Source organism: Streptomyces ureilyticus, assembly GCF_011045025.1.
GTDB lineage: Bacteria > Actinomycetota > Actinomycetes > Streptomycetales > Streptomycetaceae > Streptomyces > Streptomyces ureilyticus.
This window is the reverse complement of the sequence record NZ_JAAKZX010000010.1, coordinates 55,378-102,942: the sequence shown is the minus strand read 5'-3', so window position 1 is coordinate 102,942 and position 47,565 is coordinate 55,378. Positions and strand designations below refer to the sequence as shown.

Annotated in this window: 41 protein-coding genes and 1 pseudogene (1 of these 42 only partly in view); 14 read left to right on the top strand and 28 right to left on the bottom strand. The window is 69.5% G+C overall.

What is annotated here, in order from left to right; translation table 11 throughout:
- Positions 1-178: 178 nt before the first annotated feature.
- The 5 genes from G6048_RS05425 to G6048_RS05405 form a co-directional block, all read right to left on the bottom strand.
- Positions 179-946 (bottom strand): class I SAM-dependent methyltransferase, encoded by a 768-nt coding sequence (locus G6048_RS05425; protein WP_165338283.1) that lies wholly within the window; start codon positions 944-946, stop codon positions 179-181.
- 88 nt (positions 947-1,034) lie between these two features.
- On the bottom strand, positions 1,035-1,181 hold the full coding sequence (locus tag G6048_RS05420) for a hypothetical protein (RefSeq protein WP_165338282.1): 147 nt from the start codon (positions 1,179-1,181) through the stop codon (positions 1,035-1,037).
- 49 nt (positions 1,182-1,230) lie between these two features.
- Positions 1,231-2,493, bottom strand: coding sequence for an RNA polymerase sigma factor (locus G6048_RS05415; RefSeq protein ID WP_206341196.1), 1,263 nt, complete (start codon positions 2,491-2,493; stop codon positions 1,231-1,233).
- A 4-nt stretch (positions 2,494-2,497) separates the two neighbouring features.
- A complete protein-coding gene (locus tag G6048_RS05410) occupies positions 2,498-2,839 on the bottom strand; it encodes a YciI family protein (protein WP_165338281.1) in 342 nt (113 codons plus the stop codon).
- Complete coding sequence (locus G6048_RS05405; RefSeq protein ID WP_165338280.1) at positions 2,836-3,573, bottom strand: nuclear transport factor 2 family protein; 738 nt, start codon at positions 3,571-3,573, stop codon at positions 2,836-2,838. Before G6048_RS05405 ends, G6048_RS05410 begins: the two co-directional genes overlap by 4 nt.
- 166 nt (positions 3,574-3,739) lie before the next feature.
- Between G6048_RS05405 and G6048_RS05400 the strand changes: the two genes are divergently transcribed.
- The 3 genes and pseudogenes from G6048_RS05400 to G6048_RS05390 form a co-directional block, all read left to right on the top strand.
- Positions 3,740-4,570, top strand: coding sequence for a class I SAM-dependent methyltransferase (locus G6048_RS05400; protein WP_165338279.1), 831 nt, complete (start codon positions 3,740-3,742; stop codon positions 4,568-4,570).
- A 237-nt stretch (positions 4,571-4,807) separates the two neighbouring features.
- Positions 4,808-6,019 (top strand): transcription termination factor Rho, encoded by a 1,212-nt coding sequence (gene rho, locus G6048_RS05395; protein ID WP_408056115.1) that lies wholly within the window; start codon positions 4,808-4,810, stop codon positions 6,017-6,019.
- Positions 6,020-6,112: 93 nt separating this feature from the next.
- Positions 6,113-7,048 (top strand): annotated as a pseudogene (locus tag G6048_RS05390) (D-alanyl-D-alanine carboxypeptidase family protein); the annotation flags it as partial.
- 32 nt (positions 7,049-7,080) lie between these two features.
- Here G6048_RS05390 and G6048_RS51290 read toward each other — a convergent pair.
- The 7 genes from G6048_RS51290 to G6048_RS05355 all read right to left on the bottom strand — a co-directional run bounded on the left by G6048_RS51290 (position 7,081) and on the right by G6048_RS05355 (position 15,704).
- On the bottom strand, positions 7,081-8,454 hold the full coding sequence (locus G6048_RS51290; protein ID WP_165338276.1) for a glycosyltransferase 87 family protein: 1,374 nt from the start codon (positions 8,452-8,454) through the stop codon (positions 7,081-7,083).
- Positions 8,451-9,848 carry a polyprenol phosphomannose-dependent alpha 1,6 mannosyltransferase MptB gene (gene mptB, locus G6048_RS05380; RefSeq protein WP_165338275.1) on the bottom strand — a complete coding sequence of 466 codons (1,398 nt, stop codon included), beginning with the start codon at positions 9,846-9,848 and terminating at the stop codon, positions 8,451-8,453. Before mptB ends, G6048_RS51290 begins: the two co-directional genes overlap by 4 nt.
- A 133-nt stretch (positions 9,849-9,981) precedes the next feature.
- A complete protein-coding gene (locus G6048_RS05375) occupies positions 9,982-10,923 on the bottom strand; it encodes a glutaminase (protein ID WP_165338274.1) in 942 nt (313 codons plus the stop codon).
- 91 nt (positions 10,924-11,014) lie between these two features.
- On the bottom strand, positions 11,015-12,424 hold the full coding sequence (aspA, locus tag G6048_RS05370) for an aspartate ammonia-lyase (protein WP_165338273.1): 1,410 nt from the start codon (positions 12,422-12,424) through the stop codon (positions 11,015-11,017).
- Between the two features lie 60 nt (positions 12,425-12,484).
- Positions 12,485-13,516: an asparaginase gene (locus tag G6048_RS05365; RefSeq protein WP_328825679.1), complete on the bottom strand. Its 1,032-nt coding sequence runs from the start codon at positions 13,514-13,516 to the stop codon at positions 12,485-12,487.
- Entirely contained in the window at positions 13,513-14,955 is a 1,443-nt protein-coding gene (locus tag G6048_RS05360) for an amino acid permease (protein WP_165338271.1), read from the bottom strand. The genes G6048_RS05365 and G6048_RS05360 overlap by 4 nt, the downstream gene beginning before the upstream one ends.
- Positions 14,952-15,704, bottom strand: coding sequence for a FadR/GntR family transcriptional regulator (locus tag G6048_RS05355; protein ID WP_165338270.1), 753 nt, complete (start codon positions 15,702-15,704; stop codon positions 14,952-14,954). Before G6048_RS05355 ends, G6048_RS05360 begins: the two co-directional genes overlap by 4 nt.
- 89 nt (positions 15,705-15,793) lie before the next feature.
- Between G6048_RS05355 and G6048_RS05350 the strand changes: the two genes are divergently transcribed.
- Both G6048_RS05350 and G6048_RS05345 read left to right on the top strand, forming a co-directional pair.
- Positions 15,794-16,015: a hypothetical protein gene (locus G6048_RS05350; RefSeq protein WP_165338269.1), complete on the top strand. Its 222-nt coding sequence runs from the start codon at positions 15,794-15,796 to the stop codon at positions 16,013-16,015.
- A 59-nt stretch (positions 16,016-16,074) separates the two neighbouring features.
- Entirely contained in the window at positions 16,075-17,961 is a 1,887-nt protein-coding gene (locus tag G6048_RS05345) for an aKG-HExxH-type peptide beta-hydroxylase (RefSeq protein ID WP_165338268.1), read from the top strand.
- Here the strand turns inward: G6048_RS05345 and fxsT are convergent.
- From fxsT to G6048_RS05305, 8 genes are all read right to left on the bottom strand, one after another.
- A complete protein-coding gene (gene fxsT, locus G6048_RS05340) occupies positions 17,866-22,299 on the bottom strand; it encodes an FxSxx-COOH system tetratricopeptide repeat protein (RefSeq protein ID WP_165338267.1) in 4,434 nt (1,477 codons plus the stop codon). The two genes, G6048_RS05345 and fxsT, sit on opposite strands and share 96 nt — an antisense overlap.
- The gene (locus G6048_RS05335; protein WP_165338266.1) at positions 22,296-23,432 is read right to left on the bottom strand and encodes an AAA family ATPase; all 1,137 of its coding nucleotides are present in this window, start codon (positions 23,430-23,432) and stop codon (positions 22,296-22,298) included. Before G6048_RS05335 ends, fxsT begins: the two co-directional genes overlap by 4 nt.
- On the bottom strand, positions 23,429-24,931 hold the full coding sequence (locus G6048_RS05330; protein WP_165338265.1) for a VMAP-C domain-containing protein: 1,503 nt from the start codon (positions 24,929-24,931) through the stop codon (positions 23,429-23,431). The genes G6048_RS05335 and G6048_RS05330 overlap by 4 nt, the downstream gene beginning before the upstream one ends.
- Positions 24,928-25,968, bottom strand: a complete 1,041-nt coding sequence (locus G6048_RS05325; RefSeq protein WP_328825678.1) for an effector-associated domain 2-containing protein — start codon at positions 25,966-25,968, stop codon at positions 24,928-24,930. Before G6048_RS05325 ends, G6048_RS05330 begins: the two co-directional genes overlap by 4 nt.
- Positions 25,969-26,171: 203 nt before the next feature.
- The gene (crcB, locus tag G6048_RS05320; protein WP_165338264.1) at positions 26,172-26,546 is read right to left on the bottom strand and encodes a fluoride efflux transporter CrcB; all 375 of its coding nucleotides are present in this window, start codon (positions 26,544-26,546) and stop codon (positions 26,172-26,174) included.
- Entirely contained in the window at positions 26,543-26,923 is a 381-nt protein-coding gene (locus tag G6048_RS05315; RefSeq protein ID WP_165338263.1) for a DUF190 domain-containing protein, read from the bottom strand. Before G6048_RS05315 ends, crcB (G6048_RS05320) begins: the two co-directional genes overlap by 4 nt.
- Complete coding sequence (gene crcB, locus G6048_RS05310; RefSeq protein ID WP_165338262.1) at positions 26,920-27,393, bottom strand: fluoride efflux transporter CrcB; 474 nt, start codon at positions 27,391-27,393, stop codon at positions 26,920-26,922. The genes G6048_RS05315 and crcB (G6048_RS05310) overlap by 4 nt, the downstream gene beginning before the upstream one ends.
- A gap of 52 nt (positions 27,394-27,445) precedes the next feature.
- Positions 27,446-27,838, bottom strand: a complete 393-nt coding sequence (locus tag G6048_RS05305) for a nuclear transport factor 2 family protein (protein WP_165338292.1) — start codon at positions 27,836-27,838, stop codon at positions 27,446-27,448.
- Between the two features lie 103 nt (positions 27,839-27,941).
- Here G6048_RS05305 and G6048_RS05300 point away from each other — a divergent pair, with 103 nt between their 5' ends.
- Positions 27,942-29,492 (top strand): AMP-binding protein, encoded by a 1,551-nt coding sequence (locus G6048_RS05300; RefSeq protein ID WP_165338261.1) that lies wholly within the window; start codon positions 27,942-27,944, stop codon positions 29,490-29,492.
- A gap of 63 nt (positions 29,493-29,555) precedes the next feature.
- Here the strand turns inward: G6048_RS05300 and G6048_RS05295 are convergent, their stop codons facing one another.
- Both G6048_RS05295 and G6048_RS05290 read right to left on the bottom strand, forming a co-directional pair.
- The gene (locus G6048_RS05295) at positions 29,556-31,118 is read right to left on the bottom strand and encodes a glycoside hydrolase family 53 protein (protein WP_165338260.1); all 1,563 of its coding nucleotides are present in this window, start codon (positions 31,116-31,118) and stop codon (positions 29,556-29,558) included.
- Positions 31,119-31,231: 113 nt separating this feature from the next.
- Positions 31,232-33,253 (bottom strand): beta-galactosidase, encoded by a 2,022-nt coding sequence (locus G6048_RS05290; protein WP_165338259.1) that lies wholly within the window; start codon positions 33,251-33,253, stop codon positions 31,232-31,234.
- 187 nt (positions 33,254-33,440) lie between these two features.
- Between G6048_RS05290 and G6048_RS05285 the strand changes: the two genes are divergently transcribed.
- From G6048_RS05285 to G6048_RS05270, 4 genes are read left to right on the top strand one after another with little or no spacing between them, the layout of a single operon-like run.
- Positions 33,441-34,769, top strand: a complete 1,329-nt coding sequence (locus tag G6048_RS05285) for an ABC transporter substrate-binding protein (RefSeq protein ID WP_165338258.1) — start codon at positions 33,441-33,443, stop codon at positions 34,767-34,769.
- Positions 34,766-35,689, top strand: a complete 924-nt coding sequence (locus G6048_RS05280; RefSeq protein WP_165338257.1) for a carbohydrate ABC transporter permease — start codon at positions 34,766-34,768, stop codon at positions 35,687-35,689. The genes G6048_RS05285 and G6048_RS05280 overlap by 4 nt, the downstream gene beginning before the upstream one ends.
- Positions 35,686-36,591, top strand: a complete 906-nt coding sequence (locus G6048_RS05275; protein WP_165338256.1) for a carbohydrate ABC transporter permease — start codon at positions 35,686-35,688, stop codon at positions 36,589-36,591. Before G6048_RS05280 ends, G6048_RS05275 begins: the two co-directional genes overlap by 4 nt.
- The gene (locus G6048_RS05270) at positions 36,588-37,619 is read left to right on the top strand and encodes a LacI family DNA-binding transcriptional regulator (RefSeq protein WP_165338255.1); all 1,032 of its coding nucleotides are present in this window, start codon (positions 36,588-36,590) and stop codon (positions 37,617-37,619) included. Before G6048_RS05275 ends, G6048_RS05270 begins: the two co-directional genes overlap by 4 nt.
- A gap of 21 nt (positions 37,620-37,640) precedes the next feature.
- On the opposite strand, the gene G6048_RS05265 is transcribed toward G6048_RS05270, so the two are convergent.
- On the bottom strand, positions 37,641-38,015 hold the full coding sequence (locus tag G6048_RS05265; protein ID WP_165338254.1) for an SseB family protein: 375 nt from the start codon (positions 38,013-38,015) through the stop codon (positions 37,641-37,643).
- 367 nt (positions 38,016-38,382) lie between these two features.
- On the opposite strand from G6048_RS05265, the gene G6048_RS05260 reads away from it, so the two are divergent.
- A complete protein-coding gene (locus G6048_RS05260) occupies positions 38,383-38,985 on the top strand; it encodes a TMEM165/GDT1 family protein (RefSeq protein WP_165338253.1) in 603 nt (200 codons plus the stop codon).
- A gap of 56 nt (positions 38,986-39,041) precedes the next feature.
- Positions 39,042-39,437, top strand: a complete 396-nt coding sequence (locus G6048_RS05255) for a MarR family winged helix-turn-helix transcriptional regulator (RefSeq protein WP_165338252.1) — start codon at positions 39,042-39,044, stop codon at positions 39,435-39,437.
- 229 nt (positions 39,438-39,666) lie between these two features.
- Here the strand turns inward: G6048_RS05255 and G6048_RS05250 are convergent, their stop codons facing one another.
- Both G6048_RS05250 and G6048_RS05245 read right to left on the bottom strand, forming a co-directional pair.
- The gene (locus G6048_RS05250; protein WP_165338291.1) at positions 39,667-40,065 is read right to left on the bottom strand and encodes an SseB family protein; all 399 of its coding nucleotides are present in this window, start codon (positions 40,063-40,065) and stop codon (positions 39,667-39,669) included.
- A gap of 114 nt (positions 40,066-40,179) precedes the next feature.
- The gene (locus G6048_RS05245; protein ID WP_165338251.1) at positions 40,180-41,421 is read right to left on the bottom strand and encodes an acyl-CoA dehydrogenase family protein; all 1,242 of its coding nucleotides are present in this window, start codon (positions 41,419-41,421) and stop codon (positions 40,180-40,182) included.
- Between the two features lie 247 nt (positions 41,422-41,668).
- Between G6048_RS05245 and G6048_RS05240 the strand changes: the two genes are divergently transcribed.
- Positions 41,669-42,934: an alpha-L-fucosidase gene (locus tag G6048_RS05240; RefSeq protein ID WP_165338250.1), complete on the top strand. Its 1,266-nt coding sequence runs from the start codon at positions 41,669-41,671 to the stop codon at positions 42,932-42,934.
- A 69-nt stretch (positions 42,935-43,003) separates the two neighbouring features.
- Here the strand turns inward: G6048_RS05240 and G6048_RS05235 are convergent, their stop codons facing one another.
- Both G6048_RS05235 and G6048_RS05230 read right to left on the bottom strand, forming a co-directional pair.
- Positions 43,004-43,285: a metal-sensitive transcriptional regulator gene (locus tag G6048_RS05235; RefSeq protein WP_033318546.1), complete on the bottom strand. Its 282-nt coding sequence runs from the start codon at positions 43,283-43,285 to the stop codon at positions 43,004-43,006.
- A gap of 174 nt (positions 43,286-43,459) precedes the next feature.
- Positions 43,460-45,679, bottom strand: a complete 2,220-nt coding sequence (locus G6048_RS05230; protein ID WP_165338249.1) for an NADP-dependent isocitrate dehydrogenase — start codon at positions 45,677-45,679, stop codon at positions 43,460-43,462.
- Positions 45,680-45,938: 259 nt separating this feature from the next.
- On the opposite strand from G6048_RS05230, the gene G6048_RS05225 reads away from it, so the two are divergent.
- A complete protein-coding gene (locus tag G6048_RS05225; protein WP_165338248.1) occupies positions 45,939-47,339 on the top strand; it encodes an MFS transporter in 1,401 nt (466 codons plus the stop codon).
- A gap of 58 nt (positions 47,340-47,397) precedes the next feature.
- Here G6048_RS05225 and G6048_RS05220 read toward each other — a convergent pair whose 3' ends face one another.
- Positions 47,398-47,565 carry the 3' portion of a helix-turn-helix domain-containing protein gene (locus G6048_RS05220; RefSeq protein ID WP_165338247.1) on the bottom strand. 1,758 nt of this gene lie beyond the right edge of the window, so 168 of the gene's 1,926 nt are visible here — the last part of the coding sequence; its start codon lies beyond the right edge, outside the window; it ends in the stop codon at positions 47,398-47,400.

Here is a 47,565-nt window from a genome sequence, read left to right as displayed (position 1 = left end):
GCCTGGCAGATCTCTGTCACGGCAGTCAACGAGCACCACCGACAAAGGTCACCCATTCGACCCAAGAATCTGCGTTCCCCTCCCGAAGAACGGAGACCGAGAACGCACGCCAGTACTGGGAAGACCGTCCCAGAGGAGGCGCCAGCCAACCACATCCGGCCCTGGCGCTCACTCACGCTCACCAGAAGTCACTCTCGCTCAGCACACCGGCAGCAGTCCCCAACCCCTGGCGCGTCGCCACCACCAACCGGCAGCGCGGGCTGCCGTCCTCTCTGCGACCGAACTCGGGGAGTGTGCGCAGGTCCACGATGAAGCCGGCGCGGATCAGTTCGCGGCGTACGTCGCTGAGGCGGAAGGCGCGGTAGTACATGACGAACGGGGGGCGCCACACCGCGTTGCGTACCCGCATGGCCGTGTCGAAGGCGAGGAGGGCCCAGTAGCCGGGAGAGCCGGGGCGGGCCGGGGCCACGACGGGGAAGGCGAACCGTCCGCCGGGCCGGAGCACCGAGTGCACCTGGGCGAACAGGCCCGGCAGTTCGCCCGGCAGGAAGTGGCCGAACGCCCCGAAGCTCACCACCAGGTCGAAGGCCGGCCCGAACGGCAGGGCGCGGGCGTCGCCGCGTACCCACGCCACCGGGGGCCCGCCGGGACGCGTCTGTTCGCGGGCCACGGCGAGCATGCCCGCGCTGATGTCGACGCCGGTGATCCGCTCCCGGCACACCGTGCCCAGCACGTCGATGCCCGCGCCGGTGCCGCAGCACAGATCGAGCCCGCTGTCGAAGGGTCCGATCCGCTCCAGCGCCCGCGCGACGGAGTGCAGGACCGGGTCCGGTGTACGGAACGGGGTGTGGTCGAACTTCGGCGCGAGCAGGTCGTAGCCGTGCTCGACGGACGACAGCGCCTGAACGGCGAGCTCGCGGAACGTGGGGCCCTGCGGGGTGAACATCGAGGTCAGCTTAGCCAGGCACGAGCGCGCTGTGGTGCACAAGGGGCGAAGCTCCCCTTGTGCACCACAGCGCGCTCGGCTGACGCCCTCAGCTCCCCAGGCGGAGGCCCGCGAGCCAGACGTCGGGCTCGCCCGGCCCCCTGCCGCCGGGCGCACCGGATGGCAGAACGCGGCGGCGCCGGCGCGGAAGGAAAGCAAGCTTCTTGGTGCGGCGGGTGGGAACGGTGGCGGTCATGGAATCTCCAGTGTCGTTTGGGCCCCTTCACCCCACCGACGAACGCCCCCTACGCCGATCGACACTCCGCGAGCCGTTTCTCAAGAAAGCGCCGCTCGGCGTCGTTCTCCACCAGATCCAGCGCCCGCGCGTACGCCTCGGCCGCCTCCCCCGTCCGCCCCATGCGCCGCAGGAGATCCGCGCGGGTGGCGGGCAGCAGGTGGTATCCGGCCAGGTCGCCCGCCTTCTCCAGCTCGGCCAGCAGGGCCAGCCCCGCCTCCGGTTCCTCGGCCATGCCGACCGCGACGGCGCGGTTGAGTTCCACCACCGCGGAGGGCACGAAATGCCTCAACTCCCCGTACAGCGCGGCGATATCGGCCCAGTCGGTCTCCTCGGCCGTGGCCGCGGTGGTGTGGCAGGCGGCGATGGCGGCCTGGATCTGATACGGCCCCGGCCGGCCGCGGCGCAGGGCGGTCTCCAGCAGGGCGGCGCCCTCGTCGATCGCGGCGCGGTCCCATGCCGTACGGTCCTGGTCCTCCAGCGTCACCAGTTCGCCTGCCGCGTCCACCCGCGTGCCCTGCCGGGCGTCGTGCAGGAGCAGCAGCGCGAGCAGGCCGAGCGCCTCGGGCTCGTCGGGCATGAGCCGGGCCAGCACGCGGGCGAGGCGGATGGCCTCCGCGCACAGATTCGTACGCAGCAGATCGGCGCCGGACGTGGCGGCGTACCCCTCGTTGAACAGCAGGTACACGACGCCGAGTACACCCGTCGTGCGCTCGGGCAGCAGGTGGGCGGGCGGTACGCGGTACGGGATCCCGGCGTTGCGGATCTTCCGCTTGGCCCGCACCAGGCGTTGCGCCATCGTCGCCTCGGGGACGAGGAAGGCCCGGGCGATCTCGGGCGTGGTCAGCCCCGCGAGCGTACGCAGGGTCAGGGCGACCCGCGCCTCCATGGGCAGCGCCGGATGGCAGCAGGTGAAGATCAGCCGCAGCCGGTCGTCGGTCACTCCGCTGTCGTCCTCGTCGTCCTCGTCGTCCGGGTCGTACGGCCCGTCGTCCCGCGCCAGCACCGCCACCTCCCGCAGTTTCGCCGCGCCCACCGCCTCCCGGCGCAGTACGTCCAGGGCGCGGTTGCGCGCGGTCGTGGTCAGCCAGGCGCCAGGGCGGCGCGGGACTCCGTCGCGCGGCCACCGGTCCAGGGCCTGCGCGAAGGCGTCCTGCGCACATTCCTCGGCGAGGTCCCAGTCGCCGGTCACCCTGATCAGGGTGGCGACGACTTGGCCCCATTCCTCGCGGAAGGCGGCGGCCACCGCCTCCTCGACGTCGTTCACTCCCAACCGTTCACTCCCAGACCGGCCGCACCTCGACGGAGCCACCGCCCAGGGCAGCGGGATGCCTCGAGGCGAGCGAGATGGCCTCGTCGAGGTCGGCGACCTCGATGATGTCGATGCCGGCGACGTACTCCTTGGACTCCACGAACGGCCCGTCGCTGAGCAGGACTTCGTCGCCCTGGACGCGCACGGTGGTGGCGTCGGTGGACGGCCTCAGCCGTGCCCCGCCCTTGACGATGTCGCGGCTGCGCACCTCTTCGATGTACGAGGTGAAGCGGGGGTCGTCGGCGATCTCCTCGGGGCTGAGTTCCTCGCCGCCCACGGGGGTGCAGATGAACAGTGCGTACTTCATGACCGGGCCTCCTCCACGCCTGCGTCGAACGGAACCGAAAGATGCTGGTGGACGATCTGCCAGCGGTCGCCCGCGGCCCGGTAGCCGGTGGTCACCCGCACCGTGCTGTCCAGCGGCTCCCCGGTGGCCAGCGTGGCGCGCATCCGGACGAGCGCGTGACTGAACGCGACGCTCTCGTCCACCCGGACCCGGAACTCCAGCACATCACGGCTCACGGGCCCGGTGACGGTGGAGAACCACCACTCCTGAGCCTTGCGGAAGGCGTCGATGCCGCGCTGCTCCAGACCGCTCATGGGATGGAAGACCTCGACATCGGACGCGTAACAGGCCGCCATCCGGTCGATGTCCCGCTCGCGCGTGGCCAGCGTCAGCTCGTCGTCGAGGCGGCGGATCTCGCCCTCGGCGTCCTCGTCCTCCCCGAACGGGCGCACCTCCATGGCCCCGATGGTCGCCACGGGATGCTTGGCGGCCGCCTCGATGGCCTCCTCCATGCTGTCGCACTCAAGGATGTCGTACCCGGCGACGTACTCCTTCGTCTCCGCGAACGGCCCGTCCGTGCGCAGCACTTCGCCCTCACGCACGCGCACGGTGACCGCCTCGGCGGGCCGCCGCAGCCGGTGGCCATGCAGCCGTACGCTCTTCTGGGCGCTCAGCTCCTCGACCCATGGTTCGACTGGGGCCATGCCGGAGGCGTCGGCGGTGTCGTCACCGCAGACCAGCAGCATGTACTTCATGATTCCTCCTGTGCTCATGAGAGTCCTGACACCCCACCGACGAACGGGCCCGCGCCGAATCGACACCTCCCCATGATTGTCCTGCCGGACGGCAGCCACACCGGGAGCACCGGGGAGCTTCGGGGAGTCCTTCGCACCCGGCGCCCGTCCACGGTTGGATACAACCATGACCGACGAGCACGAGCGGATGATGAAAGCCAACCAGGCCAACTGGGACGCCCGTACACCCGTCCACCTCGCCAGCCGGTTCTACGGCCTTGACACCTCCCTCGACCCGGAGCGCTGGTTCGCTGCCTGGGAGTGGGAGGACCTCGGTGAATTGGCCGGTCGTGACGTGCTCCACCTCCAGTGCCACCTCGGCGCCGAGACGATCGCCTTCGCCCATCGCGGCGCCCGGGCGGTGGGCCTGGACGTCTCCGAGGCGTCGGTCAAGGCCGCCGCCGACATCGCCGGGCGTGCGGGCGCCGACGTCGCGTATGTACGGGCCAATGTGTACGACGCCGTCGAAGCCCTCGGCGGGCGGCAGTTCGACGTCGTCTACACCGGCAAGGGTGCCCTGTGCTACCTGCCCGACCTGGACCGCTGGGCGGCGACGGTCGCCCAACTCCTGCGTCCGGAGGGCCGGTTGTACATCGCGGAGTTCCATCCCCTCCTCAACTCCCTGGGCCCCAAGCCCGCCGAGGGCGAGGGTTCCGAACTCCTGCTGCGTCACGACTACTTGGGCCGCGGGACGGCCGTGCACCGCAACGGCAGGTACACGTACACGGACGGCCCGCCGGTGGAGGGTGCGACCGACAGCTATGAGTGGATGCACGGTCTCGGCGAGGTCGTGGGCGCCCTGGTGGGAGCGGGGCTGCGGATCGAACGGCTACGGGAGAGCGACGAACTGCCGTGGCCCCGCTGGCCCGAGATGAACCGCACGCCGTCCGGCTGGTGGCGCCTGCCGGACAGCTCCCCGCGCATCCCGCTCTTGTACGGACTCCTCGCCCGCCGCTGATCAAAATCCTGGCATGCTACGGTTGTTCTAGCACTCGCGTACGCCCCTTCTCGGGCGCCGGTGCCAGTCTCATCTCAGTCAGCTGATCCGCCCGTCCCTTCCCGACCGGCGAAGCAGCTTCTCAGCACCACCTCTCTTCACGTACGGCCATGGGCGTTCTCGTCCGCCGCACGAGAGGTGATGTCTCCGCCGTACGGAGCGTGATCATGCCGCCCCGTCATCCGGCCTCTCCCCTACATGACCCATTACATGACCCATGACCTCATGGATTCGTCCGTGAAAGGACCCACCCACATGACCACCACACTCGAACGCCCGCCCACTTCGCACACACAGGAGCAGGCCACCGGCGTACTCGACATCACACCCAACGGACAGGGCCAGCTGCGCGCCGCAAGCTGCCTGCCCGAGTCCACCGACCTCCAGGTCCCCGCCACGCTGATCCGCCGGTACGGCCTGCGCAAGGGCGACCTCGTCGAAGGCGTAGGCGCAGCCGTACGCGGCAAGCAGCGCGCCCTCACCGGGATCGAGCGCGTCAACGGCCGCAGGCCCGAAGAGCTGCGCTCGCGCCCGCACTTCGGTGACCTCACCCCGCTGCACCCGCGTGAGCGGCTGCGGCTCGAGCACCCGGCGGGCGGCCTGACGACCCGGGTCATCGACCTGGTCGCGCCGATCGGCAAGGGCCAGCGCGGGTTGATCGTCGCCCCGCCGAAGACCGGCAAGACAGTGCTGCTCCAGCAGCTGGCGGCCGCCGTGGCCGGCAACCACCCCGAGTGCCATCTGATGGTGGTGCTGCTCGACGAGCGACCCGAGGAAGTCACCGACATGCGGCGTTCCGTACGCGGTGAAGTGCTCGCCTCGACCTTCGACCGGGCGCCGAAGCAGCACATCGCGCTCGCCGAGCTGGCCGTGGAGCGTGCCAAGCGGCTCGTCGAGGCGGGTCAGGACGTCGTGATCCTCCTGGATTCGCTGACCCGGCTGTGCAGGGCGCACAACAACGCGGCCGCCGCCGGTGGCCGCACCCTCAGCGGCGGTGTCGACGCCGCCGCGCTCGCCGGGCCCAAGCGGCTCTTCGGTGCCGCGCGCCTCGCCGAGGAGGGCGGTTCGCTCACGATCCTCGCCACGGCGCTGGTGGAGACCGGTTCGCGCGCCGACGACTTCTACTTCGAGGAGTTGAAAAGCACCGGCAACATGGAGCTGCGCCTGGACCGCGCGCTCGCGTCCAGGCGGATCTATCCGGCCGTCGACATCACCCCGTCCGGCACCCGCCGCGAGGAACTCCTGGTTCCGGCAAGTGAGTTGGCGGCTGTACGAGGGCTGCGACGCGCCCTGCACTCCCGCGGCGACACGCAGCCGGGCCTCGAAACCTTGCTGGAGAGGATGCGGGACACGCCGGACAACGCCACGTTTCTGCGGCAGGTCCAGCCGACCGTGCCCGGAGGCCGGTGAGCCTCCCCCACCCGCAGGGCCGTACCACGACGCTCGACGCCCCGTTGCGGCATCTGGGTGCTCCATGCCGCGGCTCGGCCTCGGTAACCGGGGATGTCCCCCGCGCGTTCCTACGTTTGCGGTATGACCTTCGGACTCTCTTGCCGTGTCGCCGTCTGCTGCTCCGCCGCCTGGCTGGCCGGCGCGCTGGCCTTCACACCGAGCCCAGCCGCGGCACGCACCGGAGCCGACGTCTCCACCGCGTCTGCCGGCGCCGAGCCGCTCGTGCCGCGCCCGGCGGCCTCGCGGCCGACGGGACTGTACCGGTCCGGGACGCAGGTACGGCTCAGCGCCAGGGTGCCCAAGGTGCCCGCCAAACTCTCCGCCCGGTCGTGGCTGGTGGCCGACGCGGGCACCGGTGAGGTGCTGGCCGCACACAACGCGCACCGCAAGCTGCCGCCCGCGAGCACGTTGAAGGCTCTGTTCGCGGTGACCGTGCTGCCGGCGCTGCCCGCGGCGGTCCAACACACCGTCAAAGCCCGGGAGTTGAAGGGGATCGGGGCCGGCAGCAGTCTGGTCGGCGTCGAGGCGGGGCGCACCTACCGCGCCTCCGATCTGTGGCGGGGCGTCTTCCTCAACTCGGGCAACGACGCCGTGCGCGTCCTGGCCGCCATGAACGGCGGCTGGCGTGCCACGGCCGCCCAGATGCAGGCCAAGGCCCGCTCGCTGGGCGCCCGCGACACGCGGGTCGTCTCGCCCGACGGATACGACACGCCGGGCCAGGTGTCGTCCGCGTACGACCTGGCTGTCTTCGGGCGGGCCGGGCTGCGCAACGCGGACTTCGCGCGGTACTGCGCCACCGTGACGGCCAAATTCCCGGGTAAGGGCCGGTCGTACGTCATCCGGAACACCAACCGGCTGCTGACCGGAGCCGACGGCGTCAAGCCCTACCGGGGGCTCATCGGCATCAAGAACGGTTACACCTCCAAGGCGGGCAACACCCTCGTCGCCGCCGCGCGCCGGGACGGGCGCACCCTGGTCGTCACGGTGATGAACCCTCGGACGGGCGGCGGCCTCGCCGTCTACGAAGAGGCGCGCTCGCTGCTCGACTGGGGCTTCGAGGCCGCCGGGCGTGTCAAGCCGGTGGGTTCGCTGGTGCCCTCGCGTGCCGTGCCGCAGGCGGGCCCGGCCCCCGCGCCCGCGGCCATGGTGGTCGCCGACGGGTCCGACCGGTGGGCGGCGGCGGGAGCGATCTCGGGGGCGGCCTGTCTGGGTGCGGGTGTCGTAGCCGTGGTGCTGCGCGGCAGACGGTTCACGCGTGTCTGACCGACGGGCAGGGCGAACAGCAGGCCGAGGGTGATCCACACGTAGATGTTGCTGCCGAGGAAGCCGTCGACGCCGGACGCGTCGTCGAACCACAGCCACACCACGCTGCTGCACAACAGCACGTACGACACGCCCGCGGCCCCCCACAGCAGTCGCCGGCGCTTCAGCCCCTCCTCGACGAGGATCGCGAAGGACGGCAGCAGCCACACGAGATGGTGCACCCAGGTGATCGGGCTGACCAGACAGGCGACGAGCCCGGTCAGGGCGAACGCGCCCATCAGGTCACCGGCGGCGACGGCTCGATGGGCACGCCAGGCCCAGACGCCCAGGACGGCGAGAGCGGCCAGCGCCCAGACGATACGGCTCGGTTCCGCGGGGTCGGCGAGCCGGGCCAGTACGCCTTGCAGGGACTGGTTGGACACGTAGTCGAGGCGACCGATGCGGGTCGTGTCCCAGACGGCCTCGGTCCAGTAGAAGCGGGAGGGCTCCGGTGCCGCCCAGGCCGCGGTAGCGGTGGCGGTCGCGGCGACGGCCGCCGCGACCGCGGCGGCGCGAGGACGCCGGGCGAGCAGCAGCAGAACGATGAAAATCGCGGGCGTGAGCTTGATCGCTGCGGCAAGACCGATGCCCACGCCCGCCCAGCGACCGCGCCCGGTGAACAGCAGCCAGGCGTCGCTGAGGACCAGGGCCAGCAGCAGAAGGTTGACCTGGCCGAAGCTGAAGGTGTCACGGGCGGGCTCGAACATGGCCAGCATGCAGACGGCCACGGCGGACCCGAACCAGCCGTGCCGGCGGCGCAGTTCGCGCGGGACCAGAATGCCTAGGACCACGGCTGTCGCCGCGAGATTGAGGAGCAGTCCGACGGCGATCGCGGCGTGCAGTCCGAGGAGCGCCATCGGGACCATGCTGACGGCCGCGAAGGGCGGATAGGTGAAGCCGTACGTCGTCCCCGGCACGTGGTAGTCGTAGATGCGGCCGCCGTGATGGATCCAGGCGTCGATGGCCCCGTGGTACACCCGCAGGTCGAACCAGCCGCGCAGCAGCGGCACGGTCGCGGTGAAGACCGTCACGGCGGCGACGAGGACCAGTACGAGGGCGAGCCGCCCCCGCTGCGTACGCGGAAGCCTCATGCGGTGCGCTCCAGGACCGGCGCGTTCGACGTCTGGTGGGCCTGCCAGAGCACGACCACCGCGAGCACGCCGCCCGACACGGCCAGGACCAGCTGCTCCAGGTCCGGTGGGCTGCCGCTGGGCAGGACGCCGAGCGCGAGCACTCCGGTCACAGCGGCGACCCGGTGGCGTACGGAGGTGCTCGGTGCCGCGGCGGCGATGAGGAACAGGCCCCACAGGGCGTACCAGGGCCGGATGGCCGGACCGAGGACCGCCACCGTCGCCAGGCTGAGACCGAGTGCGTAGACGGGGCTGAGCCGGGGGCGGCGCAGCCATATGGCGAGTATGACGACGACCGTGGCCACGAGTCCGAGGGCGTGCCAGGCGGGCAGGGCGAGGGGTGCGAGGTCGCTGCCCAGGTCCTCGAGGAGGGACCCTGTCGCGCGGCCGAGGACGCTGGTGGGCGACCAGTTGTGCGGTGAAATGGGTGTCTTCAGGGCGCTGATCCAGCCGTATCCCGTACCGGCGATGGCAGTTGCTACGACGGTGGTGGCGAGCGCGGCGGTCGCAGTCGTCACCATGGCCTTCAACAGGCCGCGCCCCGCGCGCACTTGAAGTGCCACGACAGCCGCGAGTCCCAGTACGGCCGGGACCTTGACCAGGGCGGCGAGCGTGACGAGCACGGCGCCGAGGACGGGCCAGCGGCCGAGCGCGGCCACCAGCCCGATGCCGAGCAGCCCGAGCATGATGGCGTCGTTGTGCGCGCCGGCGACAAGGTGCAGCAGTACGAGCGGGTTGAGCGCGCCGAGCCACAGAGCGGCGGCCGGGTCGGCGCCGCTGTGCCGGGCGAGCCTCGGCAGGGCGGCGGCCATCAGCGCCACGCCGAGCACCGCGACCACCCGCATCCCGAACAGCCCGGCCGGTACTTCGCCCCGCGTCAGCCCGGAAAGTGCGGAGGCGACGGCGAGGAAGGCGGGGCCGTACGGTGTCGCGGTGTGCTGCCACACGGGCGCCACCTCGTCGGCGAGCGGCCCGCCGAGCCGTGCGGGGCCGTGGGTGTAGACGTCGATGTGCGCGTCGACCATGGCGCCCTGCGCGAGGTAGCTGTACACGTCCCGGCTGAACAGGGGCGGCGCGAGCAGCAACGGCGCGGCCCACACCCCCAGAACGACCAACAGCGCGCGCGGAGTTGGCGGTTCGGGCCCCCGGATCACCCGGCCCAGCAGAGCCCAGGCGGCGATCAGCAGCACCACCCCGAAGTACACACCGACCACGCCGAGCGCCGCCCGCGCCGAGGCCGGGGCCAGCAGCTCCCGTACCGGCAGGGCCCCGGCCGTCTCACCTCCCGCCGCGAGAAAGCCCGAACCCACAAGTCCGAGCACCTGACAGCGACGCAGATCGACGGAGAAACCCATGGCCAACACTCGGGCAGCCTGTCAATGCCGGGTGGCGGGAAAGCGACGTACGTCCCTCTGATCGGCAGCCGCGATGTGACCGCCGTCTGACCGAACGGCGACCATCCTTCGAATCCGCCTGAGAACAGCCGCCTCAGAACACGGACAATCCCGTCAGCGTCGTGAAACGCTCCAGGGCCGCGACGCCCGCCACGGAGTTACCCCGTTCGTCCAGGCCCGGGCTCCACACGCACAGCGTGCAGTGGCCTGGGACGACGGCGATGATGCCGCCGCCGACGCCGCTCTTGCCGGGCAGGCCGACCCGGTACGCGAACTCGCCCGCGGCGTCATAGGTGCCGCAGGTCAGCATGACCGCGTTGACCTGCTTGGCCTGACTGCTGGTCAGCAGGCGGGTGCCGTCGGCCCGTATGCCGTGGCGGGCGAGGAATCCGGTGGCGAGGGCGAGGTCGGCGCAGGACGCCTCGATGGAGCACTGCCGGAAGTACTGGTCCAGGAGCGTCGGGACCGGGTTGCCGATGTTTCCGTACGACGCCATGAAGTGGCCGAGGGCGGCGTTGCGGTCGCCGTGGGCGGCCTCGGAGGCGGCGACGTCCTTGTTGCTGGCGAGCTGCGCGTTGCCGCTCTCCGCGCGCAGGAAGTCGAGAAGAGTGCCGGCCGCGTCGCCGGTCTGGGTGTGGAGGCGGTCGGTGACGACGAGGGCGCCCGCGTTGATGAAGGGATTGCGCGGGATGCCGTTCTCGTACTCCAGCTGCACCAGCGAGTTGAAGGGATTGCCGGAGGGCTCGCGTCCGACGCGCTCCCACAGGGCGTCGCCCCCGCCCGCCAGGACGAGGGCGAGGGTGAAGACCTTGGTGAGCGACTGCGTGGAGAGCGGCTGCCGCCAGTCCCCCACCCCGTACACCGTGCCGTCGAGTTCCGCGACGGCCATACCGAACCGGCGCGGGTCGCAGGCCGCGAGGGCCGGAATGTAGTCGGCGGGGCGGCCACGTGCGGGCATGTTCTCGATCTCGGCGGCGATGCGGTCCAGGACGGGCTGGAAAGTGGAGGACGACGAAGACACTGCCATGATCACCATTCTGCCGTTCGGTCCCCGCCGAGGCGGGTGGGCACGGGTGCCCGCGCCATCATCGTGTGCCCGACCAGCACACCGCGGGCACCCGCGCGTCTCAGTTGGCCCGCGAGCCCGCCAGCACCTCCGGCCGCAGCAGCGCGGCCAGCCGGTCCGGAGGCAACAGTCCCTTTTCCAGGACGAGTTCGGCAACGCCGCGCCCCGTCGCGAGGGCCTCCTTCGCGATGCCGGTGGCCGCCTCGTACCCGATGTACGGGTTGAGCGCGGTGACCAGGCCGATGGAGTTCTCGACGGCCTCGCGCAGGACGTCCTCGTTGGCCGTGATCCCGGCGACGCAACGCTCGGCGAGCGTCAGGCAGGCGGCGCGCAGATGCGTGATGCTCTCGGAGAGGGAGTGCAGGATGACCGGCTCGAAGGCGTTCAGCTGCAGCTGACCGGCCTCCGCCGCCATGGTGATCGTGACGTCGTTGCCGATCACCTCGAAGGCAACCTGGTTGACGACCTCGGGTATTACCGGGTTCACCTTGCCAGGCATGATGCTCGAACCGGCCTGCACCGGCGGCAGGTTGATCTCGTTCAGCCCCGCGCGCGGCCCGGACGACAGCAGCCGCAGATCGTTGCAGCTCTTCGAGAGCTTCACCGCGATCCGCTTCAGCACCCCGGACATCTGCACGAAGGCCCCGCAGTCCTGGGTGGCCTCGACGAGGTTGGCGGCGGTGACGAGCGGCAGACCGGTGATCTCGGCGAGGTGGCGGCGGGCCGACTCGGCGTACCCGGCGGGCGCGTTGAGCCCGGTACCGATGGCCGTAGCGCCCAGGTTGATCTCGTGGATCAGCGCGACGGCCTCGGCGAGCCGGCTGCGGTCCTCGTCCAGCATCACCGCGTACGCCGAGAACTCCTGACCGAGCGTCATTGGCACAGCGTCCTGCAACTGCGTACGCCCCATCTTCAGCACGTCACGGAACTCGACGGCCTTGGCGGCGAAGGCGTCCTGCAGCACGGCCATGGCCTGGAGCAGCCCGCGCACCGCGAAGATGGTGGCGACGTTGACGGCGGTCGGATAGACGTCGTTGGTCGACTGGCCGAGGTTGACGTCCTCGTTCGGGTGCAGGAACTCGTACGCGCCCTTCGGATGCCCGAGCAGCTCCAACGCCCGGTTGGCGACAACCTCGTTGGCGTTCATGTTCGTCGAGGTCCCGGCGCCGCCCTGTATGACGTCGACGACGAACTGGTCGTGCAGCTTCCCGTCGCGGATCTCCTGGCAGGCCGCGACGATGGCCGCCGCCTTGGCGTGCTCCAGCAGGCCGAGTTCCTCGTTGGCGCGTGCGGCGGCCTCCTTGACGGCGGCCAGTGCGTCGATCAGGTGCGGGTAGGCGGAGATCGGGGTGCCCGTGATGGGGAAGTTCTCCTTGGCGCGCAGGGAGTGGATGCCCCAGTACGCCTCGGCGGGCACGTCACGGTCGCCGAGCAGGTCGTGCTCGCTGCGATGGGCTGCGGCGGCGGTCATGTCGGTGCGGCTCTTCTTTCACGAGAAGGAGAAGGGAGGGATCAGGCCTGCGTGAGCGGATCAGGACTCGGTCAGCGGTTCCAGTGCGCGGGCCGGCCGGATGCTCCCGACCACCTCCCCGCCGCCGAACAGCGGCGCCTGGGCGAACTCGGCGAGTGCGGCCGGGTCGACGCCGCAGCGCGCGAGGGCGGCGGCGACCACGGGCAGCCGGGCCCGGTCCGCCCCGTCCGCGATCTTCACGGCGACCGCCCGCCCGTCGGGCAGCGCCGCGACGTGCACGCCCTCGAAGCCGTCCTTGGTGAGCAGCCCCGGCACGGCCCTCATCAGCGCGGCCACATCACGGCCGGAACCTGACGTCATCTCGGCGTGCTCGCGCATCGCGTCGGCCACCCGCGCCTCGGGGGTGCCGAGCGGTGCGGTCGTGATCCGGGCGGCGGCGCGCGCCAGTCCGTGCAGCGAGACGGAGAACAAGGGCGCACCGCAGCCGTCCACGGTCACCGCCGCGACGGCCTGCCCGGTGAGATCCTCGACGATCTCCGCGATCGCCTGCTGGAGCGGATGCGCGGGGTCTAGGTAGTCGCCGAGCGACCAGCCGTTCAGATGTGCCGTGTAGAGCATCGCCGCATGCTTGCCCGAGCAGTTCTGCGCGAGCTGCGACGGCAGCCGCCCCTCGCGCACCCAGGCCTCCCGTACGACCGGGTCGTACGGCAGGTCCGGCACATTGCGCAGAGCGTCCTCGGGTAGCCCGGCCTGTTCCAGGATCCGCCGCGTTCCGGCGAGATGCCGCTCCTCGCCGGAGTGGCTGGCCGCGGTCAGCGCGAGCAGTTCCCCGTCGAGCGGCAGCCCGGCCCGCACCAGCGCCACCGCCTGTACGGGCTTGAGCGCCGAGCGCGGGTAGAAGGCCGCCTCGATGTCGCCGATCTGCAGCTCCACCGTGCCGTCGGGGCCGAGCACGACGACCGAGCCGTAGTGGATGCCCTCGATGACATCACCGCGTACGAGCTGGGCGACGGGCGCGTGCAGCGGCTCCCGAATCGCGGGCGCCTCGGCCAGTGAACTGCCCTGTTCGGCAAGGATCTTGAGGCAGCTCACGCGTCGGCTCCGGACTTCCGTACGTCCGCCACCCGGCGCCGTACGGCGAACCATCCCGCCACCAGGGCCGCCACGATCAGCGGCAGACACATCACGGTCGTACGTCCCGCTCCCCCGTCGGCGTACATCAGCACCAGCACGGAGGCGAGGAAGAACAGGGTGACGAGCTCGGTCCAGGGCGAGCCCGGCAGGCGGTAGCTGGGGCGCTCCAGCTCGCCTTCCTGTGTCTTCCGCCAGAAGACCAGGTGACAGATCATGATCATGCCCCAGGTGGCGAGGATGCCGATCGCCGCGAAGTTCAGCACGATCTCGAACGCGTCGGCGGGGACGACGAAGTTGAGCCCGACACCGAGTACACAGATACCGCTGGTGAGCAGGATTCCGCCGTACGGGACCTGGCTGCGGCTCATCACCGAGGTGAACTTCGGCGCCGAGCCGGACATCGCCATGGAGCGCAGGATGCGGCCGGTGGAGTACAGGCCGGAATTCAGCGAGGACATGGCGGCGGTCATCACCACGAGGTTCATCACGCCGCCCGCGGCCGGGATGCCGATGTTGGACAGCACCGTGACGAAGGGGCTCTCCTTGCCGCTGTAGGACGACCAGGGCAGCAGCATCGAGAGGAGCACCACGGAGCCGACGTAGAAGAGACCGACGCGCCACATGATGGAGTTGATCGCCTTCGGCATGATCTTCTCCGGGTTCTCCGTCTCACCCGCCGCGACACCGACGAGCTCGACGGAGGCGTAGGCGAAGACGACGCCCTGGACGATCAGCAGCATCGGCAGCAGGCCGTTGGGGAAAAGGCCGCCGTTGTCGGTGATCAGGGACGGGCCGGGGGTGTGGCCGTCGACGGACTGCTGGGTGGCCAGCAGGAAGATGCCGATGAACATGAAGGCGACCAGGGCGCCGACCTTGATGATCGCGAACCAGAACTCCAGCTCACCGAAGTACTTCACCGAGATGAGGTTCACGGTGAGGACGACGGCGAGCGCGATGAGCGCGATCACCCACTGCGGGATGTCGGAGAACATGCCCCAGTAGTGGGTGTAGGTGGCGACCGCGGTGATGTCGGCGATGCCGGTGGTCGCCCAGTTCAGAAAGTACATCCAGCCCGCGGTGTACGCGCCCTTCTCGCCGAGGAACTCCCGCGCGTAGGACACGAAGGCGCCGGAGGAGGGCCGGTACAGGACGAGTTCGCCGAGGGCGCGGACGACGAGAAAGGCGAAGATTCCGCAGACGGCGTAGGCGATGAAGAGCGAGGGGCCGGCTTCGGCGAGCCGTCCGCCGGCGCCGAGGAACAGGCCGGTGCCGATGGCGCCGCCGATGGCGATCATGTTGACGTGCCGGGACTTCAGGGACTTGCTGTATCCCGCGTCTCCGGCGTCGACGTGAGCAGCCGGTTTCCGTATCTCTTCGTCGAGGGACTGCTCGCTCACGCGGGGGTCTCGCCTTCTGTGGGGGTGTCCGTGCTGTCGGTGTTTTCGGTGCCCTCGGGTCGCACGATCGCGGTGAGGGTCGTCTCGACGCGGTCGAGGTGGTGGGCCATGGCGTCGGTCGCGTCGCGCTCGCTGCCGTCGATCAACGCCTCGACGATCGCTCGGTGTTCGCGGTTGGACTGCTCGCGACGGCCGCCGAGTTCGTTGAGGAACGCGGACTGGCGGGCCAGCGCGTCACGGATCTCCTCGATGACGCGGCGGAAGACCGGGTTCTGGGCGGCCTGCGCGACGGCGAGATGGAAGAGCGTGTCCATGGCCACCCAGGCGGTGGTGTCGGTCTCGTGCTCCATCCGGTCGAGCAGGTGGGCGAGATGGTCGAGGTCCTCGGGTGTGCGGCGGGCGGCGGCGTAGCCCGCGACGGGGATCTCGACATGGCGCCGGACCTCTATCAGGTCGCTGGCCGCGTAGTCGCCGAAGGTGGGGTCGACGACCGGTCCGTTCGAGACGACGAACGTTCCCTTGCCGGTACGGGACACGGTCAGGCCCATCGTCTGCAGGGCCCGCAGCGCCTCCCGCAGTACGGGTCGGCTGACCTCGAGACTCCGGCACAGCTCCGCCTCGGACGGCAGCTTGTCCCCCACGGCGTACTCGCCGCGCTCGATCGCACTCCGCAGATGACTGAGCACCGCTTCCATCGCGCTGACGCGCCGCGGGACCGAGCCACCTGTCTGGCTGTCTGACAGGTTCACGGAGGTGATCCTGGAGGGCGCAGGGACGTGCTGTCAAGGGCTACTTGTGGGTCTTCCCGCGAGGGGAAGCTTCGTCCACCATGGAAGACATGGCGGATACGGCGGAAATCACAGGGACCCTCCAGTCGGACCTCATCAACCTGTCAGGCATCCCCTTGGACGCACTCGGCTCGATGAGTCTCCTACCGACGGCACTCGCCACCCTGCACCGCAGGCTGGCAGGCGACTCCGCACCGCTGTGCGAGAGCGGCATGGCAGCCCTGTGCGGAACCACGCCTTCGGTTCCGACCGGTGCGACCCGTGACAGTTGATCAACCCTGAGCCGTTCCGACTCCCACTGCGGACATTCACCGCGGTCGCCACTGGCGACGTGAGCGAGACCGACCTCGCCCTTCTGCGATCGGCCCAGCGCAGCCGTCTGCTGCTTGCCCTCGTAGCGATCCTCGACGCGCCCCGACAGCCGGACGACGGCGGACCTCGGGGCACGCAGGCACCGACTCGGCCTTCCACCGCATGGGAGTTGCTCGCCCACACTCAACGCTCCACCCCCGCCTCGGTGGACGCCGTCCTCGCCGACCCGGCGGTCGGAGCCTGGGCTTTCCAACTGCTGCGCCGCCTCAACCACGGCGTCGCGACCGCCCCAGGGGACGCTCCGCAGTGGGCCGGTGCGACCCTGCTCGGGGCCCTCGCGGGGGCCGCCGCCCTTCGCGCGGGGACCCGCGCCACGCTGCGTATACCGGCACGGAAGGGACAACTGTGGCTTCCTTCCCTTGGAGTGACTGGCTCCGTGAGCCGGGGCGCCTGGGCCGTGGTCACCATGGAATGCGGTCCACAAGGGGCGGCGGTCTTCGGAGACAGCGGATCAATACGCCTTCCCAGCGACCTGACACGTGGCGCCGAAGGCTGGTTCCCGCTCCCGCAGATCGGCAGGGACGGACCCACTGGGCCGGCACGCGTCGTACTCGACCATCTCAGCCCGTACCGTGACTTTCGCGCCGTGAAGGACCCGGCCCAGATGTCGCGGCAGACGCTGCGCCGCTGGCACGCTCTTCTCCGCGAGAGCGACGCACTCCTGTGCCGTGAGCATCCCGAGGCCCATCGCCTGGTGAGCGGCACTGTACGGACGGTGGTACCGGTCGACGGACCTAGCGAGTTACGAGCTGTCAGTGCCACGGCACCGGACTCCTACGGCGCGGTCATCATGTCCCTGCCCATCGACGCGCAGGCCATGGCCGCCAACCTGATCCATGAAGCACGGCATCAGCTCCTCAGCGCGGTCGCCGAACTGACACCGTTGCATGTCCCCGTACGCGAGGGCCCCCAGCCCGTGTACTTCGCACCCTGGCGAGGGGACCCCCGTCCCTTGAGAGGGCTGCTGTACGGGGCGCACGCCTTCGCGGGAGTTGCCTCTTTCTGGCACGCTCGGCGCCCGTACGACAAGGACCGGGCGGAGTTCGAATGTGCGCTGCACCGCTGGCAACTGCGGGCCGCGCTCGCAGCCCTGGCCAACGCGCCAAACCTCACCCAAGCCGGCGGGCTGATCGTCACCAGCCTCATGAAGGAAGCCGGCCGCATGGCGTCGGAACCAGCCCACGGGCCTCCGGTCCGACTCGCGGAGCTGTGCTGCCGCGATCTGAGAGCCGTCTGGCGAGCCGCGCATCTCGACGTGGATGCCGAGGACGCGGCCGCACTCGCCGACAGTTGGCTAGCCGGACGCCCACCGCCGCTCACGCTTCCCGCAGGCCGATTACGGACGCATCGCACGGGCGCTCCCCGGACACCCGAAACGGGACAAGCCCGTATGTGGCTCGCCCGGCTCCGGTTCACGGACCGAAGAGCCTTCGACGAGGTACGCGCCCAGATCGCCGCCGGAGCACCGCACCCGCTGGGAATCAGGGATGCGACGGTCGCGGACGCGCACCTGACGGCCGATGAGACCGATGCCGCACTCGACGAGTACAGGCGCCAGCCGCCGTCCCCCGCCTCATGGATCGGCATCGGCCTCACAGCAAAGAACGGAGCTGTCTCCATGCTCCTGGAACGCCCGGAACTGGTGCTGGCGCTTCAGGCCGCACTCACACGCATCGGTGCGACCGCCGCGGGGCCGGAGGAACTCGCCGCCTGGCTCGGCTCACGCTCCCCGGCCCCGGACCGTCGAGCGTCAGACGCTCAGCAGGTCGATGTCGCAGTTGGCCCGGATTCCATTGGCCGCGTCCATGGTGGCCTGGTGATCGGGCCCCAGCACCCGGCGGAATGATGCGAGCGCCCGGTCGTACACCTCCTTTGACTCCACGGTCTTCCCCAACGCCTTCAGGTCGTACGACAGATTGAGCATGATCGCCAGAGTCGAGGGGTGTTCTTCGCCTCGCGTCTCGACACTGTGCGCCAGCAGTTCCCGGTCCAGGTCGCAGGCCCGTTGGAGCTCACCCATCGCGAACAGGTCACTTGCCAGGTTCGTCCGCGCCAGAGTCGTCCGAGGATGGTTCGCGTCGAGGACACGACTGAGGCCGTGCACCGCCCCTTCGTCCAGCGCGTGGGATTCATCGATCTGGCCCAGCAGCCGCAGTGTGACCGCGAGGTTCGTCGCCGTGGCGTAGGCATGCGGGTGCTCCTCCCCGAGGAGTTCACGGCAGTGCAGCATCGTCTGCCGGCCGAGCTCCGCTGCCGCGGCGAGATCTCCGGACTGCCGCAGGTCGGTCGCGTGGTTCAGCGCTGCGCGCACGGTGTCCAGAGACTTCTCACCGCGTTGGCGCTGCAGCAGGTCGAGCACCTTGGCGGAAAGCTCCAGCGCACCCGCGTGGTCACCGACCTTGCGGCGAGTCACGGACAGTTCGCGCACCACCCAGATCGTGAGCGAGTGTTCCTCGCCCAGCATCCGCAGTGTCCGTTTCCACAGGTCTTCCTGTCCGTCCAGCGCGGCCCGGAACTGACCCAGTTCCTGAAGATCGATGTAGACGGAGTGCAGGGTGTTGAGCGTCTGCAGGTGGTCGTCTCCGATCACCTCGACCCGCCGCTCATAGGTGTCCTCATCCATCCTGTGGGCCTCTTCGAAGTTCCCCGCCAGCCGCAGACTCACCGCGTAGTTGTGTGCCGCCTGCAACGTGCCGGGGTCGTCGGGGCCCTGCTCCCGAAGCGTCGTCTCGTAGGCCCGCTGGTCCAGCTCACGGGCCCGGTAGAAGTCTCCGCGCAGGCGCAGCAGGATCGCGAGCACGCTCAGTGCCCGTTGGGTGGCCTCGTCCCGCTCACCGAGCACCTGCCGACAGCGCTCCACCAGTTCGGACTGGAGCTCGTAGGCGTCTGTGTAGCGGTTGAGCCAGCGCAGCGCTTCGGCGCGCACCTGGTCCGCGGCGATCACATGCTCGTGCTCGTGGCCGAGCTTCCGCCGCCAGACGCCCGCTGCCTCCTCCGCGGCGTCCAGCGCCGCCGCGTAGTCGCTGCGGGCGAGCAGGAACCGGGCCTCGTTGAGCACCAGTTCGCGGGCCCAGGGGTCCTCACACTCCACCATGCCGGATGCGCGCACATGCGGCAGGAGTGCCGAGTAGCGGGGCCATTCGGAAGAACGCTGGGGGTTCCTCGGGTCGGCGTGCGCGAGGATCTGGTGCGCGCAGTGCCGCATCTCGCCTCGCTCCATGCCGTTCATCTGCTCGATGAGGACGCGCTGCACGAGACGGTGTACTTGGATGGTCGACTTGCGGTGATCGATGCGGGCCAGGGCGTACCTGCCGATTTCCCGCACAGCACGGGCCAGCTTGATCGGATCGTCGAGCGCCGCCCGCAAGGCCGGTGGCGCATCGACGCCCCGTACCGCCGAGAAGTAGTCCCAGTCGACCGGCTCAGGAGCGAAGTACGCGCAGACCTGAAGCAGTTGGAGGGCCGCCGGATGGTCCTCCCTGAGGCGGTCCAGCGAGACGTTCCAGGCGGCGGCCACGGGAAGGTCGTAGTCCGCGGGCGGATCGACCTGGAGCAGTTCCGCGTACTTCGTCTCGAACAGATCGAGGTACTGGTGTACCGGCATCCCTGTCTCGGCGAGCCAGACCGCGGCCTGTTCGACAGCGAGCGGCAAGTCGCCGAGTGAGTCGGCCAGCCTGCTGGCGGCGTCCTCGGGGATCTGTGGACTACGCCGCTTGATCAGCGCGACGCTTTCCTCACGTGCAAACACATCGACCTCTAGTGAATTGGCCAAGCTCGACCACTGAGAATTGCGGGACGTCACCAGAACTCGTCCTGGGCCGTCGTTGGGGAAAAACTGCCTGACTTCCTGCGGATTTTCCGCGTTGTCGAAAACCAGGAGCCAATTCGAGTAGGGTTCTCCGACCCGCAAGGCCTCCAGGACCGCAGGTACGGCGCTTCGGTCGGCACCGGCCCGCAGGCCCATTTGTTCCCCGAGTTCAATCAGGGACTGCACGATCAGGTTGGTCTGTTCGGATGGAATCCACCAGATCAATCGGTAGTCCCTGCTCCGCCTGTATACATGCTCAATGGCTATCTGGGACTTACCGACTCCGCCCATGCCGTGCAGCGCTTCGGGCAGCACTGCGGTGACTCCCTCGGTCAGCCGCCTGTTCAGTTGTTCGAGCAGATCCTCGCGGCCGGTGAAATTGCGATTCCGCTGCGGGACACTGCCCCACAACCGCGGCGGCGGTTCCGTATGCGCGAAAGAGGGAACGGACTGCGACGCGGTGGACACGGAACCTCCTGAGGCTTCTTGCGATGGGGGCGACTCCTGCCGGTGAGACGCGGAGGGTGGTGCCACGGGGGGCGAATCCCCAACCGTAGTGGACCTGTAACGCTGTGTCATTTTGGCCGGGGAAGCGGGCTCTCCGGCCTCGTGGAGGAGCCTCTTCAACCGGGTGGCCCGGGTCAGATAGGGCCCTGAGAGGGCGCAGAGGGCGGTGTGCAGGGGGCGCACGAACGGCCTGGTGCGCTCGGTGACCGGTGGGTCGACGGCGTCGACGCGCCACTGCAACAGAGCATCACCCCCGGCCACCGAAGTGGCCAGTCGAGGGCCCAGGTGGGCGGAGACCTGCCGGAGTACGTCCATGGTCTCGCCTCGGGTGCCGAGCCCCAGCAGTTCCTCTCGTACTCCCTCTCCGAAGTCGAAGGACACCTGCTGGGCGTCCTCCGAGTCGATACGGCTGTCCGTTCGCTGCACCAGCCCGAACAGCAGGATCTCGGCGAGGTTCCACGCCTCGGCTCCCGGCAGCGATCTCTGGATGAGACGCATGACCGGCAGATTCAAGGGGGCTGCGGCCAGCCTGCGGGCCAAGGCGAACGCGGCGGGTGACGCCTTCGCGGTGAAGCGCCGTACGGCATCCCGGGCACGGCCCGGCAGGGGGCCCAGCAGGGCTCCGGAGGAATGCCGTGACGCTCCGAGGTCGCCGCGCGGGCCGGTGAGCAGCACGGCCGCGTCGTGCGTGCCGCCGGACGCGGCGACGAGCCGCGCCCAACGCGCCAGGGACCCGGGAGCCAGCTCCAGCAAGGGCACGGGTACGGCTTCGGAGCTTCGAGGGACAGCCATGGTGTCGGGGATGTCAAGCCCAACTCCGGAACCACTCGTACGCAGCAACCGCAGCAACCCGTTCGGCATGGCGGCGCGTTCGGCGGCCAGCTGGGCCCTGACCGCGGTGGGCAGAGTGAACTCCCATACCTCCTGGGGCATCAGGCTCAGGACGGCGGTGGGTGAGGATCGAGCGGTGGCACAGAGGAACGCGGCCGCGTCGCCGTTGCGCCACGCCTTGCTGAAACCGTCCGTGAGCACGAGCACCACATCGTCCGGCCCGTAGGTCTCGGACGCCGCACGTCCTCTGCCGCGACGGCGCAGCGCGGTTCCCGCCGCGGAGATGTCGAGGGGCACGGTGGTGATGGTCCTGAAGGCCGCCGTGTGCTCCATCAGATCGCGTAAGTCCCGGACCATCTCGCTCCACAGCTCCATCGAGGGAGCCGTGTCGATCAGCAGGACCAGTCCGAGGCGTCGCTCGTCGGGGTGTCCGCACACCGGCAGCCACAGGTCCTCGGCCGCGATGCGTTCGGCGGTGGCCTCCTCGTCGAGTTCCCAGGCTTCGGTGGCCGGCCGGTGCAGTCTCAGTGGCCGCAACGCGTGCCCCAGGGCGAGACCGCCGCCCGGGAGTCGCGTGGCCGAGGGCCCCTCCGCGCTCGCTTCGGCCCAGCCGTCGCCATTGGCCGGGGCCGGCCCGGACGGCTCCCACTGAGGACCCGAGTACGGACTGTAGTCGTCCTGCCCTTCGTGCCACGTCGTGATGTCCTCCGGCGCGGTGACCGCTGTCGCGGTCGTCGGATCGGTCCGAGCGGGGCGCTGTTCTGTCAGGTCTTCCATTTCCCCGTCGGGGCTGCCGGCATCCGTCTCGGGCTCGTTCGGCCGGCCCTCGGAAGGAGACTGGTGGTGAGCGCCGGGCGCGCCGTTCCCGGCACTCGGCCCGCCGCGGTACGGCGACGTGTCCGTCGGCGTCCGCGGTCTCGTCGGTCGCCAGTCCCGGTACGGTGCGGCCGCGTGCTGGCATGCCGCCAGGTACACGGCGTCCATGAACTCGAGGTAGGACAGCCCGGGTTGGGGCTGCCGCTCCGGATCGCCGGTCATTCCTGCCTCAGCCCGGGCGAGGTTCCGTCGAGCCGGTGCCACACCGACTCGACCAGGTTCCGCAGGTCACCGTCCTCTACCTCGCTTCGGCCGGACGTGGCCAGATAGACGGAGTTGAGGAGTTGATCGATCGCGAGACCGCCGAGTCCGCGACTGCGCTCCAGGAACCGGGCGATCAGCGGCCCGCCCCATTCCTCGGCCATGTCCTCACCGAAATGGGCGGCCATCATGCCCACCAGGTCGTCCTCACTCGGCTCCGGCATGTGCAGCAGCAGACACCGGCGCAGGAAAGCCGGAGGGAACTCGCGCTCACTGTTCGAGGTCATGATGACCACGGGAAAGGCACGGCAGTTGACGATTCCTCCGGAGATCTCCGCCTCTCCGTCGGGATCGTCCGTCGACACCCGCACGAGGGGATGCCGACGCCGCGCACGCCTCAACTCCGGAATCGTGTACGACCCTTCCTCGAAGACACTGAGCAGATCGTTGGCCAGATCGAGATCACTCTTGTCCAGCTCGTCGATCAGCAAAACACGTGGTTCGCTGTGCGGCAGGAGGGCCGTTCCGAGCGGCCCGATCTGGATGTAGTCGCCCACACTGGGAGGGGTGGTGGGCGCCTGGTCTTCCGACACCGTGTCACCTGCGGCCGCGCGCAGGGCCGCCGTGTCCTGGACCCTGCCGATCGCGTCGTACTCGTACAGCCCTCGCTGCAGTGTGGTGCGGCTCGTGATGTGCCAGCGCAGCACGCGGCCGAGCCGTAACTCCCTGCTGATGCGGTAGGCCAGGCTGGACTTCCCGGTGCCGGGGCGTCCGCTCACGAGCAGCGGGCGGCGCAGCATCAACGCGGCGTTCACCATCTCCGCCTCGCGGTGGGCGAACGCCGAGGTGTAACCGGCGGGTTGGTGTGTGCCGAGCCGCCGGACGGTCTCCGCCTCGTCGTCCGGGGGCGCGCCGAGTACGGGCGCGCCGTGGAACACACGCCAAGGGGGCGGTGGTGGGAGGAGCTCGCCCAGGGTGGTGTCGCGAAGGGGTTCGCCGGTTCCGCGGTAGATCCACCAGCGGGGCCGTGCGCCGTCGAGTGGGGCAGAGGAGTTCGCGGGTTGCTGTTTGGGAGCGTCGTCAGGAAGTGTCACGGACCCTCCTCCACGACCATGGGAGAGACCGCGGGCGCGACAGGCATCCGGTCCGGGTCGTCCCACAGCAGAGCGACATGGCGGCCGACAACAGTTTCCGCTTCAGCATCGCGGTCACTGGACGCTATACGCAACGCCTTGACGACGCCAGGTAATCCGCGCGGATCGTGACGGTCCAGCAGATCGCGCAGTGCGGTGCGAAAGGCCGGGTCGGAGCTTCCTCTCCGGTCCCAGAGGACGACAGGCACACCGGCACGCAGCGCCTCTCCCAACTCGTCCGAACCTCCGTGCGCCCCGTCTTCGCGCCGTGCGCTCTCCGGTGCCCCGCTGAGCACGACCACGGCGGGCGGCGGCTCGGAGAGCAGATGGGCACGGCCGTCCTCGGGAAACCAGTGGACGCGACCGGCCCGGCCCTCCGTGAACGCCCGCCAGCGGCTGCCCCAACGGCCGTGCAGATCCCGGCGGTTGTGACGGTCCAGGCTCCGCACAACGACGTGATGGTCCTCCCCCAACACCCCACCCACTCCTTGGAAGGAAGTCTTGCGCCATCGTTCCACGTGCAGATCGAGCAGCGTGTGCGGAAGAACAAACTCGACAGCCAGGTCGGTCTTCAGATAGGCCCACTCGCTCTCGGCCCGGTGGATCAGCTCTCGTACGGCCTTCTCGGCCTGCCGCAGGTCTATCCGGCTGTCCTTGCCGCGTTGCTGATCACCGGGGTGCGCGCGCCACCAGTGCGAGAGCAGGGCGCTGCTGTCACGGTCGGCGTCGAGGAGCGGCCGCAGACGGATGACGAGGTAACTCGTGGGGCTCCACACGTCAGTTCGCTGCTGGGCCGGTGTCTTGTCCGCCGAGGGCCGGGCGCCGTCGCCGTCGCTCACGCGTGGGTACGGGTCGTGTGCGTCCGCCCAGTCCACGAGCCCGAAGTGCTGGTCGCTGTCGGCGACCAGGGCGAGCTGGCGCAGGAGCTGGAAGCACGGCAGGGTCTCCCCCGGGCGCGCGTTCAGGGACGCCGCGTGCAGAAACACGAGCCAGGGTTCGGTGCAGTGGGCGGGAGCGGCCGGCCTGCCGCGGCCGTGCAGGAATTCCGAGTACCAGCGCCGCAGGTCAGGCACCTGCACTCCGTCCAGCAGCTCGAAGATCTCGTCCCATTCCTCGGTGGAGAACAGTTCGACCTGCCAGGCGGCGACCGCGGCCTTGAGCCGCTGGATGCCGGGCGTGTTGCCCTCGCGTACTTCCAGATGGCGCACGAGGGGCGCGAGTCCGGTGGGCTGGGCGCACAGCTCCTCCATGAGCTGGACGAGCAGCCCTCGGCGGGACGTGGGTACGGTGCTCTCGGCGGCCGTCCGCACGCGGTGGCCGAACCGGTGGACCAGGTCGTGCAAGGCGGCGAGGTCGGTGAGCCGGCTGACGTTCTCCACCTCGTCCACCAGGTACCTCGGCAGTTCGCGTCTCGGCAGGTTGCTCCGCGCGCCGCCCACCAGGGCCTCCGTATCCGTCATCGAGGCTCTCCCGGTGCCTCACCGTCCGAGCAGCAGACCCTGGCGAGTACGGCCAGCGCCGCCGCTGCCGGTGCGGAGCCCCCACCGAGGCCGTCCACGGCCGCGCGTAACGCCGCGCATCCGCCGGGCTGCTCCGCGCATGCCTGTACGACTGCCTGGAGCTGCTGCCGGGGCCAGGGGTGGTCGGGAACGTTGCGCCGGACCGCGGCGGGGAGCTGCCGGCGCAGGAGCCGCCCGCTGTCGTGTCCGATCTGCGGGACGTCGAGCAACGCTTCGGCCAGTTCGTAGGACTCCTCCATCGAGGGTGGCGAACAGGGGCGTGGCGCAGGTGCGCGCAGGGCGCCGGACAGGGGCGGCCACAGGCGTGCCGCGGCCTCCATGGGCAGCATCCAGGCGACCTTGACCGTACGGTCCTTGGCGGCCGCGGTGACCAGTCCGATGACCCGTCGGATCGCCGGGTCCCAAACGGCGGCCCCGCTGAATCCGCGCTCGACCACCGCGCCGGTCATCCGGACACCGTCGAGCTGGACCCACTCCGGGCACGGCCCGCCACGCCCGGTCACCCGGGCCGTCGCGATGAGTCCAGCGGGTGATCCGCGCGGATAGCCGATGATCGCGACCCGCCGCTCGTCCGCCGGGCCGCACTCGGCCAGCGGAAGGGGTGCCTCTTGGGGTCGCAGCCTCGGGCTGTCACCGTGCGGGGCCAGTACGGCGAGGTCGCCGCAGTCCGCCAGCTCCTGGCCGGGGACGACGCGGTCCAGCGGTGGTGGCGGGAACCAGCCGCCGGGAACGAGGCGTACCACAGCCGACCAGGCTCGGCCCGGCAGATCGACGAGCAGTCCGCCGTCCGGGAGAAGGCCCCCGGGGCCTTCCATGCCGGTCTGCCGTCCCGGGCCGGGAAGTCCCAGCGCCGCGGCGACGACATGCGCGCACGTCAGTACGTGGACTCCGTGCCCGGCGGGCGCTACGAGCACTCCCGCGCCGTACAGGACCCCGTCCTTGGACAGCACCCGCACTTGTCCCTGTTCCGGCCCCACAGTGATCGTCTCCCCCGAACGTCACGCGCGCCCTCACCCGCCCTCATCAGTGTAGGAGCGGGTTGAGGCCATCAACTGCGCGTCGAGCGGCCTCCGTTGTGTATCGGACGCTTACCCGATCACACCCCAACCCAACAGCCCGATCAGCAACAGGCCGATTCAAGCCGCCCTGGTAAGAGCAGGGCCAGGAGCGGTGCAGTCGCCTACGCCCACAGAGCCTGAGCGATCGAAACCCCCACAAACGCCGCCCCAAGCCCCGCGACCACGCTCGCGATCACATTGACGGCGGCGTAGAAACGGGCCCCGTCCTCGGCCAGCCGCAAGGTCTCGTACGAGAACGTCGAGTACGTGGTGAGCGCACCGCACAGGCCTGTACCGAGCAGCAGTTGGACGTGCGAGGAGGCCGCTCCGGCCGAAGCCGCGCCGGTCAGTGTGCCCAGGATCAGGCAGCCGACGACGTTCGCGGTGAAGGTGCCCCAGGGGAAGACCGTGTCGTGACGGGTCTGCACCGCGCGGTCGGTGAGGTAGCGCAGGGGGGCGCCGACCATGCCGCCGGCGATCACCAACAGCCAGTTCACGACGACTTCTTGCCTTTCCGGTCCACGGGAGCGGGGTCCTCCTCGCGGCCTACATATCTGATGACCTGGCAGTCGTCCAGGATCACCAGCCCTTCCCCCACCAACTCGTCGAGCTCCGGCAGAAAGGCGCGTACGCGCTCCTCGGTGTCCACGATGACGATGGCCACCGGCAGGTCCTCGCTCAGCGACAGCAGCCGCGAGGTGTGGATCAGCGAGGACGCGCCGAAACCCTCGATGCCCCGGAAGACGCTCGCGCCCGCGAGTCCCGCCGCGCGTGCCCGGTGCACGATCTGCGAGTACAGCGGTTTGCGGTGCCAGGTGTCGTTCTCGCCGATGAAGATCGTCAGCCGTAGGGCGTCGCCCGTCAGTCTTGTCATCGCCGCCTCCATGCCAGGACCCGGCGGGCCGCCGTCACCGCGAGCCACACCGCCATGAGCGCCGCGACCAGGGTGGCGGCGAGGTAGGCGAGACCGGTCCGGGGGCGGCCCTCGTCGACCAGTTTCTGGATGTCGACGGCGTACGTCGAGAAGGTGGTGAAGCCGCCGAGGACGCCGGTGCCGAAGAAGGGGCGGACCAGTCGGTGCGCCACCCACACGTCGCTGATCACGACCATGAAGACGCCGATCACGGCGCACCCGAGGACGTTGACCCAGAGCGTGGTCCAGGGGAAGGCGCCGGTCTGCGTGGGCCAGATCAGCGAGGCCCCGTACCGGCCGGCCGCTCCCAGCGCGCCACCGGCCGCGACCACTGCCACGATCGGCCCCTGTCCCCGCCACGACGACGGCCGCCCGGCGGGCACACGGAACTCTCCGGGTCCGTCCATCTTCTCGGATCGGGGCGCTGTCATGGACGTAAATCTCCTGGTCGTGGCAGGAGATCAGGTTATCGCTCCGGGATTCTCACGCGCCCGCGGCCTCTCGTTCGATGCGCTCGAACTGTGCCGCCATCGCCTGCTGGAGCGCCTGGGCGCCGGACAGTGGGCGGACCATGACCGTGAGGGCATCGATCCGGCCGTCCTCGTCGAAGTGCAGCAGGTCGCAGCCCTGGATCTGCCGCTCGCCCACTCGCGCCTCGAAGACCAGAACGAGGTCCCGGCCATCCGGGTTCGCGATCTCTCGGACGTAGCGGAAGTCCTCGAAGACGCGCAGGACGGCGCCCAGGATCGCCGCGGTGATCGCCTTTCCGGCGTACGGCTTGAACACCACCGGGCTGGTGAACACGACGTCCTCAGCGAGCAGGGCCACGACGGCCTCGTGGTCGCCGTCCTCGACGGCCTTGCGGAAGGGGTTCACGGCTGACCTCGTCATCAATTGGTTGCTTCTGTGTGTCGGACAGTACGGATGGCGGCGCCCCAGCGGCTATACCGGAGGAACTACCGACCCCGGAGGTGCTGTTGTGTACTACCCGCTGACCGTCCGTGACTTCCTCGACCGCGCGGCGCATGTGTATCGGGACCGCGTCGCCGTCGTCGACGAACCGGAGCAGCCGGGACCGAGCCTCGGAGAGCTCACCTATCGGGAGCTGGCCGCGCTGGCCCGTGCTCAGGCTGCCCGGCTCGACCGGCTCGGCATCCCCGTGGGCGGGCGCGTCGCGGTGGTCTCGCAGAACTCGGCGCGGTTGCTGACCTCGTTCTTCGGGGTCTCCGGGTGGGGCCGGGTCCTGGTGCCGGTCAACTTCCGGCTCACTCAGCCGGAGATCGACTACATCGTCCGGCACTCCGGCGCGTCCGTCGTCTTCGCGGACACGTCCCGCGCGGACGTGCTCGACTCGCTCGAGGTGAAGCACAAGTTCGTGCTCGGGGAGAATGACGACGAGGAGCTCTTCCTGCACGGCACCGAGCCGCGGGAATGGGCCGAGCCGGGCGAGGACGCGACGGCCAGCATCAACTACACGTCCGGAACGACCGCCCGGCCCAAGGGAGTTCAGCTCACGCACCGCAATCTGTGGCTGAACGCGACGGTGTTCGGTCTGCACACCACGATCAGTGACCGTGACGTCTATCTGCACACGCTGCCGATGTTCCACGCCAACGGCTGGGGCATGCCGTACGGCGTGACAGGCGTCGGCGGCCGGCACATCGTCCTCCGCCAGATCGACGGCGCCGAGATCCTGCGCCGCGTCGAGCGGCACGGCGTCACCCTGATGTGTGCGGCGCCCGCCGTGCTGAACGCCGTGCTCGACGCGGCGGCCGACTGGGACGGCGAGATCCCAGGCCGCGACCGGGTTCGTATCGTCTGCGCGGGCGCGCCGCCGCCGACCCGCACGATCGAGCGCGTGATGGGCGAACTGGGCTGGGAGTTCATCCAGATCTACGGGCTGACGGAGACCTCACCGCTCGTCACGGTCAACCGCGGCCGCGAGGAGTGGGACGACCTTGAGCCCACCGAACGTGCCCGCCGACTGGGGCGGGCGGGTGTGCCCGCGCTCGGGGTACGCGTCGACGTGGACGCCGACGGCGAAGTGCTCACCGCCTCGAACCACAACCTGGACGGGTACTGGGACCAGCCCGAGGAGACGGCGAAGGCGCAGGCGGGCGGCTGGTTCCACACCGGCGACGGCGGATACGTCGACGACGAGGGCTATTTGGTGATCTCCGACCGCAAGAAGGACGTCATCATCTCCGGCGGCGAGAACGTCTCGTCGATCGAGGTGGAGGACGTGATCACCTCGCATCCGGCCGTGCGCGAGGTGGCGGTCATCGGAATTCCGGACGCCAAGTGGGGCGAGCTGGTCACCGCGCTCGTCGTGACGGACGAATCGGGCGTCACCGCCGAGGAGTTGATCGCCCACTGCCGTACGCGGCTCGCCGGTTTCAAGACGCCCAAGCGGGTCGACTTCGTCGAGTCGCTGCCGCGTACGGCCACCGGGAAGCTGCAGAAGTTCAAGCTGCGCGAGCCGTTCTGGACGGGCGGCGGCGGTGGTGACGGCAGCAGCAGCCGTACGTGACGGAAAGCCCGCCCACGCTTGGCGCGCGGGCGGGCTCCGGTTCAGTCAGTGCCAGTCAGTGCGTCACCGGCGGTTGAACAATGACATCGCCGGAAGCGGCCGATCGTCGTAGCCGAACAGGGCCTGGTTCTCCCAGGCGTTGCCCGACGAGGGGTCGGTCGGGTCCCAGCCGTTGCCGTTGACCGCGGTCCAGGTGGATTCCCAGTAGAAGACACCGAGGCCGCGGTTGTTCGGGACGGCCTCCACGATGTTCATGATGTCGCGGAACCAGGCGGTCTGCCCGGCCGTGGTGGCCGGGTATCCGGCCACCAGCTCACCGCTCGTGTTGATGATGTCCTCGTGCACGTCCTCGCTGCCAAGACGGAAGGGGTAGGCCGTCTCGGCGACGTAGACCGGCTTGCTGTAGCGGGTCGCCGCGTCGTCCAGGGTGGTCTGGAAGTCGCTCAGCGAACCATGCCAGTAGCCGTAGTACGACAGGCCGATGACGTCGAACTTCACACCGTTCGAGCGCGCGCTGTCGAACCACCAACGGGTACCCGCGAGGTCACCGCCCTTGGCGAGGTGCAGCGCCACGGTCGTGGACGAGTTGACCGCCTTGACCGCGTCGTAGCCGGAGTTGAGCAGCCCGGCGAGCTGTCCCCAGTTGTCGGTGGAGCCCTCGTTCCAGAGCATGCCGCCGTTGATTTCGTTGCCGACCTGCACCATGTCGGCCGTGGTGCCCTGCGCCTTCAGGGCGTTGAGGACGTCGTACGTGTGGTTGTAGACGTCCGTCTTCAGCTGGCTGTACGAGTGTCCGGCCCAGGCGGCGGGCTTGTCCTGGCGGCCCGGGTCGGCCCAGAAGTCCGAGTAGTGGAAGTCGACGAGGAGCTTCATGCCCTGCGCCTTGACGCGCTTGGCCATCGCGAGGACGCGGGCTTTGTTGTTGTAGCCGTCGGCCGGGTTCACCCACACCTTGAGGCGGGCGTAGTTGTGCCCGTGGGATTTGAGGATGGCGAGGGCGTCGCCGGTACTGCCGGAGCTGGTCCGGTAGACGCCGCCCTTGGCCTCGCTCTTGGGGAGTGACGAGACGTCAGAGCCCTTGATGGCCAGGCCGTTGGTCGTGCCCGAGGTGAACGTCAGGTCGTCGGCGTTGATCCAGTTGCCCGCGTTCGCATCGGAGTTGATGCTGATCGTGCACTGGTTGTTCGTCACCCGGATGGGGACGACGATGCGGATCCAGCCGCGGCTGGAGACGGGAAGATCGGTGCGCTGCTCGGCGCTTCCGCAGTTCTTGAGCGCCAGGTAAGTGGACTTCTGCCCGCCGCCCGAGCGCACCCAGGCCCTGAGGGTGTAGTTCCCGTTGGTCAGCCCGGAGAGGTACTGGTACGTCTCCACCTTGTACGCGGAGGACGCGTAGTGCGACAGGCGGTAACTACCGCTGCGGCCACCGGACTCCACGAAGGAGGCGCCGGTGGAGCCGTACTCCGACCAGCCGCTGGGCGTGGCGACACCGGAACCGTCGGCCTCGAAGCCAACGTTCTGGAGCGTGCTCGCCGCCACCGCCGACTGTGCGGGCAGGGCGGTGAGGGCGAGCCCGGCCACGAGCGGCAGCAGCAGGGCCTTGAGTGTGCGTCTGGGATGGAACATCGTCGTCCGTCGTCCCTTCGACGTGATGGGTATGGGGGGGGTGCCCCTCCTGATCGCGAGGGGAAGCCCCTCCGCCCGCGGCTCGTGCGCTCACACGGGCGGAGGGAGTCGGCTCAGCCGTCGAGTCGTACGACCCGGACGGCTCCCGCGGGAACGGCGAGGCGGCCCGCGGCGCGTTCGCCCGTCAGCAGCTCGGTGCCGTGCGCCTCCAGCGGCACCTTGGCGTCCGACGAGGTGTGGTTGATCGCGAAGAGGTAGGTGCCGGACTCGCCGGTGCGGCGCACCACTTCGACGTCGCGCGGCAGGTCGGCGCGCGGCGCGATGCGGGCGTCCTCAGCGGCCCAGCCCATCAGGGCGTCGAGGCCGTCGGACCCGAGGCGGGTGGAGACGTACCAGGCGATGCCCTCGCCGAGCCGGTGCCGGGTGATGGCCGGGTGGCCCGCGGTGAGCCCGTCGGCGTACGTCCAGACGGTGTCGGCACCGCGCGGCACCACGAACTCGGTCCATACGTCGGCGGTGAGTTCTGAGCCCTCGGGGCCGGTGACGCGGACCTGGTCGCCGGGGAGCAGCGGCGAGAACTCCTCGACGGTCAGGCCGAGTACGTCCCGCAGGGGGCCCGGGTAGGGGCCGTCGTGCACGGCGTCGTGCTCGTCGACGATGCCGGAGAAGTACGAGACGACAAGGGTGCCGCCGTTCTCCACGTACTCCTTGAGGTTCCGCCCGGCGGCTTCCGTCATCAGATACAGCGCGGGCACGACGACAAGTGGATAGGCCGACAAGTCGGCTTCCGGGTGGGCGAAGTCGACGGTGAGGTGGCGGTCGTAGAGGGCTTCATAGAAGGCGTCGGCGCGTTCGCGCGGGTCGTGGTCCTCGCTGGGGCGCCACTGGAGATTCTGCGCCCACCAGGAGTGCCAGTCCCAGAGGACGGCGACGTCGGCGACGGTGCGCGTGCCCTGGATCGACGCCAACGTGCTTACGGAGGCGCCGAGTTCGACCACTTCGCGCCACACCCGCGAGTCCGTGCCCGCATGCGGCAGCATCGCCGAGTGGAACTTCTCCGCGCCGCGCCGCGACTGCCGCCACTGGAAGAACAGGGCGCCGTCGGAGCCGCGGCCCACATGCGCGAGGGAGTTGCGGGCCATCTCGCCGGGGGCCTTGGCGGGGTTACGGGGCTGCCAGTTGATCCCCGACGTGGAGTGCTCGAGGAGCAGCCAGGGGGCGCCGCCGGCGACGGAGCGGGTGAGGTCGGCGGCCATGCCGAGATTGACGTGGGTACGGCGGCCGTCGGTGATCAGGTAGTGGTCGTTGGTGACGAGGTCGACCTCACGGCCCCAGGCCCAATAGTCGACGGAGTCGCACTGGCTGAGGGCGGTCATGAAGTTCGTGGTGACCGGGATGCCGGGCGAGAGGTGGTGCAGGATGTCCCGTTCGGTCACGAAGTTCTCGCGCATGGTGGCGTCGGCGAAGCGCTTGTAGTCGAGCGCCTGCGCCGGGTTGCCGACCGTGGGGGTTACCCGGGGCGGGTTGATCTGGTCGAAGTCCGCGTACCGCTGGCCCCAGAAGGCGGTCCCCCAGGCCTCGTTGACCGCGTCGACGGTGCCGTACGCCGCTGCCAGCCAGCGCCGGAAGTGCGCGGCGCAGGACTCGCAGTAGCAGGCCGACACGGGGACGCCGTACTCGTTGTGCACGTGCCACAGCGCGAGCGCGGGATGGTCGGCGTAGCGCTTGGCGAGCCTGGTGGTGATGGCGGCGGCGGCCTCGCGATAGTGCGGGTTGCTGTGGCAGATGGCGCCGCGCGAGCCGAACTCGTAGCGCGTCCCGTCGGCGGCCATCGGCAGCGCCTCGGGGTGCGCCCGGTAGAACCAGGCCGGCGGCGCCACCGTCGGCGTACCGAGGTCGGCGCGTATTCCGTGCTCGTGCAGCAGGTCCAGGAGACGGTCGAGCCAGCCGAACTCGTAGGCCCCGGGTGAGGGTTCGAGCAGGGCCCAGGAGAAGATCCCGACGCTCACCATCGTGACGCCCGCCTCGCGCATCAGCCGGACGTCCTCGTGCCAGACGCTTTCCGGCCACTGCTCGGGGTTGTAGTCCCCACCGAAGGCGAGCCTGGTGAGGCCCTTGGGGGCGGTCTCCGGCATGGATCTCTCCCGGTTTGGTCGATCATTTGGGAACGTGCACACACAGCGCTGACGGCGCGAGCCCAACATAACCGCACAGCAACAACCATTGACAAGTGTCCTGGATGTTTCTCTACTGTGAACGCTCACAGAAGCATGGCGCGGTCCCCGCAGCAGAGCGGGGACCCAGGTCAGGGGAGATAGATCCATGCCAAACACGAAGCCGCGTCGGCTCCGTCAGGTCGCAGCCACCTCGGTCGCCGTCGTCCTTGGCGCCACCGCACTCGCCGCCTGCGGATCTTCGGACGAGGACAGCGAGGCCGACTCGGGGCCGGTCTCGCTGACGTACTGGTCCTGGACGCCGGGCATGGACAAGGTCGCCGACCTCTGGAACAAGGGCCCGGGCAAGGACGAGCAGATCACCGTCACGGTGAAGAAGCAGGCGTCCGGCGACACCCTCGTCACCAAGATCCTCACCGCGCACAAGGCCAAGAAGGCCCCGGACCTGGTGCAGACCGAGTACCAGGCCCTGCCGACCCTGGTCAGCAATGACGTGCTCGCCGACATAGCCGGTGACGTGGACGGTGTGCAGGACAAGTTCGCCGAGGGTGTCTGGCAGCAGACGACGTTGGGCTCGGACGCGGTGTACGCGATCCCGCAGGACTCCGGGCCGATGATGTTCTACTACCGCGAGGACCTCTTCAAGCAGTACGAACTCGAAGTCCCCAAGACCTGGGAGGAGTTCGCGGAGACCGCACGCGCGCTGAAGAAGAAGTCCCCGGACACGGACCTCACCACGTTCTCCGCCAACGACTCCGGGCAGTTCGCGGGTCTCGCGCAGCAGGCGGGCGCCAAATGGTGGACCACCGAGGGCGAGACGTGGAAGGTCGGCATCGACGACGCGGCCACGCAGAAGGTCGCCGACTTCTGGGGCGGTCTCGTCGAGGAGGGCGCGATCGACAACCAGCCGATGTACACCCCGGCCTGGAACAAGGCGCTCAACACCGGCAAGCAGATCGCCTGGGTGAGCGCGGTCTGGGCGCCCGGCACCCTGACGACCGCGGCGCCCGGCACCAAGGGCAAGTGGGCGATGGCCCCGCTGCCGCAGTGGTCGGCCGGCGAGAACGTGACGGGCAGCTGGGGCGGCTCCTCCACGGCCGTCACCACGGACTCCAAGAACAAGTCGGCCGCCGCGAAGTTCGCCACCTGGCTGAACACGGACCCGGCCGCGCTGACCGCGCTCGCGAAGGAGGGCGGCATCTATCCGGCCGCCACGACCGCGCAGACCAGTGACGCGTTCACCGAGCCGCCGGCCTTCTTCTCCAACCAGCCGGACTTCTACACCCAGGCCTCCGAGATCGCGAAGACCACGGCGCCCTCCGCGTGGGGCCCGAACGTGAACGTCGCGTACACCACCTTCAAGGACGCGTTCGGCAAGGCCGCCAAGGACAAGTCGGACTTCGGTGCCGCCCTGAAGACGATGCAGGACGACACGGTCGCCGACATGAAGAAGCAGGGCTTCGAGGTCGCGGAGTGACGAGCGCACGCCGGAAGGCGTACGGGGTCAAGGGAGCCCCGTACGCCTTCCTCCTTCCCGCAACGATCCTCTTCGCCCTCTTCTTCGCGCTGCCCATCGGCTACGCGATCTGGCTCAGTCTCCACAAAGTCCAGGTCAAGGGCCTGGGCCTGGGTTCGGGCGCCCGCAGCGAGGTCTGGGCGGGCCTGGAGAACTACACCGACGCCCTGACCGACTCGGAGCTGCTGGCCGGGGCGCTGCGTGTGCTCGGGTACGGCGCCATCGTCGTCCCGGTCATGCTCGGTCTCGCCCTGCTCTTCGCGCTGATGCTCGACACCGAGCGGGTCCGTCTCGCGCCCGTCACCCGGCTCGCGATCTTCCTGCCGTACGCCATTCCGGGCGTCGTCGCGGCGCTGCTGTGGGGCTTCCTGTATCTGCCGGACGTCAGCCCCTTCTACTTCGTACTCGACAAGCTGGGGCTGCCGCAGCCGGACCTGCTGGACGGCGGGGGGCTGTACGCCGCGCTGTCGAACATCGCGGTGTGGGGCGGTACCGGCTTCAACATGATCGTCATCTACACCTCGTTGCAGGCCATCCCGGCCGAGGTGCACGAGGCGGCGAAGCTGGACGGTGCGCCCCCGCTGCAGATCGCACTGCGGATCAAGATCCCGATGGTGGCACCCTCGCTGGTGCTGACCTTCTTCTTCTCGATCATCGCGACGCTCCAGGTGTTCAGCGAGCCGACCACGCTCAAGCCGCTCACCAACTCCGTTTCCACCACCTGGAGTCCGCTGATGAAGGTGTACGTGGACGCCTTCGGCAAGGGCGACATCCACTCGGCCGCCGCGGGCGCCGTGATCATCGCGCTCGTCACGCTCGTCCTGTCCTTCGGGTTCCTCCGCGCCGCCAACTCCCGTACCAAGCAGGAGGAAGCACGATGAGTTCTCTTGCCGTCCGCAAGGCCGCTCCGGCCGCGGGCACGACGCCCGGCACCGCGCAGGGGCCGCCGCTGCGCCGCCGGATCGCCTTCGTCCCGACGCTCACGCTGCTGCTCGGCGCGATCTACTGCCTGCTGCCCGTGGCCTGGGTAGTGATCGCGGCAACCAAATCAGGCCGTGAGCTGTTCTCGACCTTTACGTTCCTGCCGGGCACCGGCTTCGCGGAGAATCTGTCCGACCTCAACGCCTATCGTGACGGCGTCTACTGGAAGTGGATGGGCAACTCCGCCCTCTACGCGGGCCTCGGCGCCCTCCTGTCGACAGCGGTCTCGGCGCTCAGCGGCTACGCCCTCGCGATCTACCGCTTCCGTGGCCGTGAGACCGTGTTCAGCATCCTCCTGGCCGGCGTGCTGATGCCGCCGGTGATCCTGGCGATCCCGCAGTATCTGCTGCTGGCCAAGGCCGACCTGACGGATTCGTACGCGTCGGTGCTGCTGCCCCTGATCCTGTCGCCGTACGGCGTCTACCTCGCTCGCATCTACGCCACGGCGGCCGTGCCCAGTGACGTGGTCGAGGCCGGGCGGATGGACGGGGCGAGCGAGTGGCGGATCTTCACACGGGTCGCACTGCCCATGATGATCCCGGGCCTGGTGACCGTTTTCCTGTTCCAGTTCGTGGCGGTGTGGAACAACTTCCTGCTGCCGTACATCATGCTCAGCGACGACGAGAAGTTCCCGATCACACTGGGTCTGTTCACGCTCCTCGAACAGGGCGCCAACACCCCGGCGTTGTACACGCTCGTGATCACGGGAGCTCTGCTCGCGGTGATCCCGCTGATCGCGCTGTTCCTGGTCATCCAGCGGTTCTGGAGCCTCGACCTGCTGTCCGGAGCCGTAAAGTCATGACCATGCACTCGACGGGGGGCCGGCGCAAGCCGCCGACGATCCATGACGTGGCGCGCGAGGCCGGTGTCTCGCGCGGCACCGTCTCCCGCGTACTCAACGGCGGGCACTACGTGAGCCCGTCGGCGCAGGAGGCGGTCAACGCGGCCATCCGGAGGACGGGTTACGTCGTCAACCGGCACGCCCGCTCGCTGATCACGGGGCGTTCGGACTCGGTCGGTTTTCTGCTCACGGAACCACAGGAGAGGTTCTTCGAGGACCCCAACTTCAATGTTCTGCTACGGGGTTGCACTCAGGCACTGGCCACGCACGACATCCCGCTGCTGCTGATGCTGGCCGGCACGGAGGACGAACGGCGGCGCATCACGCGGTACATCACCGCAGGCCACGTCGACGGAGTGCTGCTGGTCTCCAGCCACTCCGGCGACCCGGTCGCCGAGCAGCTGCGGGAGGCGGGGGTGCCGCTGGTCGCTTGCGGCAAGCCCATAGGCCTCGGCTCCAAGGTGAGTTACGTGGCCGCGGACGACCGGGACGGCGCCCGGGACATGGTGCGCCATCTGCTGTCGCTCGGCCGCCGTCGCATCGGCGTGGTGACCGGTCCGCTGGACACACCAGGTGGCGTCGAACGGCTCGCGGGTTACCGGGAGGTGCTCACCGAAGGGGGCATCGAGATCGACGAGCGGCTCATCGTCTCCGGCGACTACAGCCGCTCCAGCGGCGAGGCGGGCGCTGAGCGGCTCCTCGCCCAAGTGCCCGACATGGACGCCGTGTTCGTGGCCTCCGACCTGATGGCGCAGGGCGTACTGGCCGTAGTCCAGCGGTCCGGACGCCGAGTCCCGGAGGATGTGGCGGTCGGCGGCTTCGACGACTCCCCCGCTGCCACCGCCACGAGCCCGGAGCTGACCACGATCCGTCAGCCCTGGGACCGCATCAGCGCCGAGATGGTGCGCGTACTGCTCGCCCAGATCGGCGGCGAGGACCCGGCGGCGGTGATCCTGCCGACGGAGCTGGTGAAGCGCCGGTCGACCTGAGCCCTGCGACAGGGCGCGGCGTCAAGGTTCGCCGAGCAGCAACCGTACGCCGTCCGCCGACAGCGTCAGGCTGTCCGGCGAACCGGGGTCGATGGTGAGCGAGCGGCCTCCCTCGGGCCAGTGGGCCGGGAGCAGGCCGAGGGGTACGAGGTGGTAGGTCTGGACGTCCGGCAGCGCCAGGGCCATCCGCTCCTCGGAGGTGAAGACCTCCACGGAGCGGCCTGTCATCGTGAGCTTCAGTGTCGAGGCGTACGCCTCGTCGCGGGGGTCGGCCGGCACCAGTACCTTGCTCGCGGCCAACAGCGCCCGCGCGTCGCTGTCCTGGCCGTCGTAAGCCAGGACACCCAGGGCGCGCAGGATGCCGGCGGACGTGTCTTCGTCGGGAGGGCTGGTCATGGGGGCGCGTTTCGTTTCGTGTCCCGCGGACGACGTGTTCCGTCCGCGTGGGACCGTCCTTGTGGGACACCTGTCGCGTACCCTCCGTTCGCACGCTCATGCGAGACGCACGTGAACGACCGGTACACTGGGTGATCGCGAAGGGGAGTAGCTCTGCGAACCGGTCGTCGACACACTGGAGCCCACGGGTTCCCGGTGGCCGGGCCCGCGTGAACATGCGGGTGGGCGAGACCTTCGGCCAGGCATTGATGTGCTCGCACGCCGTGCGATGCACCCGTCATGCCGGGCCGATCGGTTCTCCCGTCGCCCCAGCCGAGGGCGCTTCGCGAAGATCCGGAAGGCCCGGCCCGTACAGAAAGCCACCCGGATGTCTCTCGCCCCTCTGGCGTCTCTCGACCCGTTGACGATCATCACCGCCTTCGGGCTGATCTTCCTCGCCGAACTTCCCGACAAGACGATGTTCGCGTCGCTGGCCATGGGCACCCGCATGCGGCCCTTGTACGTGTGGTTCGGCGCGTCGACCGCGTTCGTCGTACATGTCGCGATCGCCGTAGGCGCCGGCAGCCTCATCGGCCTGCTGCCCGACTGGACCGTCAAAACCGTTTCGGCCGCGCTCTTCGCCTTCGGCGCCTTCATTCTGCTGCGCGGCGAAGGGGACGACGAGGAGGCGGACGCGGGCGGCAGCCGGACGGTCACCGGATTCTGGCCGGTTTACACGACCGCCTTCATGGCCGTCTTCATCAGCGAGTGGGGCGACCTGACGCAGATCACGACCGCCAACCTCGCGGCCACGAACGGGATCGCGTCCGTGGCCATCGGCTCCGCCGCGGCCCTCATGTCGGTCTCCGCCCTGGCCCTGCTGGCGGGTCGCTTCATCGCCAAGCGCGTACCCCTGAAGACCGTCCAGCACATCGGCGGGCTGTGCATGCTCGGCCTCGCCGTGTGGTCGGTGGTCGAGATCTTCGCCTGACTCGGGTCACTAGTTGCACAGGCAACAAAAGTTCCCTTTTCTGTTACCGTGCATATATGTCAGCGGAGACGGCCGATTCCCGGCTCGAGGAGCGGTGGCGGGAGATCCTGGCGGTGCATGCGCGCACCACCTGCGAGATCGACCGCGAGCTGCATCCGCACGGCCTGGGCGCCAGCGACTTCGAGGTCCTCGACCTCCTCGTGGAGGGCGCGGCCACGCACCCGAGCGAGAAGTGCCGCGTGCAGGACATCGCCGACCGCGTCCACCTGAGCCAGAGCGCCCTGTCCCGCCTCATCGGCCGCCTGGAGAAGGAGGGCCTGGTCACGCGCTCCCTCTGCCAGGAGGACCGCCGCGGGGTGTGGGTCGCGCTCACCCAGAAGGGCCGCGAGCTGCACACGGAGGTACGGCCCCTTCAGCGCGCGGCGCTCGCGCGCATGCTGAAGGGTGACTGAACCTCCCGGGGCTTCGCCCCAGGCCTCCCCGCCAGGGGGTGGTTGGGTGACACTTCGTGTCACGACTGCGGCGCCGTCGTGGCTGGTCGCGCAGTTCCCCGCGCCCACCCCGCACCCAAGGGGCGCAGGGCTGTATAAATTTGCGGCTCCGCCGCGTGGGCGCGAGCAACCACAACGAACCCGCAGGCGCCCAACCGCCGGAGGGCAACCCGCAGATTCGAACCGGTGGCTAACGGATCAGGAGGGTGCGCACACCCTCCGAATCAAGCGTCAACCCGTGCGGAGAACTCGCGTCGATCGTCAGCGACAGATCCCCGGACGGCCACTGAGAAGCCAGCGCAGCGAGCGGGACCAGCCGGTACCGGGACACGTCCGGCAGCAGTTCAGCCATCCGCAGCTCCGACGTGAACACCGGCACAAGCGGCTCCTCACCGTCCTGCTCCAGGACAGGCAGCGCCACCACCGTGGGATCGGCCACCGCCTCGTCGTCGGTGTCATCGGGCACCGGAACCAGCACGTCCGTGGCGGCCAGCGTATCCAGCGCCGCATCGTCCTCGGTGTTCTCGGCCAGCACGCTCAGCGCCCGCTCCGCCGCCGACGTGACGCTGTCGTTCGAGGGTATTTCCATGGCACATCCCGACGTAGTGGCGTTTTCGGGCACCCGGACAACCGTTCGCCCGGGCGCGTGGCTCGCGTACCCGCCGTGGGGCAGGGCATTCCTGCCCCACGCATCACAGATGGCTCACGGGATGAGGGGGACGTCGTCCGAAGGCAGCCCGAGCCGGTCGCGGCCGACCCGCCGTGCGAGCGGCTCCGCCATGTTGGGGCCGAGATGCGACCAGTACGTGGCCGCGTCCCGGAAGTAGCGCTGCATCCGTTCCCCGTCGCGGGCGTACCGGGAGCCCGCCGTACGGAAGAGGGTGTTCTGCATCGCGTCCCAGGCCATACGGCCGGCGTTCAGGAAGACCATCGCGAGGCGGTTGTCCTCGGCGGTGGTGAAGGGGGCCTCGCCCGTCACGTTGCGGTGGCAGGTCTCCATGTACTCCTCGGCGGTGCGCTGGAGAGCGGCGTGCGCCGTGTGGATCACGCCGAGCGCCTCGCCCAAGTGGCGCTGGTAGTCGTGGAGTTCAGCCCGGGTGCGGTGGGGTTCCAGGGTCAGTGGGCGCTCGGCGACGATCCGCGCGTACTCGTCGGCGGCCGCGTACGCGGTGCCGATCATGATGGCGGCCAGCTCGCCGTGGAAGAAGCTGGGCGCGCGCCCCGCGTACATCGGGTTGCCGTGCAGCTCCGACCCGGGGGAGCCGCCCTCGACCGGCAGATCGAGCAGGCTCGCTTCCACGGTGAAGTACGCGGGGATGCGCGCCCGTTCCATCCGGATGCTGTTGGAGCCGCTGCCGCGCAGACCCAGGACACCGTGCCAGTCGTCGAGCAGCGTCCAGACCACGCGTGGCGCGACGAACAGCACCATCGGTCCTGGCGGGTCGCCCGGTTTCTCGGGGTCGCGCAGGATTTGGCCGACGAAGTGCGTGGAGTACGGGGAGCCCGAGGCATACGGCCAGTTGCCGTCGAGGACGACATGGCCGTGGCCGTCCGGCTCGGCCACGCCGACCGGCATCGCGGTGGACGCGGCCCGGAAGTCGCCCTCGTCACCGAAGATCTCGTCCTGCGCCTTCGCCTCGAACACGGAGGCCACTTGGAGGACATGGGCGGCGGTGAGCGAGAGGGCCCAGCCCGTCGAGGGGCAGCCACGGGCGATCTCGGTGACCACCCGGTAGAAGGTCGGCAGACCGAACTCGTATCCGCCGTAGCGGCGCGGCTGCAGGATGCGGTAGAAGCCGGCGCGTAAGAAATCCTCGTGGGTCTCCTTCGGGTAGCGCGTCAATCGCTCGGTCTCCGGCTGCCGTTCGAGCAGCGCGGGCCGCATGGCCACCGCCCGCTCGATCAACTCGCTTTCGGTCAGGGCGGGTTCGGGAGGGGCTATCACGGTGCCTCCTGAAGTATGGGGCCGTCCGTACGTAGAGCGGTACAGGTGATTGAACACGCGACCGGCACCTGATGTACCCATCGGATAGCGCCAAGTAGGCCCAACCGAGGGTGATCCGGGGGCGCACCGGGGGCGCACCGTCACGAGGTGTAGTCGTACTGCTGAGCATCGCCCAATGGTGAAAACCGACCAGTAGTGGTGACCGCCGCCCACGCACCGTCCACGGTGTCGCGCTTAGCGTGGGCGTATGCCGATGCAACCCTGGTTTCCCGACGCCAAGCTGGGCGTCTTCATCCACTACGGCATCTACGCCGTGGGCGGCGCTGCCGAGTCCTGGTCCTTCTACACGGGCGAGATGACGCACGAGCAGTACATGAAACAGCTCGACGGCTTCACCGCGTCGCGCTTCGACCCGGACGCCTGGGCCGAGCTGTTCGCGCGCGTCGGCGCGAAGTATGCGGTGCTCACCACCCGGCACCACGACGGCGTCGCCCTGTGGGACACCGACCACCGCAATCTCGACGTCGTCCGCGACACTCCGGCAGGACGAGACCTCGTCACCGGCTTCGTAGACGCGCTGCGCGCCCGGGACCTGAAGGTCGGCCTCTACTACTCGCACTCCGACTGGAACCACCCGGACTACGCGAGCGAGCGGCACCCGGGACCGCACCTTGTGCCCGCCAACGCCTACTCGCACGCCGGGCCCGGCAAGGAGGACCCTCAGACCTGGGCGCGCTACCTCACCTACCGCGACGGCCAGGTCCGCGAACTCGTCGAGCGCTTCCGTCCCGACATCCTCTGGTTCGACGGCGAGTGGGAGCGCACGGAGGAGCAGTGGCGGATGCGGGAGCTGGCCGATCTCATCCTCTCCAGCAACCCGGACACCATCCTCAACGGCCGCATGCTCGGCTACGGCGACTACGCCACTCCGGAACAGGGTGCCCCGCTCCAGGCGCCGGAGGGTCCATGGGAGCTGTGCCTGACGATCAACGACTCGTGGAGCTACAGGCCGCAGGACCGCGACTTCAAGTCGGTGCGCCAGTTGGTGCGTTACTTCGCGGAGACGATCGGCATGGGCGGCAATCTGCTGCTCGGCGCAGGGCCTCAGGAAGACGGCACGATCCCCGAGGAGCAGGTCGAACGCCTGGAGGGCCTCGGCGCGTGGATCGCTCGGCACGCCGACGCCGTGTACGGCACAGTCGCCGGGCTGCCCGCCGGGCACCACTACGGTCCCAGCACGCTGTCGGCCGACCGGCGCACGCTGTACCTGGTGTGTTTCGACGCACCGCGAGAGACCGTCTCCGTACGCGGACTGCGCAACCGCGTCCTGCGGGCCACGGTCCTGGGTACGGGCACCGAACTGGGCCACCATGTCACCGGCGGACTGGACGCGGTTCCGGGCGTGACTTGGATCGACGCGCCAGCTGCGGCCGACCTGGATGACCAGGCCACGGTGCTGGCCGTCGAACTGGAAGGGGAGCTGGATCTTTACCGGGGGGCGGGGCGGGACTGAGACCCTGCTGCGGTCACGCTCGTAGGCCCCCGGTACTGCGAGTCAGACGAAGGACTCGTGTACCCCAGCTCAGGCGAGGGAGAGGAAAAGCTTCTCCAGCCGGGCCCGCATCTGGTCGCGGTCCATGTCCGGCTCGCCGTTCTCGGGGGCCATGCAGTGCTCCAGACCGGTCGCGATGATCGCGAACCCGGCGCGGTCCAACGCCCTTGATGCCGCGGCCAGTTGGGTGACCACCTCGTCGCAGGAGCGGCCCTGCTCGATCATGTTGATCACGCCCGCTATCTGCCCCTGGGCTCGCTTGAGCCGGTTGATCACGGACTTCAGCTCGTCGGCCGCCATCTGCAGTTCCATACGAAGCGCTCCCTCGTCGTATACCCCGCCCGGTACTCTACGCCGCCGCTCCCCCGGCCTGCCGGGTCCTCGGTACAGAGACGCGACCGCCCCGGTCGGCTCGACTGCCGACCGGGGCGGAACGGGTTCCTTCCGGCGCGTTCGTACTTTCGCGAACCGAACCTCAGCGGAACGTCAGGCCAGCGTGGCGAGCGCCTGGTTGAGGGTCGCCGACGGGCGCATCACGGCCGACGCCTTGGCGGGGTCGGGCCGGTAGTAGCCGCCGATGTCGGCCGGCGAGCCCTGCACCGCGAGCAGCTCGTCCACGATGGTCTGCTCCTGCGTGGTCAGCGTCTCGGCCAGCGGGGCGAACGCCTTGGCGAGCGCCGCGTCGTCGGTCTGCTTGGCCAGCTCCTGGGCCCAGTAGAGGGCCAGGTAGAAGTGGCTGCCGCGATTGTCGATGCCGCCGACGCGACGGCTCGGCGACTTGTCGTTCTCCAGGAACAGGGCGGTCGCGCGGTCGAGGGTGTCCGCGAGGACCTGGGCGCGCGCGTTGTCCGTGGTCTGCGCGAGATGCTCGAAGCTGGAGGCCAGCGCGAGGAACTCACCCAGGCTGTCCCAGCGCAGGTAGTTCTCCTTCACCAGCTGCTGGACGTGCTTCGGCGCGGAACCGCCGGCGCCCGTCTCGAAGAGGCCGCCGCCGTTCATCAGCGGGACGACCGAGAGCATCTTGGCGCTGGTCCCCAGCTCCAGGATCGGGAACAGGTCGGTCAGGTAGTCACGCAGGACGTTGCCGGTGACCGAGATGGTGTTCTCGCCGCGGCGGATGCGCTCCACGGAGAGCTTGGTCGCCTCGACCGGGTTCAGGACGCGGATGTCCAGGCCCTCGGTGTCGTGCTCCGGCAGGTACTGCTCGACCTTCGCGATCAGCTGCGCGTCGTGCGCGCGGGTCTCGTCCAGCCAGAACACGGCCGGGTCGCCGGTGGCGCGGGCACGGGTGACGGCCAGCTTCACCCAGTCCTTGATCGGGGCGTCCTTGGTCTGGCAGGCGCGGAAGATGTCGCCGGCGGAGACGGTCTGCTCGATGACTACGTTCCCGGCCTGGTCAACGAGGCGAACGGTGCCGGTCGTGGGGATCTCGAAGGTCTTGTCGTGGCTGCCGTACTCCTCGGCCTTCTGCGCCATCAGGCCGACGTTCGGAACCGAGCCCATCGTCGACGGGTCGAAGGCACCGTTCGCACGGCAGTCGTCGACGACGACCTGATAGACGCCCGAGTAGCTGCTGTCCGGCAGGACGGCGAGCGTGTCGGCCTCCTCGCCGTCCGGGCCCCACATGTGGCCGGAGGTGCGGATCATGGCCGGCATGGAGGCGTCGACGATGACGTCGGAGGGGACGTGCAGGTTGGTGATGCCGCGGTCGGAGTCGACCATCGCCAGTTCGGGTCCCTCGGCGAGTTCGGCGTCAAAGGAGGCCTTGATCTCGGCGCCCTCGGGCAGGGACTCGAGGCCCTTGTGGATGCCACCGAGCCCGTCGTTCGGGGTGAGGCCGGCCGCGGCGAGCTTCTCGCCGTACTTCGCGAACGTCTTCGGGAAGAAGGCGCGCACCACGTGACCGAAGATGATCGGGTCGGAGACCTTCATCATCGTGGCCTTCAGGTGCACGGAGAACAGCACGCCTTCGGACTTGGCACGGTTGATCTGCGCGGTCAGGAACTCGCGCAGTGCCGCGACCCGCATCACGGAGGCGTCGACGACCTCACCGGCGAGTACGGGTACGGACTCGCGCAGCACGGTGGTGGAGCCGTCGTCACCCTTCAGCTCGATGCGCAGCGAGCCGGCCTCGGAGATCACCGCGGACTTTTCCGTGGAACGGAAGTCGTCCACGCCCATGGTGGCGACGTTGGTCTTCGACTCGGAGGTCCAGGCGCCCATGCGGTGCGGGTGGGCCTTGGCGTAGTTCTTCACCGAGGCGGGGGCGCGGCGGTCGGAGTTGCCCTCGCGCAGGACCGGGTTGACGGCGGAGCCCTTGACCTTGTCGTAGCGGGCGCGGATGTCGCGCTCCTCGTCGGTCTTCGGGTCGTCCGGGTAGGCCGGCAGCGCGTAGCCCTGCTCCTGCAGCTCGGCGACCGCGGCCTTGAGCTGCGGGATCGACGCCGAGACGTTCGGCAGCTTGATGATGTTCGCCTCGGGCGTCTTGGCGAGAGCGCCCAGCTCGGCCAGGTCGTCCGGGATGCGCTGCCCCTCTTCGAGGTACTCCGGGAAGAGAGCGATGATCCGTCCCGCCAGGGAGATGTCCCGCGTCTCCACGGTGACCCCGGCCGTCGAGGCGTAGGCCTGGATCACCGGCAGGAACGAATGCGTCGCCAGGGCCGGGGCCTCGTCAGTGTGCGTATAGATGATGGTCGAGTCAGTCACCGGGTGCTCCGCTCCACGTCTGCAACATTGCTCGACATCAAGATATCTCGTGAGCGGCCCTCCCCGGACAGGGCCCCGCGCAAGTGAGCCATGGCTGCGTCACACTCGGGGTCTCAGCTGGTCCCCGCCCTCAGGCTCATGGTGAGCAGCCGCACACTGTCGCCAAAAACTATGTTGTCCCCCCACATGTGACATGGACGTGCGCCTTCCTAGGTTGTGCCGACAAGTAAGCGTCCCCGCCCGCCTGGAAGTGGTGTTCATGGCATCCGCAGCAACCGCTCCCCCGCCACCCTCGAACCTCCGCCGGATCGTCGCCGCGAGCCTCATCGGCACCACGATCGAGTGGTACGACTTCTTCCTCTACGGATCCGCCGCCGCGCTCGTCTTCAACAAGCTGTTCTTCCCGGGCTCCGACCCGCTCGTCGGCACGCTGCTCTCGTTCCTCACGTACGCGGTGGGATTCGCGGCCCGGCCTCTCGGGGCGCTGGTCTTCGGGCACTACGGCGACCGGCTCGGGCGCAAGAAGCTGCTGGTGCTGAGTCTGCTGCTGATGGGCGGGGCGACCTTCGCGATCGGACTGCTGCCCACGCACGCGACCATCGGTACTGCGGCCCCGGTGCTGCTCACCGTGCTCCGCCTGGTGCAGGGCTTCGCGCTGGGCGGCGAATGGGGAGGCGCCGTGCTGCTGGTGTCGGAGCACGGGGACGCGCGGCGGCGCGGGTTCTGGGCTTCGTGGCCGCAGACCGGGGCGCCCGCCGGGCAGTTGCTGGCGACGGGTGTGCTCTCGCTGCTGACCGCGGTCCTCTCGGACGCCGCCTTCATGTCCTGGGGCTGGCGTATTCCGTTCCTGCTGTCGGGCGTGCTGGTGATCGTCGGTTTGTGGATTCGTCTGTCTGTCGATGAATCGCCCGTCTTCAAGGCGGCCCTCGCGCAGGCCGAGACACGCAAGGCGGCCCAGGACGGACCCGCCGAGAAGCTCCCGCTCGTGTCCGTGCTGCGGCACCACTGGCGCGACGTCCTGATCGCGATGGGCGCGCGTATGGCCGAGAACATCAGCTACTACGTGATCACCGCCTTCATCCTCGTGTACGCCACCACATCGGCCGGTCTCTCCAAGCAGACCGCGCTGAACGCCGTGCTCATCGCCTCCGCCGTGCACTTCGCCGTCATCCCGGCCTGGGGCGCCCTGTCGGACCGCGTCGGCCGTCGGCCCGTGTATCTGCTGGGCGCCGCCGGAGTCGGCCTGTGGATGTTCCCGTTCTTCTCGCTCATCGACACCGGGAGCTTCGGGAACCTGATCCTCGCCGTGACCGTGGGCCTGGTCCTGCACGGGGCCATGTACGCACCGCAGGCCGCCTTCTTCTCGGAGATGTTCGCGACCCGTATGCGCTACTCGGGCGCTTCGATCGGCGCACAGTTCTCGTCCGTCGCGGCGGGCGCGCCCGCGCCGCTCATCGCGACCGCACTGCTGGCCGACTACGACAGCTCCACTCCGATCGCCCTGTACGTGATCGGTGCGGCCGTATTGACACTGATCGCGGTGGGGGTGGCGAAGGAGACCCGGCACCGTGACCTCGCGGAATGGGAGGGTCAGGACGGCCAGGAGGACGCGGAGCCCGCGACGACGTCGGCCCGCGCCGCTGACGCCCGTCCCCTCTGAGACGGTTTCACGGCGCGCTTCCCCGAGACCGACCCCCGTGCGCCCGCGCGTACGGGGGTCAATGTCGCGCCGTGGACGACAACCGGTGCAGCCGTACGGCGAGTTGGATCTCCAGGGCCCTGGCCGGGCTATGCCAGTCGGGTCCGAGCAGCCGGCCCACCCGCTCCAGGCGCTGCGCGACCGTGTTGACGTGGACGTGGAGCTCGTCGCTCGTGCGCGCCGGGCT

Excerpts from the sequence above, each read along its gene's own strand:
- G6048_RS05235 (WP_033318546.1), bottom strand. The coding sequence starts at position 43,285 with ATGGAACTGCAGATGGCGGCCGACGAGCTGAAGTCCGTGATCAACCGG.
- G6048_RS05315 (WP_165338263.1), bottom strand. The coding sequence starts at position 26,923 with ATGACAAGACTGACGGGCGACGCCCTACGGCTGACGATCTTCATCGGC.
- G6048_RS05225 (WP_165338248.1), top strand. The coding sequence starts at position 45,939 with ATGGCATCCGCAGCAACCGCTCCCCCGCCACCCTCGAACCTCCGCCGG.
- G6048_RS05285 (WP_165338258.1), top strand. The coding sequence starts at position 33,441 with ATGCCAAACACGAAGCCGCGTCGGCTCCGTCAGGTCGCAGCCACCTCG.
- G6048_RS05255 (WP_165338252.1), top strand. The coding sequence starts at position 39,042 with ATGTCAGCGGAGACGGCCGATTCCCGGCTCGAGGAGCGGTGGCGGGAG.
- G6048_RS05295 (WP_165338260.1), bottom strand. The coding sequence starts at position 31,118 with ATGTTCCATCCCAGACGCACACTCAAGGCCCTGCTGCTGCCGCTCGTG.
- G6048_RS05240 (WP_165338250.1), top strand. The coding sequence starts at position 41,669 with ATGCCGATGCAACCCTGGTTTCCCGACGCCAAGCTGGGCGTCTTCATC.
- G6048_RS05265 (WP_165338254.1), bottom strand. The coding sequence starts at position 38,015 with ATGACCAGCCCTCCCGACGAAGACACGTCCGCCGGCATCCTGCGCGCC.
- G6048_RS51290 (WP_165338276.1), bottom strand. The coding sequence starts at position 8,454 with ATGAGGCTTCCGCGTACGCAGCGGGGGCGGCTCGCCCTCGTACTGGTC.
- mptB (WP_165338275.1), bottom strand. The coding sequence starts at position 9,848 with ATGGGTTTCTCCGTCGATCTGCGTCGCTGTCAGGTGCTCGGACTTGTG.
- G6048_RS05425 (WP_165338283.1), bottom strand. The coding sequence starts at position 946 with ATGTTCACCCCGCAGGGCCCCACGTTCCGCGAGCTCGCCGTTCAGGCG.
- G6048_RS05350 (WP_165338269.1), top strand. The coding sequence starts at position 15,794 with ATGGCGGATACGGCGGAAATCACAGGGACCCTCCAGTCGGACCTCATC.
- G6048_RS05405 (WP_165338280.1), bottom strand. The coding sequence starts at position 3,573 with ATGAAGTACATGCTGCTGGTCTGCGGTGACGACACCGCCGACGCCTCC.
- G6048_RS05290 (WP_165338259.1), bottom strand. The coding sequence starts at position 33,253 with ATGCCGGAGACCGCCCCCAAGGGCCTCACCAGGCTCGCCTTCGGTGGG.
- crcB (WP_165338262.1), bottom strand. The coding sequence starts at position 27,393 with ATGACAGCGCCCCGATCCGAGAAGATGGACGGACCCGGAGAGTTCCGT.
- rho (WP_408056115.1), top strand. The coding sequence starts at position 4,808 with ATGACCCATTACATGACCCATGACCTCATGGATTCGTCCGTGAAAGGA.
- G6048_RS05420 (WP_165338282.1), bottom strand. The coding sequence starts at position 1,181 with ATGACCGCCACCGTTCCCACCCGCCGCACCAAGAAGCTTGCTTTCCTT.
- aspA (WP_165338273.1), bottom strand. The coding sequence starts at position 12,424 with ATGACCGCCGCCGCAGCCCATCGCAGCGAGCACGACCTGCTCGGCGAC.
- G6048_RS05260 (WP_165338253.1), top strand. The coding sequence starts at position 38,383 with ATGTCTCTCGCCCCTCTGGCGTCTCTCGACCCGTTGACGATCATCACC.
- G6048_RS05250 (WP_165338291.1), bottom strand. The coding sequence starts at position 40,065 with ATGGAAATACCCTCGAACGACAGCGTCACGTCGGCGGCGGAGCGGGCG.
- G6048_RS05275 (WP_165338256.1), top strand. The coding sequence starts at position 35,686 with ATGAGTTCTCTTGCCGTCCGCAAGGCCGCTCCGGCCGCGGGCACGACG.
- G6048_RS05410 (WP_165338281.1), bottom strand. The coding sequence starts at position 2,839 with ATGAAGTACGCACTGTTCATCTGCACCCCCGTGGGCGGCGAGGAACTC.
- G6048_RS05270 (WP_165338255.1), top strand. The coding sequence starts at position 36,588 with ATGACCATGCACTCGACGGGGGGCCGGCGCAAGCCGCCGACGATCCAT.
- G6048_RS05330 (WP_165338265.1), bottom strand. The coding sequence starts at position 24,931 with ATGACGGATACGGAGGCCCTGGTGGGCGGCGCGCGGAGCAACCTGCCG.
- G6048_RS05375 (WP_165338274.1), bottom strand. The coding sequence starts at position 10,923 with ATGGTGATCATGGCAGTGTCTTCGTCGTCCTCCACTTTCCAGCCCGTC.
- G6048_RS05400 (WP_165338279.1), top strand. The coding sequence starts at position 3,740 with ATGACCGACGAGCACGAGCGGATGATGAAAGCCAACCAGGCCAACTGG.
- fxsT (WP_165338267.1), bottom strand. The coding sequence starts at position 22,299 with ATGACCGGCGATCCGGAGCGGCAGCCCCAACCCGGGCTGTCCTACCTC.